Origin of the sequence: Roseofilum sp. SBFL (assembly GCF_017746885.1) — a bacterium.
Lineage (GTDB): Bacteria > Cyanobacteriota > Cyanobacteriia > Cyanobacteriales > Desertifilaceae > Roseofilum.
Map to the genome: position 1 here is coordinate 1 of NZ_JAGHZH010000084.1, position 40761 is coordinate 40761.

Sequence of the window (40761 nt, forward strand, 5' to 3'; positions counted from 1 at the left end):
GGGTTTCTGGATCATGAAAGCATACCACTCGATATCTTTGGGGATTAAATTGGGTTTTCATGTTATTCTTAATCCGAACCACAAATTTTGTCTGAGTTTTACTCATTTCTTCTATAAATTCCCAACTAGCAAAACCTCTATGCTTCAAAATTGCCGTGACAATATTCGTATCCAGTAGATAACCCATGGTGACTTACCATCGACCTTCCACTGCGGCATCAAAAATAGCCATCTGTTCTGGCGTTAGGTCGTTCAACGTTCCGGCAACACTCTCTGTCACCATTATCCGCTCGACTCGCTCTGTCAACTCCGACTCATCCACGGTACAAAGTTCCTGGGCATCCACTTGTGCCAATAGGTTAGAAAAGATGCTCATCACTTCATCTTTTTCTAATCACTCTCTGAACTTCTCGTTTTCTTGGAATAAGCGATCGACGATCGCAGAAATTCGACCGATCGCCTTGGGGGTGGAGCAGGTTCAGAACGTTGTTGGCTTGTCTCCTCGATTGAGGTGAACCTGCCCCTACAGGATGACAACTTCTATAACCGATTAATCGTGGCTAAATCTTCTCTAGAAATCCCTGCTACTTCGCCTAAATTCTGGTTTTGAAAAAGGGCGGTAAATGCACCTGCACCTAACCCTTGGTGAGGCCAGAGGCGATAGCAAGGAAGGTGGGTGAGATGGGATTGGTAATTGAGAAGATGGGGAACGGGGACAGGTTGAAAGTGGGGATATTTTTTCAGTAACCACTGACAAATTTGCTCGTTTTCTTCGAGGGAATAGGTGCAAGTCATGTAGAGCAAATAGCCTTGGGGAGCGACCAATTGGGCGGCATTGCCGATGATCCGTTTTTGTCGGTTGGCGTTGCGATTAAGGGTGACTTTATGGAAACATCCAGGGACTTTTTTCTGTTTCAAAAGTAGGGATTGACCGCTACAGGGGGCATCGACAAGGACGAGTTGGAAGGCTTGGGAAAAGTCTTGGGCAAGCAGTTGGGGATCGAGCTGGGTAGCGATAATACTTGCCTTCACCTGCTGCTCTGAAAGATTAGCAACTTGACACCGCCTTAAGTTAGCTATCAAAGTTCCCAGGCGCTTACCCACAACTTCATTGCATAGCAGTAAGTCCGGTTGCAGAGTATGCCAAGTGAATAAACTTTTACCTCCCGGAGCAGCACAAACATCGATCGCCGTTTGAACCCCAGATAATTGCAACAGAGGAGATGCTGCAAACACAGAAGAAAAGTCTAGACAATAATAGGCTCCGCGATCGTGAGCGGAATATTTTCCCGGTTGCGCTCCTAAACTGAGTCGATCCACCCGCTCCGGTTGCCAGGGTTGAGGCGGTTCCACGGTAAACGGACGCTCTGAAGGAGGGTCTTCACACCAGAGAATACAGGGATGTAAAGGAGGTGGCTGATCGAACGCTTGGATAAACCGATCGCGCAATTGTGGATCGCTCCAGAGGCGATCGCTCAACTGCTTCAAAAGTTTAGAAGACATCCATAAACAATAAGCAACAACACCTTACGATTTTAAGATGGATTGCTAATCCCAATAAAAATAAAAATCATCCACACTAAATTGTCCATCAAACGCCGAAAAATTAATCCGGTAAATATCGGGTGTCTCTGTGATTAACGTCAACAGGGCATTAGGAGCAATTGAATCGTTTAAGGTAGCCAAATTCGCTTCTGATAACTCGGTATAGGCGATCGCCTCATTCTCTCTATTAAATCCTGTCAACGTAATCCGTCGCGAGCTAGTCACATAACAACTTACAGCCCGAATGGGCTGAGTAAATAGAACTTCCATCCAACCACTTTTGGGGCCGGCAATAAGTACCATGCTTCCTGACTTTGGAGGATAGGCAGGATTCGAGGGTTGAAGGGCGATCGCATTGCGAAACTGGATACCCCAGTGTTCAAACTGGTGGTTAGCCACTTCAAACCCTTGCAAGGTTTCTAAATCCAAATAAATTCCCTTTTCCTCCTCAGCAGAGGACGGTAACCCAGATTCTGTGATATCCGCAGGATTAGACACGGCCGTTGGTTGTTCACTTAAGCGATCAAAGGGATAGATAATCCTCTCGGACGAAGTCTGAGAGCGGTTCACGTACAGATGCCGATTAGATTCTCCAATAGAAACCACAGATTCGACAACCGGAGTTGTTGATACTCTATCAGATAGGCGAAGATGACGCTGAGATTTACCCTGTCGATTCAGTTTTGAGGTCGCCATCTGCTGTGCTGGTGTCATAACTCTCTGTCCCGACAAACTGTCACCTAGAATACTTTGTTTTCCGCAAAAACTAGAATGAGGGGTTTTACCCCTCATCCATATTATGTCCTATTTACCCCATTTTGACTGCTTATCGGGGAAGAAGGTTAGGACTTCCTTAGATACTCGCTCCTATTGCCTATTGCCTGTTACCTAGCGCGAAGCGCCATAAAACGTCACCGCACTATTGCCATAAACCTTTTGGCGAAGAATTTCTAAGCCATCCAATTCATCTGGAGGAGGCAGTTGGGGGGAATGTTCGACGGCAAGTTCTCCCGTATCACAGAGCAGATGCAGATCGGCGATCGCCTCCAACACAGGCTGATACAATGAACTCTGGTAAGGTGGATCGAAATAAATGCGATCGAAGCTCTCTGCTTCTAAGCGCTGTACCCGCTTCAGCACATCCCCACAAAGCACCTGAAATTGGTCTGGCGATGCCATCTGTTGCCAATTTTGGCGAATCACCCCACAAGCACGAGAAGACTGCTCAATCCCCACAACCCAACTTGCTCCCCGACAGAGCGCTTCGGCTCCCATCGAACCACTGCCAGCACACAAATCTAGCCAGCGACAGCCGGCGATCGAACCTTGCCAAATATTACATACCGCCTCCCGTACCCGTCCCACCGTTGGGCGAGTTAGAGAACCGGGAAGGGTTTTTATTACACGATTACCATAAATACGCATAAGCAAAAGGTTGCCCTGCCATCTCCCTTACATTAAAACCGATGTCTTAATTTAGCATTGTGCAAACAATTTTTAAGGGTCTACAATTCAGCAGCCAATCATCGTTGGGTAGGCAGGGTCAGAGTTGTTGAAGTTAATAGCTTAAACCGGAGATCGTGTTACCCTACTGAGGTACAAAAGAAAAAAATTGAGAGAGAACCCTCAGGCAAGACCGGAGATAAGGGAGTGAGCAGTACGAATTATCAGCCAGCATTAGATCGAGTTCAACAGGAAGTTAATCTGTTATTAGATAGGGCAGAAAGGGCAGCGCATATTTTTAGTCGCTATACAACAAAGCAAGTCCAACAAATTGTTGAGGCAATGGTTCAAGCCGGCAAGGAAAAGGCTGAATTTTATGCTCAATGGTTGGTTGGCGAAACAGGCTACGGTAACGTTGAGGACAATGTGAAAAAAAATCTAGATTGTTCAGTCGGATTGCTGAACCGATATCGCATTGCTGATTTCATCGAGCCTAAGATCGATGAAGAAAAGAAAATCATTAGTTTTCCAAAACCCGCAGGAGTCATAGCTGGCTTAATCCCCAGTACCAATCCCGTGATGACAGTCTATTACAAGGCCATTATCAGTATGATGACCCGCAATGCAATTATTTTTTCTCCACATCCTGCGGCACAACATTGCTCGATTCACGTTGTAGATTGGATGGCAGAAGTTGCGGAACGAGCCGGGGCACCCTCTGGTGCAATTCAGACGATTCGTCAACCGAGCCTTCTGGCCCTCAATTCTTTAATGGAATCCCCCCAAACTAGCACGATTCTGGCAACAGGGGGCCCTAAACGAGTCCGTGCGGCTTATAGTTCAGGGAATCCTGCGATGGGTATGGGACCGGGGAATGTGCCCTGTTTTGTACATGAGTCGGCTGACATCGAGAGGGCTGCTACACAAATTATTGCCAGTAACAGTTTCGACCACGCACTCCCCTGTGTTTGTGAATCGGTTGTGTTTGCCGATCGCACCATTGCTCCCCAACTCAAAGAGGCTTTAGGGCGATCGGGAGGGTATTTTGTAACTGATGAAGCCGCCCAAAAACTCCGTAACTATCTGTTTCTGGAAACTGGACTCAATCGTGAAGCGATTGGGAAAAGTGCGGTTTGGATTGCTGGAAAAGTTGGATTTTCCGTCCCGAAGGATACAAAAAGTTTGCTTGTGGAAATCCATGCAGTAGGAGATCGCGAACCCCTCAGCCAAGAGAAAATGTTTCCCGTGATGGGGTACATTCGAGTGGAGGGCATAGAGGGGGCAATTGAGAGGGCTGTGGCAATGTTGGAGAGGATGGGTAAGGGTCACTCTGCGGTGATTCACAGTCAAGATCCCGCTATCGTTGCCCGTTATGCAGCGGCGTTGCCCGTCTGCCGAATTGCAGTCAATACCCAAGGCGTTCAAGGCTCTAGTGGTGTTTCTACCAACCTGACAAGAGGACCGGTGATTGGTACGGGATTCTTCGGAGGCAGTTCAGTGGATGATAATATCGGCCCTCAATACTTAGTACAGTGGTCTCGTGCAGCTTATCCCGCAGACTCGACTGTTTCTGTGCCAGATATGGCAGAGGCGATCGCGCGGGCATCTTCCCGAGAGGCTTAAACTCATGACAACGCTTTCCGGTACGGTGCAAATGAAACGAGTGGGAGAAGGAAACAATATCGCTCTCTTCGTCCTCGATCGCCCAGAAAAAGCGAATGCTTATCATGATGGTATGATTTGCCAGTTCGCAGAACAGTACGCTGAGGCGGCGAGCGATCGCACCATTCGCGCGGCTATTGTGACGGGAGCCGGAGAGAAAGTTTTTTGTGCTGGTGCCGATATTTCAAGTTTAGGCGATCGCTCCTATGCCGATGGATTAAATCTACGGAGCCGGCAGCTTTTTGATGATTGGGCTAATGCCCCCTGGCCGACGATCGCAGCGATTCAAGGGCCAGCTATTGCCGGGGGGTTAGAATTGGTCCTGGCTTGTGATTTTCGCATCTGTAGCCCTTCGAGTTGGTTCTCGTTACCTGAAGTTGATTTAGGCTTAATTCCGGCTGCTGGGGGAGTGCGTCGGCTGACTAAATTGGTGAACGAAGCGAGGGCAAAAGCGATCGTACTCTTTGGGCAAAAAGTCGATAGTGCTACCGCGCTACAGTGGGGACTGGTTTCTCAAATTAGCGATCGCGTATGGGAGGATACCCTTGACCTTGCTGAAACTGTAGCTCGGCGAGACCCCCTGGCAATGCATCTCGCTAAACTAGCAATACAATCCGTTCATGGTAGTTTGGGAGATAAAACTGTCGAAGCCGTTGCTCAAGCACTGCTCTACCAGCGAAAAATAGAGACAGAATAAGCATTATGGTCGCGCCCAAATCACTCATGCAATCTTCCGTAATTCCTTCCAAATCTCCCCGACTTATTGCGATCGGGACTGCAACTCCGCCACAAAAATACACCCAAGCCGAGATCTTAAAAATTTTCAACATCACCAATCCAAAAATTCGCAAAATTTTCAGTAATTCTCATATCAAATCCCGTCACCTTTGTTTACCGAAATCCAACCCAGAGGGTCAGAGGCTGCAAGAAAGCCAAGGGGATTTATTAGAGAAACACAAAAAGATGGCGCTCGATATCGGACAGTCAGCCATTAACAAGGCATTAGAAAAAGCTCGACTCACTCCTCAAGATATTGATTATATTAGTGTCGTCTCTACCACGGGTTTGCTCTGTCCGAGCCTGAGCGCACTTTACATCAAAGAGATGGGGATGCGTCCAAACATTTACCGGATTGATATTGTTGGCATGGGTTGCAACGCAGGATTAAATGGTCTTCAACCAGTCGTCAATTTTTGTGCCCTCAATCCAGAGGCAATCGGTCTCCTCCTTTGTGTTGAAGTGTGTTCTGCTATGTATGCAATCGATGATACATTAAATGCAGCAGTGGTCAATTCGTTATTTGGAGATGGTGCAGGTGCGGCGATCATTTCTGGCCAAGCTTTTCTGGAGTTATCCACTGGGCCCAAAATTCTCGGCTTCAGTTCTCACCTGATTACTGAGGCGATCGATGCGATACGGCTGGATTGGCAAGAAACCCAATATGCCTTGTATTTAGATAAACAAATTCCTTATCTTTTGGGACGAAATGTTAAGATTCCGGTGACTAATTTGCTTGAGAAATTCGATCGCAAACGCCGAGATATTCAGCATTGGGTGATTCATTCCGGGGGTCGCAAGGTGATCGATTCGATCAAATATGCTTTAAATATTACCGAGCATGACGTGCGCCATACCACCCATATCCTGCAAAATTATGGTAATTTATCCTCGGCCTCTTTTCTCTTCTCTCACGAACGACTATTGCAGGAAGAAGTTGCTCGAAAGGGAGAGTCTGTCATGATGATGACGATGGGACCGGGTTCGACCATTGAATGCTGCTTGGGGGAATTTTAAAGCATGACGCAATACACGACGTTAAAACTTACCAAACGGGAAACGATCGCCCATATAAACTTGCAATGGTCAGATCCGAGTCAATTGAATGCAGTCTGCTTGTCAGAATTAATCAAATTAATGAACGATCTCGAAGATCATGACACTTGCCAACTGATCGTATTTTGGGGCTTGAATACTCAGCAGACTGCGATCGCCGCACCGCCTGCATTTAACGATTGTAGCAAATGGGAAAAAGTTCTCCGGCGGCTAGAACAATTTGCGGGGGCATCCATCGCCGCGATCGATGGCTATTGTACCCGGTTTCACTTTCAACTTGGCCTCGCTTGCGATTATCGGGTTGTGACGGCGCGATCGCTCTTTCAAATGCCGGAAGTTAAAGAAGGTTATTTACCGGGAATGGGAGTGTTCCGATTGGCAAAATATACCGGAATTGGCGTTGCTCGTCGCTTGTTGTTTACTGGCGCTCAATTTTCTGTTGAAGAGGCGATCGCACTGGGAATCGTCGATCGCTCCTGCGAAACAACTGCATTGGAACAGACTATTCAAGATGTTCAGCAGGCGTTGATGCCCATTCACCCTCAAGTATTACAAAATACCCGTAGACTCCTCAATGAATCTTTTGCCACGTCTTATGAAGATGCGATCGGACATTATTTAGCCGTACAAGATCTATGCCTGTCTCAATTACCAGAGAGAACATAACCTATTCCCCATTCCCTTCCCCTTGGGGGGACACAGGGGGGGTTTGCCTATTCCCTAGCACGCAGCGCTATACCAAGTAACTGATGATTCCTTATCAACAAATGTTTTGCCTTCTAGACTATCGCATTGTCTCCCACTTTACGGAGACCTGTATTAGCCTTGGGGTATTCGATCATCTTGCAACCCATTCTTTATCCGTATCAGAGTTAGCCGAGCGAACGGGAACTCATCAGCGATCGCTCCATCGCTGTTTACGGGGACTGGCTCATTTTGACTTGTTCGCGATCAAACCGGATGCCAATCCTTCTCGGTCTATCGTTTCTCTGACCGATGTTTCACAATATTTAGTCCTGAACTCAGAGTTTTCCCTCAGACCATGGCATCACTTCTGTCAGTTAGCCCAGTCCAGAAAACATGAGCAACGACGTACGCTTTGGAAAGAATTATTACAGACTGGCAAAAGTATTTATCAGCTTGGGCGCGATCGCCTCTTCTACGATTATCTACAAGAACATCAGGATTTAGCCGCCGCTTTCGATCGCGCGATGGAATCGATGTCGCAGGTTGAAATTCGGGATATTTTGCAAGGGTTTGACTTTTCTCAATCCCAAAAGATTACTGAAATTGCCGGGGGAAATGGGGCGCTCATTACCGGAATTTTACAAAAGTACGAAGGCATTCAGGGGCAACTGTTTGATGTTCCCGACACGATCGCTCGCGTCTCTGTTCAACCGCGCTTGCAGGCGATCGGAGTTGATATGCAGGTTACATTGCCCGATATTCCCGGAGATGGAATCCTAAAACGCATTTTGCATTCCTATTCTGATGAGCAGGCACGCAGGATTCTCTCGAATGTAAGGCAGGCCATGCACGCTGGCAACAAGCTATACATTTTTGAACTGATTGAAGATTACCAAGTTCGCAACCCCTATATCGGTATCAAAAACTTGCAGATGTTGTTGGTACATGGCGCACCAGGAGAAAGTGGAGGCCCCGGAGAACGGACTCGAAACGAGTTTGCCTCTTTACTTGACAGCGTAGGCTTTGAATTGGTTAATATTCAACCCTTGCCATCGATCGACGCAATTGTAGCGATTTATCCCTAGTCTTCTCCCGGAATCCCTTCAGGATGCCAGATCCGAATCCGCTTCTCTTTTAACGCCTTCTCTTCTTCAAACAAACTCTCAAGTTCTGCTACTTTAGCCTCATCAATTCCGAGCTTGCTAGCCATTTTACGAATCGTCGCTTTTTCTCCGTCACTGTAGTCCCCATCTGCAGCCGAAGCCTGAATTGCCTCATAAACGAGAACATAACGTCCCTTTTTGGCTAGGGGATCGCTGAATACGAGTTTTTCGATATCATCCGTTGTGCCAGTTCCGTTGAAATTTCTCAGTTCATCAATTTGGCTCTCACTCATCTCCGGATGGTAGGTGGTGGCATGACCGATGACCCAATCCCGTTCGGGTTGTGAGAGTTCTCCATCTCCATTGGCACAGAGTAGCAAGGCTTTGTACCAAATTACCGAGGTCTCGGGGGGAAGGGTTTTGGTAATTCCGTAGCGATCGGTTTTAATCCAAGGCGCTGGCCCGTAGATTTCATACATTTGTAGGATGCTCCATTGACAACTTCATCCGGAGTATATCATTGTTCATTACTCGTTACTCCCCTCCCACTTTTAAGGGAAAATAGAAACTGTTGCGCTCGATCGAGGACAGTTGGGGCATGAATTTTCAGTCAGTTATCGCTACCTTAAATCAGTTTTGGGCCGATCGCGGGTGTTTGGTTGTCCAGCCCTATGATACGGAGAAAGGAGCCGGAACCATGAGTCCCCATACCTTTCTGAGGGCGATCGGTCCAGAACCTTGGTTCGTCGCCTATGTGGAACCTTGTCGCCGTCCCACCGATGGACGCTATGGAGAAAATCCGAACCGTTACCAGCACTATTATCAGTATCAGGTGTTGATGAAACCCTCTCCCGATAACATTCAGGATCTTTATCTCGACTCCTTACGGGTTCTCGGTATTCAGCCGGAAGACCATGATATTCGCTTTGTCGAAGATAACTGGGAATCTCCCACCCTAGGCGCTTGGGGAGTCGGTTGGGAAGTCTGGCTTGATGGCATGGAAGTCACCCAATTTACCTATTTTCAGCAATGTGGAGGCATCGATTGCTATCCCGTTGCCATTGAGATTACCTATGGTTTAGAGCGTTTGGCTATGTATTTGCAAAATGTAGAAGCGCTGACGGAGATTCAATGGAGCGATCGCCTTACCTATGGAGATGTTCACCTGCAAGGAGAGATCGAGCAATGCACCTACAATTTTGAAGCCTCTAACCCAGAATTACTCTTTAAGTTATTTGAACTCTACGAGCAAGAAGCCACCCAACTGATTGACAAAGGCTTAGTCACCCCCGGTTTAGACTATGTACTTAAATGTTCTCATAGCTTTAATTTACTCGATGCCAGGGGCGTAATCGCCGTAACGGAACGAACGCGCTATATTGGCCGAATCCGCAGTTTAGCCCGCAAGATTGCCCATCTGTATCTGGAGCAACGGGAGAAGTTAGGCTTTCCCTTATCAATTAAAAATTAAAAGAGGAAATAGACAGTATTCCCCGATTCTCTGTTACCTTATAATTCCCATTGACTCAACTGTTGGGCAACCAAAGAAACAAAAGTTTCTGTAGATTCGTAGGGTAAAACATTACGTCCTGAGATTTTTTTTCCTTCTCCATTGGGCAGATGGGCAAGGTATTTAGTTAGCCATTGATCCGCTTTTTCTTGCTTTCCTTCTTTGCTAATGCTGGAGGCTTTTTCCCCCACAACTACTAGAGTAGGTTGGGAGATTTTGCGAATGGCTTCTTGATAATCTCTACGCCAAAATCCAGCCAGAAAGGAAAACACAGCATGGCGACTAGCAGGGTTTTGAGCGCCAACTTGGAGGGTATCTAACCATTCATCATCCACTTGATAGGCTTCGCCAAAGAGTTGACGTATGGAAAAGGACTCTAAAAACTGACGACGACGGGCATAACGGTAAAAGGCTCTGCCCAGAGGGGAGTCAAAGCCATTCCAGAGGAGACGATTTTGCCAATCAGGACTCGTTTGTGTTATTACTGGCCAAGCGGGTGGCCCGGATAAGACGAGTCCTTTAAGCCATAAGTAACTATTTTGACGTTGTGTTAAAGCAATTGCCACGGGAAATAAGCCCCCCTGAACCACCAAAATTACCGGTTTTTGAATCACCGTCTCGATAAAATGGTTGAGCTGCTCCGCCCAATCTTCTGGGGTATAAGCAACATGGGGCATATCACTTTCACCACATCCTAGTAGATCCGGATTATAAATCGGTTGGCTATAGCCTTGAGTCCGCCATTGAGTAATAAATCGATCCCAGAACCTACGGGATAATCCCACACCAATTGGATGGAGAAGCAGCAGAGGAGTGGTTTGGGGATCGGATTGCGGTGAGGAACTAACTTCATAGGCACACCGATAGGTTTTCCAAGTATAATATTGTGTCTCTGAAAGGCTTGCGTGTTTCATGATTGGTTCCAATGATGATTTGAATTCATGTGCATTCGACACATTCAATCGTTACTCAGATTAAATAAATGTAACAGATTGCCGTAGGCTTAAGGTTTAGGCTGATAAGAGAGGGAAGTATGTCGGGAGTCAATGGGATGATAAGAGTAAACTATCGATCGCGATCCCCTCGTGTGCGAACCTGGGGTTTCATCTTTCGCTATGGTGTAGTGGCGATCTCCATTACCTGTACTGGAACCATTTCCGGATTAGTCAGTGTTTTGGGATCGGGAATTGCCCTCTTGTTAATCACCAGAGGAGATGAAGGAACATCAGCCTCAGTATTTACAGGCATTGCCGCTTGGATCGGATGCAGTAGTTTAATCAGCCTCCTAGAAGGAAATAGCCTAGCATTTTTTACCTCTGGTATCACCTCCTTAGTGCTGTTTAGCCTCGGCATTCTCAAATTCTGGAATCTAATCGAACAAATTGAACGCTCAACTTCTCTGTAGATTGATACAATACAACTATTGCTCCCATCCAACCTTGTCCTGTCAATCTTTAAGGGATAATGACTCAATCCCCCCTTTGTCAATACCTATCTCAATGGGCGAAACTTGAACCCCAACGTTGTCGCCAACGCAATAGCCGCAGCTTTGAACTGATCTATCAAGGAGATTGGTACTCTGTTGCCGATTATCCCGGTAGTCATGGCATGATTATTGTAGCAGTTTTGGATAGTTGTCAAAAACGACAAATGTCCTGTTCCTTTGAATATGTACCCCAATCTTTAGATACACCGGATAAGGTCCAAATCTCCTGTCAATCCGATCGGGTTATTCAACATCAAGATCCTGAAATTCTGACTAAAATTCCAGAATTTTTACTCGAACAATATTTGATAGCTCTGAAAGAAAATAAAACTGTTGCCCAATGTTCTTAGATACGCCAGAAACCCGTTTTTTTGGAAAAGCGGGTTTCTAGATCTCCAGACTAGATTTAAGTTTTGACTAAACTTGCACTCAAGCTTTGCAACGTTAAGCGCTCATTTTCTTCATTCACAAAGATCGTATCACCTTCGGTAAATTCACCTCGTAAAATCCCCTTAGCTATCTGGGTTTCTAACTCCCGTTGAATGGCTCGTTTTAAGGGTCTGGCTCCATAAACCGGATCGTAACCAACGGCTGCCAGGAAATCCAGGGCAGTATCTGATAATTTGAGGGCGATTTTCCGCTCTGCTAACCGAGATTCTAAGTGTACTGTTTGCAGTTGCACAATTTCTCGCAGTTGCTCTTTTTTCAACGAATGAAAAATAATTGTTTCATCAATGCGGTTGAGAAATTCTGGGCGGAATGTGGAGCGCAAAACCTCCATGACTCTAGTTTGCATTTCCTCATAATTATCGTCATTTCCCGCCAGATCTAAGATGTATTGGGAGCCGATATTAGAGGTCATGATAATAATCGTATTTTTGAAATCTACAGTATGCCCTTGGGAGTCTGTAACCCTGCCATCATCAAGGATTTGGAGCATGATATTGAAGACATCGGCATGGGCTTTTTCAATTTCATCAAAGAGAATGACGGAGTAAGGACGGCGGCGAATGGCTTCTGTTAATTGTCCGCCTTCATCATAGCCAACATAACCGGGAGGTGCGCCAATTAATCGGGAAACGGCATGTTTTTCCATATATTCGGACATATCAATCCGAACGAGGGCTTCTTCGGTGTCGAATAGATAGGCAGCGAGGGCTTTTGCCAGTTCAGTTTTCCCAACTCCTGTGGGACCGAGGAAAATAAAACTGGCAACGGGTCGATTGGGGTCAGATAGACCTGCACGAGACCGTTGAATGGCATCAGAAACGGCAGTTACGGCTTCATGTTGTCCGACGACACGTTGGTGTAATTCATCCTCTAAATTGAGGAGTTTTTGCATTTCCGATTCTACGAGTTTACTAATGGGTATGCCGGTCCATTTGGAGATGACTTCAGCAATATCTGATTCAGTTACTTCTTCACGGAGTAGGGATTTGCCAGTGGTTTGGGATTCAGCAAGATGGGTTTCGGCTTCAGTGAGTTGTTGTTGCAGGGTAGTGAGTTTGCCATATTTTAATTCTGCGGCGCGGTTGAGATCGTAATTACGTTCAGCTTGCTGAATTTCAACGTTGACGCGATCGATTTCTTCTTTTATGTTCTGAAGATTGTCAATCCTGTCTTTTTCTAATTGCCATTGGGAATTGAGGGCATGTTGCTGTTCTTTCAGGTTAGCGAGATCTTTTTCTAAGCGCTCTAATCGTTCTAAGGAAATGGGATCATTTTCTTTTTGTAAGGAAAGACGCTCCATTTCTAGTTGCAAAATTTTGCGGTCAATTTCATCAAGTTCTTCGGGTTTGGAGGTGATTTCCATTTTTAGCCGGGCGGCAGCTTCATCGACTAAATCGATCGCCTTATCGGGAAGGAAGCGATCGCTAATATACCGAGTCGATAAGGTAGCGGCTGCAACTAGGGAACTATCGGAAATCTTTACCCCATGATGCACTTCATAGCGTTCCTTGAGTCCGCGTAAAATGGATACCGTATCTTCAACGCTGGGTTGATCGACATACACCTGTTGAAAGCGACGCTCTAAGGCGGCATCTTTTTCAACATATTTGCGGTATTCATCTAGGGTGGTTGCACCAATACAGCGCAATTCTCCCCGCGCTAACATGGGTTTGAGCAGGTTACCGGCATCCATGGCTCCCTGGGTTGCCCCTGCACCAACGACAGTATGAATTTCATCAATAAAGAGAATAATATTACCTTGAGAATCCGTAACTTCTTTGAGTACGGCTTTGAGTCGTTCTTCAAACTCGCCCCGATATTTGGCTCCGGCAATGAGTGCGCCTAAGTCTAGAGCGATTAAGGCGCGGTCTTTGAGGGACTGGGGCACATCTCCAGCAACGATGCGCTGTGCCAACCCTTCGGCGATCGCCGTTTTTCCGACTCCAGGCTCCCCAATTAACACGGGGTTGTTTTTGGTGCGTCGCGAGAGAATTTGAATGGTGCGGCGAATCTCGTCATCCCGGCCAATTACGGGGTCTAGCTTACCTTGCCGTGCGGCATCGGTCAAGTCTCGGCCATATTTTTCTAGGGCTTCATATTTGCCTTCAGGGTTTTGATCGGTCACTTTGTGAGTTCCTCGAATGTCGCGAATGGTTTGCTCGAGTTTGGCTTCATCCAGTTTAAAATCTTTGCACAAGCTTTTACCAAAGCGGTCATCCTGGAGAAACGCAAGTAAGAGGTGTTCAATGGAAATATAACTATCCTCATACTGATTCTGATAGGTTTGGGCGCGATCGAGCAAGGTATCTAATGAACGACCGAGATAAATCGATCCTCCCCCGCCCTGGACTTTGGATTGTCGTTGGAGAAAGGCTTCAGTTTGCTCCCGAAAGGCAGGTAGATTCACTTGGGTTTTGGATAGGATATTGGTAGCTAACCCATCTTGTTCGAGAAGCGCTTTCATTAAGTGTTCGCTTTCGAGTTGCTGATGTTGATAGCTTTTGGCTATATCGGGAGTTTGGGCGATCGCCTGCCACGCTTTTTCTGTAAATTGATTGGGATTATTGGGTTGCATAGTCTCTTCAGATACTTTATTTAATGCTTTGAGACCATTGTAAAAAAGACTGGAGTGGCTAGAGATTCGGGATTTACGGCGTTTCAGATAGGTATTTCCCACCCCTGTTATTTAAGATTAATGCTGTCATGGTTTTATCTCCCTAAACCGATCAAAATTTTAACAGATAATTTTGAGCGATCGCCCCTTTTTGAGGCAAGGGGGCAGCGCGATCTCGCCCTTCTCTCATTTCCCCAGTGCGATCGTGGGCGGTTTCCAAATCATATAGAATCCCTTGAATCTAAAGATTACGCTGGTCGATCGTTGGTGACACAATGGATACCGCCTCCTGAATCGAAGATCGCTTCTGCATCGATTAAGTGAACTTGGCGATCGGGAAATAGAACTTCCAGTTCAGATTTTAACTCAGCGTCAATCCTCTCCTCTCCTCCCCAGGCATCAAATCTCCAATTTTGAATCCACAGATTGGTTCCATCCGTCACATAAATGGGGCCATTATCCCGCAACCAAGCATTATCTATTGGCACAATATGCCAAGTGATTTGGGTATTAGGAACCCCTTTTTTTAACAAAAATTGTTTGGCTCTCCTTTGTTCAGCCTCACTACTGGTCAACAGGTGAACCGGTTCGTAATCTTGAATAATATCGATAATTTGGGCAAATTCTGGGCGCATCTCTGACTCATAAGAACTTGGCCATTGCATCCAAGTTCCTGCATGGGTTTCCCACTCGGCAGGTACTCGAATTGTTGGGTTAAACTCGTGCATTTCCTTTCCTCCACTGGACAGACAACCCAGCAGCGTAAACAAGAATACTACGATCAATAGTAACCTATATTTTTTGAGTTTCATGAATGATTAAAGATATAGATAATTTATAGTCTAAGATTTTTTCATGTTATCATAGTGGTCAATGGATAGCACTTCGCCCTAGGGAATAGGAAATAGAGAGTAGCTGGTATTGTTTAGAATCTCAGGCTTCACACTGTACTCCATAGAAGAGAGAATTGCTATAGTGGCCAATGTTATGATGGGTAAAGACTCTATTTTCCATTTCTGATAACTATGATTGCAGCTAAAGATAATTATCCCCATCTCACTCCTGAAGAGTATTTCACTTGGGAAGAAACGCAACTGGAAAAGTATGAATATATAGATGGTCAAGTTTATGCTATGGGAGGTGGCAGCAAAAATCACAGCTTAATCTCCGTCAGATTTACCACTTTATTTTCCAATCACTTAGAAGGGAGTGGTTGTGAAACCGGCAATTCCGATCTGAAAGTTAATATCGCTGAGACTCATCAGTATACCTATCCGGATGTTAGTGTAACCTGTGATGAGCGAGATAAAAATACAAGCCAATATATTACCTATCCCTGCTTAATTGTGGAAGTTTTATCTCAAAGTACGGAAGCCTATGATCGCGGTGGGAAATTTAGGATGTATCGCCAGAATCCTGCCTTAATCGACTATTTGCTGGTTAGTTCGACTCACATAGAAATGGATTTGTATCATAAAAATGATGCCGGAGAATGGATCATCATCAACTATCAAGAAGGAGACACCATAGAACTCAAAAGTATTAACCTCCGTTTTCCCATTGAACAAGTTTATCGCGGCCTGAATTTAACGCCAGAAGCTTGAGTGATTTTCCCCTAGCGCTCTCATCCTCCAATCTGGGACATGGTGCGAGTGTAAGCGCCTTCTGTACCCGATTCCCGTTGTTTGAAATTAATCTCTGGTTTAATCTGTAAGAGATCGGCGACTTGTTGGCATAATTCGGTTAAAGGAACCTGCGATCGCAACTCGCTTTTGAGATCGATCTGTCCAGTTTCATTGAGTAGACAGGGACGCAACCAACCATCAGCCGATAACCGCATTCGATTACAGCGATCGCAGAAACACTCAGACATCTGACTAATAAATCCCAACGTCCCCTGAGCGCCAGGAATTTGGAACACATCTGCCGGCCCATTTCCGCGCACCTCACCCCCTGTTATTCCCCAACGCTCCCGAATTCTTTGGCGTAATTCCTCCGAAGGTATCCAGGCTCGCTCGGTAAATAAATGACCATTGCCAATGGGCATAAACTCGATAAATCTGACATGCCATTGGCGATCTAGAGTTAATGCCGCTAAATTTAACACCTCATGGTCATTCACCCCAGGAATCACCACCACGTTCAATTTTAAGGGGTTGAACCCCACTTCATATGCCTTCTGAATCCCTGCCCATGTTCGTTCCCAGCGACTTTTACCCCGATTTCCGATAATTTTGTCAAATGTCTCTGGTTCTAGGGAATCAAGACTAATATTAATCCGCCTCAAACCAGCATCATACAGGTCTTGCGCTAAGGTATCGAGTAAAAATCCATTCGTAGTCATGGCTAAATCTTGGGTTTGGGGCAGTTGGGCAATTTGTCGCACCAAATCCACCACTCCCGGACGTAGTAAGGGTTCACCTCCGGTTAAGCGAAAGCGGGTAAAACCAAGGGGAATAAAAACCTCTTTCAAGAGGGTAAGAATCTCGTCAGATGTGAGGAGATTTTGACTTAAGATATAGTTGAGTTCTTCATCCGCAGGCATACAATAGTCGCACCGAAAATTACATCGGTCAATTAGGCTGATGCGGAGGTAATCTACTGTATTCATAGATTCAGGAGAATGAAACATGATTCTGGTTTTGAGGTTGCTTTTCAAGCAACAACAGATAAACAAAAATATCAACGTATTATAGCGCTTCGCTCTAGGGAATAGGCAATAGGGAATAGGCAAGAGCTTGTATGGCTTAGGGTTGAAGGCTTCAAGCTGTATCTCATAGAAGGTGGAAATTTATCGCCCACAAAAGGAGGTAGAAGGACGAAATTTACCTACCGAATTGTCCGGTGAATCCATATTGCCTGGATTTAGTTTGAATTTGGATCTTTATGATTGATGTCGCTCATGGCTTCTTTCAAGGTTTCGGTTAAGTTAATGGCAATTGTTGGTCGATCGCCATCGCTACTAACCATAATGATACTGCGGGTTTTATTGTCGATCGCCTCGCAGTCGATCGCCACCGAGACGGTAGGACTGATGGCTAACACGCGAGTGTCATTGATATTTAACACTGGAATCTCCGCAGAGGCGATCGCCTCTTCTGCTTTCTGCAAACACGCCGAAACCGACAGATCTAACCATAATTTTTCGTAGTATAGCGTTGGCCCTGCCCAAGCAACGAAGGGAGAGCTAAGAATAAGAGTGCTAACAGTCGCACCGATCCAATGGGAAACAGTTTTCATAGTAATAGATAATGGGTAATGGGGAAAAGACACTTTAGCAATAGGCAATCTCCCCCTGTCTCTCCATCTCCCCATCTTCCCATTCCCTACTCTTTTAACACTGGGCAATACCTTCGGCTCGGGCTGCTTGTTGCACCGCAGCAGATACGGCAGTCGCAACGCGAGCATCGAATACAGAAGGAATGATATTATGGGGACTCAGCTCAGTGGGACTGACTAAAGAGGCGATCGCCCCTGCTGCTTCAATGCACATTTTGCGGGTAATACTGCGGGCGCGGCAATCTAAAGCACCTCGGAATACCCCAGGGAAGGCTAAGACATTATTGATTTGATTTGGATAGTCACTGCGTCCGGTAGCCATGACTGCTACGCGATCGCTCACTAACTCTGGTTGAATTTCCGGAATGGGGTTAGCCATGGCAAACACGATCGCATCTTTAGCCATCGTACTCACCATTCCTGGGGTCAGCACCCCCGGTACACTCACCCCAATAAAGACATCGGTATTTTTCATGGCATCGGCTAAAGATCCTGACTCCGCCACGGCAAACTCCTGTTTAGCTGCATTCAAATCTGACCGTTTGGTAGACACAATGCCCTTCGAGTCACACATGATAATGGTTTTGGCTCCTGCTTCTTGCAATAGATGGGCGATCGCCACCCCAGCTGCTCCGGCCCCATTGATCGCAATTCGCACCTCTCCCAGGCTCTTTTTCACCCATTTCAGGGCATTATAGAGCGCCGCTTGAGTGACGATTGCCGTTCCATGTTGGTCATCGTGGAAAATGGGAATATCCAACTCTTCTTTCAAACGACGCTCAATTTCAAAGCATCGGGGAGCGCTAATATCTTCCAAATTCACTCCACCAAATACAGGAGCCATCCGTTTTACCGTTTCAATAATCTCTTGGGTATCTTGGGTATCCAGACAAACCGGAAAGGCATCGAGTCCACCAAAATCCTTAAACAGCATGGCTTTTCCTTCCATCACCGGCAGCGCACCCAAGGGTCCCAGATTCCCCAATCCTAGGACAGCACTGCCATCAGTGACAATGGCAACCGTATTATTTTTAATGGTTAAATCAAAGGCTTTTTCTGGATTTTCGGCGATCGCCTTACAAATACGACCCACTCCAGGAGTATAAGCCATAGCCAAGTCAGACTGACCTTTAATGGCGATTTTACTATCAATAGTAATCTTCCCACCCTTATGCAGATCGAACGTTTTATCCGACACATCTAGCACTTCAACATTCGGTATCGATTTAATCCCTTGGACAATCTCCTCTGCTTGTTCCGTAGAGCCAGCATCAACCGTAATTTCTCGCAGCGTAAAATAAAGAGTGCGTTCCAAAAGACTAATTTCCCCTAAACTCCCTCCAATAGATGCGATCGCTCCAGTTACCTTGGCTAAGGCTCCGGCACGATTTCGGAGTTTAACCCGAATTTTGACGCTAAAACTAGAGCTAGGATTCAATTTAGTGGCGTGAGATGACTCAGTCATGAATTTCCTCTGATTCAGTAATTAGGGTTGCCGCGATCGGTTCTGGCGATCGTCACTTAGGATACCCCATCACAGGACGCTAATCAGCAAAACAGAACAAAACTTCTTCCCTTAATCATATCTTCACTATTTTCCCGTAGATTGGATTGTCCGCAAGTGAAACCTAACGTAATTTACAAACCAAGAGATTTTAGATAGCTTTATAATATAATTAGTACTGAATCAATACCTTCGACATTTTTCCGTAGCTTGGCTTTCACTAGGCTTAGACAAGGGGCTTAAGTCCCTTTTATCGAGCAGAGTAGAGCGGTTGGACAACGATCTGCGGTGCGGTTGTTTCGGGAAAAAATTAGAGTGATTTTGGAGAGCCAGTCTACATAACGTTTAGATTTAGTCCGTTTTAAGACTTGTCATGGCGATCGCTGCTTGCAGCTCTGTCTGCTCGATGATATAATTAACACACTCTACCATGAGCTAGAGTAAGATTGTAATGATAAGCTTGTAATGATAATTTAAACCTAAGATGAAAATATCCTCCTTATTAATCTGTGGACTTTCTGCTGTAATGAGTTCTTTATTCGTTTTAACTCCAGAGAAAGTACATGCCGTGATTGAGAGGGCGGAATTTCGTCATGTGCAAGCCGAAGTTTCCTATGACCAAAAGGAAGATAATTTTCGAGTTTTAAATTTACGCTTAAAACTTATTCGAGACGGGAAAATCATCTTAAATCAGCCTATCCCTACCCGAAGTGAAGAATTCGATCGCCCCTACTTTAGAGAAAACGATCCCTCCTCTTGGGTTCAAGATTTGGATGGAGATTCAGAACCCGAAATAGTCCTGACTTTCTTTACCGGTGGCGCTCACTGTTGTTTCTACTCCCTCATCTACCGCTACGATCGAGCATCTCAAAACTATACTTACATGACCCATGACTGGGGAGATGGAGTCGCTATACCTAGCCTTAAAGATTTAGATGATGATGGGATAATAGAATTTTACAGCCGTGATTCTCGTTTTGCTTATGCATTTACCTCTTATGCTGATTCTGCTTTTCCTCCACGGATTTGGCAATATCATCAAGACAGCTTGAGAGAGGTAACAACTCGTTTTCCTGAAGAGATTGATAGCTCTGCCACTCAACTCTGGAAATCTTATCAAAGCAGAAAGGAAACCTATGGAGATGAGCCATCTAATATTCGGGGACTTTTAGCTGCTTATTTAGCAACAAAATATTTACTCGAAGAAGCAGAAGATGGCTGGCAACGGATACAGGACGTTTATCTCCATGACGATCGCAGTTCATTTTTTGCGGATTTACGTATATTTCTACAAGAAACTGGATATATTAGTAATGCTCGAAACCCGATCTCGCCAGAAGCGATCGATTTGTGGACAGATCGTTTTTTCTATAGTGTCAATCCCCAACTGTCAGAGCGCAAAATTCGGCCGGATGAAACGGAGTATGTCAGAGAATGGAATGCCATTCAAAGTGTGATGCAAGCTCTTCTCATCCCTCACAATCATAACTGTGAGAGTGGACTAGCCAATTCAGCACTGGCTAATTCAGCGGGCCTTGCCAATTATGATAGTGTATCTCGTAATGGAGTTAACTTATCAAGCAAGGATTTAGATCGGGTTGCTGATGCGATATTTTATGTTCGGAATCCAGAATTAGGCGATCGCCAAATTCAACCAGAAGAAACCAGATTAGCGAATGAATGGCTACGCATTAGGAGAGGAGTGAGTCGATTGCATCCTTGTGATTAGGCTCTTAGACAAGAGTAGAGGAATTTCATGCTCATAACCAGCAAGGTTTTTCAGGAGTAGGAGTGCGATCGCGAACATCTGCAAAAATTTCATCAATTTTTGTCGATCGGTCATTTAAGGAATATTTGTAATTTCCACAATTATTTCTCCTTGGCGCAATTGCTCTAACGCATCAGGTAAAGTCGCCGTCAACAATTCTCGCAAGTTGCGGTTAGTCTCGGAAAATCAGTACGTCGTGCAGCAAAGATCAAACAAGCTTGAATATCAGCTCGTTCTAGATCGGGAAAGTCCTCTAAAATTTCAGTAACGCTAACATTTTCTGCTAACATTCCTAAGTATGGGTGAGGGATGGTGGGGGCGATCGCCGTCAAGCTAGAGTATGATACAATAAAAATAACTCACACATCAGGGAAAACATGGGCATTCGACAGCAGGCAGAAGAGGCCAGGAAAAAAGCCTATCAGAAAGTTATCGCAACTAAACTTCTGGATGGGATCGATCAGCTTTTTAATCGAGCATCTTCTAAACGGCGATGGATTTGGGAATTACTGCAAAATGCCAAAGATGTAGCCAATGAGGAAGTTAAAGTAGAAATTATCTTAACTCCAGACTATGTAGAGTTTAGACACAATGGCAATCCCTTCTCCATTGAAAATATTACCTACTTAATTGAACAAGTTTCCAGTAAAGAGCGCAGACGGGAAGACAACCAAACGCCTAAAACTACAGGAAAATTTGGCACAGGCTTCATGACAACTCACTTACTCTCCCGAAAGGTTGAAATTAGTGGAGTTCTAAAAAATCAGGAAGCTCAAACCTGTATTTACAAGCCATTTAATATTCTTCTCGATAGAAGTCCAACTGACTTAGACGAAATGATCGAAAATGTTGATACTGCGTTTTCGATCTTTGAAGATATTGATAGCGATCTCTCCTATCCTCCCATAGACAACTATCAACCCAATCAAACTTGTGATACTTGCTTTCGTTATGTATTAGATGAAGCTGGCTTTAAAGTCGCTCAAGCAGGTATTGAGGACTTGCATCATGCGATCGCCTATGCACTTGCTTTTATCCCTACCATTACCTCCGTCACCGTATCCGATCAGACTCAAGATCTAACCTATTACTATCAAACTCTTGAGCGTCATCAAATCGATACCCTGTCGATTGTGACAATTGTACAACAAAAGAGTAATTCCGAAGAACACAGACCAACCATTGCGTGCTTATCCAATTCCCTGCAAACCCTTACCCTTGCGGTTGAAGTTGAACCACAAAATAATCAGGTTTATTCGATTCAAGAAATTCCCGATGAAATCCCAACTCTGTTCTGTGAATTTCCCCTAATTGGTTCCGAAACATTTCCCTATCCTGTTGTCATCAATAGTCCCTTATTCAATCCCACAGAACCCAGAGATGGTATCTTACTCAATCCTGATAATCCGATCAAAACCCCTCAGAATAAAGAGCTTTTAGAAGAAGCAAACTTACTCTATGCTGAGTTACTCCATTTAGTTAGTTCAAATTGGTATCAAATTCACTTATTAGCAAAATTTAAAAATACGGCTAAAATTCCCGACAATATTGATGAATCCTGGTATAACTCTAAAATTTTAGATAATTTGGTCACTCAACTCAGTAATACCAGCTTCGTAGATACAGTTGCAGGAATTAGAATTATCCTCAAAGAGGCTCTAATACCTAGCTACAAAAGTAGAGAAAAAGTCCAAAGTTTTGCCCAGCTAGCCTCTGATTTTTATCCCGAATACTTACCCAAACTCGAATATATTCTCGATTGGCACGACATCATAAAATCAGTTTTGGGTCAGAAATTGTCAGAGGAGATCAAATACACTTTTGAAAATTTCCTAGAAGATATTCATAGACTGAAAACGGTTGAGGCACTGGCAGAACATCTCGATTGGAATATCGATCGAACTCTGGGATGGCTTAACTCTGTACTTCAATTTGTTAGGGATAATCATGAAAAGTTACTGAGAAAATACTGCCTTCTCCCTAATCAAAATGGTGAGTTAATCAATAATGAAAGATGCTACTTTGACGATCGCATTCCAGAGGAACTGAAAAATGTGATGAAACTGCTAAGTCTACCCTGTCGAGAAATTCTCTTAGATCGCAGAATCACAGGGTTTAAAAATCAGATTGATCGCAAGGGTGTCAAAAATATTTCTGATGAAATCAATGCATCTATTAAAGCGGCGAGTAATAAAGAAGATGCTTCAGATTATTGGAACTTGAGTCGCCCTATCTATCATCTCATTAGCTATTTCCCTGCCTCAGAACGTCAAACCTCTAGAAAAAATCAAATTTGGGAGTTTGCCCATGATTTTTATCCGGGAGCAATTCCCGATAAGAAATACTTAGAAAATATGAGTTCTTTTTCCTGGACTCTGGTTCATGAATGGATTCTAACCTCGATCGCTAACGATATTGAAAATCAAGAAACCCTTGACGGTTTGGCAAAATATTTTGCTTGGGAGCAAGATAGAGTAATTTTATGGCTAGATCGGTTTGTTTATTTTCTGTATCAACAAGACAAACAAATATTTGAACTCTATTCTCTTCTACCTAATCAATGCGGTAAATTGATGCAGAAGGAAGATCTAAAGAAAGATGAGAATATCCCAGAAGAGCTAAAAGAAGTGCTGGAAATCCTCACTTCTGACTATTGGAATGATTTTCTATTAGATAAGCGATTTATTAATGCTGAAACTCTATTCCATAAAGAAGAAGATATCAAAACCATTAAAGATATTGCCATAGACATTGATGGAGCGCTAAAAACTTGGGAGAGAGAAGATAAAACTGGAGATTCTCAGTTTACCCGGGTAATTACTACATTAATTCAAGGGTCTAGTTGTCAATCAGATAATTTGCTTGATCGGATATTCCCTTACTTTTATAGTAATAGAGCTAGTCTATTTTTGAAGACATTGAGTGATACAGAAGTCAGTACCGATATTTTTAAAATTCTCAATCATCAGGACAAACTCTCCGCATTAAGTCGTTTGGCAGAAAATCCAGATGTGTCTGAGCAAGACCTAGAGTATTTTGCCCAAAATTCACAGCAATTCAAAGACTTTCAGTCTGCCAGACAGGACATGACAGATCGAGAATTTGAGAGCTTTAGTCGTTTAGCAAAAGAAATTTCGTTAGATGAGGTTACGTTAGATGAAGTGACCGAGTTGATCGAAAATAAGGAAAAAATCTCGGCGGTCAATCTTTTACAAGATGCGGTCGAGCTTGGAGATGATTCCAGCTTAGTTTTTGCCTTGCATGAATTGGGAGTATATGAAGCAGTTATGAATCTGTTTAATCCACCTAAAACGGTGCGGTCTTCAGAAAGATCTAGTTTTGTGACGATTCAAGCATTACCGGTCAATAATGTCAGTTTTTATAAACAAGATATTGCCGATATTGGTCGAGAAGGGGAAGAATTTTTATATCGTCAGTTAGTTGAGGATTTTGGTGAACTTCGCATCATTTGGCTTAACCAACAGGCTGAACAGCGCCAGCCCTATGATTTTGTGATTCTTGATGGGCAAGGTGCAGAATATTTGTATATTGATGCCAAAACAACGGTGACAGACGAATCCCAATCTGATCGCATCCCATTTTATGTCAGTCGAGCAGAATGGGAGTTTTCCGAGCAGTGCGATTACTATTATTTGGCTCGTATCTTTGGTATTCGCGCGTCCAATCCGAAAATCAAGTTTCTTCAGGTTGTAGGATTGCTACAATAAAAGTCTATGTTTTCCGTTCAACCGCAACGCCATGACTCTCGTAGACTTCCAAGATGAATTTGATATCGTTGTTGTCGGTGCAGGCCATTCCGGGTGCGAAGCAGCCCTAGCCTCGGCCCGCCTTGGATGTCGCACCCTGCTGCTGACGCTGAATTTGGATAAAATTGCCTGGCAACCCTGTAACCCGGCTGTGGGTGGTCCGGCGAAGTCCCAATTGACCCATGAAGTGGATGCGTTGGGGGGGGAAATTGGGAAAATGAGCGATCGCACCTATCTCCAGAAGCGCGTCCTCAACGCCTCGCGAGGGCCCGCAGTTTGGGCCCTACGCGCTCAAACCGATAAGCGCGAATACGCTGCGGTCATGAAAAACATTGTTGAAAACCAAGAAAACCTGGTCTTGCGCGAAGGCATGGTCACCGACTTGGTATTAGGCAAAAATGATGAAATCATCGGTGTAGAAACCTACTTTGGGGTTGCCTTCGGATGTCGTGCCGTCATTCTCACCACTGGAACCTTCCTCGGCGGTAAAATCTGGGTGGGTAAAAAATCCATGGATGCCGGACGAGCCGGAGAATTTGCCGCCGTGGGACTCACGGAAACCCTGAACCGCTTGGGGTTTGAAACCGGACGACTGAAAACCGGAACCCCCGCGCGGGTGGATAAGCGCTCCGTGGACTACGGCAAAATGGAGCGGCAACCGGGAGAAGATACCGCCGGTTGGTTTAGTTTTGACCCAGAGGTGTGGATTCCACGGGAACAGATGGACTGTCATATTACCCGCACCACCGCCGAAACCCATCAACTCATTCGCGATAACTTGCACCTTTCCCCCGTGTATGGCGGATGGGTGGATGCCAAAGGACCCCGTTATTGTCCCAGTATTGAAGATAAAATTGTCCGCTTTGCCGACAAGGAGTCCCATCAAATTTTTATTGAACCGGAAGGACGCACGATTCCAGAATTGTATATCCAAGGGTTTTCTACGGGTTTACCGGAAACGTTGCAATTGAGCATGTTGCGCTCTTTACCTGGATTAGAACAGTGTGTGATGTTGCGCCCGGCTTATGCAGTTGAGTATGACTATCTACCAGCAACCCAGTGTTATCCCACACTGATGACTAAGAAGGTAGAAGGGTTGTTTTGTGCGGGACAAATTAATGGTACAACCGGTTATGAAGAAGCTGCCGCTCAAGGCTTAGTCGCTGGAGTAAATGCGGTACGTTTGGTACGCGGACAAGAACCCATTATTTTTGCTCGCGAACAGAGTTATGTCGGTACACTGATTGACGATCTGTGTACGAAAGAACTGCGCGAACCCTATCGGATGTTAACCTCCCGTTCAGAATATCGTCTAGTGCTGCGCTCGGATAATGCCGATCGCCGGTTAACGCCTTTGGGTCGAGAAATTGGCTTGATTGATGACCGACGCTGGACTCTTTTTACCGAGAAGCAAGAGAAGATTGCTGGGGAAAAAGAACGACTCTATGAAACCCGTGTAAAAGAACACGATCCTGTGGGTCAGAAGATTGTAGCCGATACTGAACAAAAGATTAAGGGGTCAATTACCTTGGCCGATCTGTTGCGTCGTCCCCGATTCCATTATGTAGATTTAGAGCGCTATGGCTTGGGAAATCCCGAGTTAGTATCTGAAGAAAAACAAGGGGCAGAGATTGAGATTAAGTATTCTGGCTATATCCAACGGCAACAAAATCAAATTGACCAAATTAACCGTCATGCCAATCATAAGCTACCGGAAAATTTAGATTATTTCCAAATTGAAACTTTGTCCATGGAAGCACGGGAAAAATTAGATCGCGTGCGTCCGTTGACCGTGGGTCAAGCCTCTAGAATTGGCGGCGTTAATCCAGCCGATATGAATGCCCTGTTGATTTATTTGGAGGTACAAAACCGAAAACAATTAACCATTAACCATTAATCATTAATAATTGTTGATTTTTGTTGCGCTTTAGCTGCTAGAGCTTCCATAACACTAAAGCGCAACGACAAACCTAGCTGTCTCATTCCTCAAACTAGCTGTGCCACGCCACGACTATGTCATAGCACAGGAATCAAACAGGCTTTAATCTATCCATGCCGACCCAATATTTTCTCAAAATCTTTGTATCCATCGATACAAAGAAAGAAGACTGAACCCCGATACATTAAGCTGACGTTATTTTGATAACGTTTTGTAAACAATATTAAGATCATCTTCAGACCTCTACCTTATACTCAAAGTATTCACAAACCCCAAAATCATAAATCAAACCTAATATGTACCTTTTGAAATCTGACAACTCTTATAAAACGCCCTTAAAAGCTCAAGTGACTCCCATGGATACCAATCGAGAAAATACCCTCTTCAATCAAGCCCCTACGGGGATGCTTGAATGGTCTCTAGAGGGAAAAATTCTCAGAATTAATCCTCAGTTTGGTCATTTGATTGGCTATCTTCCTCAAGAGTTGCAAGGTCATTCGTTGATGGAAATTATTCATCCCGATGATATTGAGGGCGATCGCCCCTTTATCAATCAACTTCTAGAGGGCGAGTTGCAAACCTTCATGCAAGAAAAACGCTATCTGCATCAAGATGGCTCCATGACTTGGGTGAACTTAGCAGTTTCCTTGCTGTACACTAGCCCCTCTACTCCTCCGACGTTTCTGGGAGTGGTGACGGATACCAGCGAACACCAAGCTGTCTTACGCGATCGCCGCAAGGCGCAACAAGCACTCAAGGAAAGCGAACGTCGCTTTCGAGCAATATTCAACTCTGCGTTTGGATTTATGACGCTATTATCTCCAGAAGGAGAAATTTTAGAAGCGAATCACACCATCCTAGAGTTTGCAGGGGTTCAACTTTCCGATGTTATCGATCAAGCTATATGGAATGCGCCATGGTGGCCCCAAGATTACGCCAATCAGGAACAACTCAAAGCTAAAATTAAGCAAGCAGCTAAGGGTAAAACCCTGCGCTGTACGGTTGATTTTTTGGGCATAAATCAGCAAAGTATCACGGTAGACTTTTCCCTCAAACCGGTGATGGACTCCTGTGGGAAAGTGGTCATGCTGATTGCGGAAGGACGAGATATTAGCGATCGCCAAGCCTTGCAAAAGGAACTCGTCTGGCGAGATCAACTCTGGAATGCCTTCTTCAAAGCTGCTCCCATTGGCATGGCAATTCTGGACAAAAAAATGAGATTTGTGCAAGTTAACGAAACCCTTGCCAGTACCAATGATAGTACGATCGGCGATCATCTGACAAAAACCATTAGCGAAATTAATCCCTATCGAGCTAAAACCCTCGAACCCCATCTGAGGGAAGTCTTAACCAGCGGCAAACCCCTACTCAATGTTGAAGTTTCCCATGAAACACCACGGTTATCCGGTGTTGTGCGTCATTGGTTAGAAAACTACTTTCCCCTTACCACCGAGCAAGGTCAATCTAAAGGTGTGGGTATGATCTGCATTGATATGACGGCTCGCAAACAGGCTGAACATGCCTTGCGCCATTCTGAATCTTTGTTAAAAGAAAAAAATCAACAACTTCAGGAAACGTTATGTGACTTAAAACGAACCCAATCCCATTTAATTCAGGCGGAAAAAATGTCATCCCTAGGACAAATGGTGGCGGGAGTCGCCCATGAAATTAATAATCCGGTGAACTTTATCTATGGGAATTTGTTACATGCCGAAAACTACATGCAGGATTTGGTAGATATTCTACAATTGTATCAAGACCATTATCCCCAACCCCATCCGGCGATCGCCGAAGCGACAGAAGTTAAAGACCTTGATTTTCTCCTCGAAGATTTGCCGGAACTGCTCCATTCCATGACTGTCGGTACGGAGCGGATTAGAGAAATTGTCAAATCCATGCGCACTTTTTCCCGCTTAGATGAATCAGCGGTGAAGTCGGTTGATATTCACGAGGGGATTGATAGCACCTTACTGATTCTACACAATCGGATGAAGGTGAAACCCGATTATCCCGGAATTGAGGTGATTAAAGAGTACGGAGAATTACCGAAAATAGAGTGTTATGCCGGACAACTGAATCAGGTAGTGATGAATATCCTCAGTAATGCCATAGATGCGATCGATGAATCCCTTTGCTCGAAACAAGGGCATTTACAAGAGGCTCGTGAGGGACAAATTCGGATTGCCACCCAATTGCTGGATGCAAACTGGGTAGAAATTCGCATTCAAGATAATGGCATGGGAATTCCAGAACGGGTCAAACAACACTTATTTGACCCATTTTTTACGACGAAGCCAGTAGGGAAAGGCACGGGTTTAGGTTTGTCGATTAGTTACCAAATTGTGGTCAAAAATCATGGAGGTAAAATGGATTGCCATTCAATTCCAGGGGAAGGAACCGAATTTATGATTCACATCCCTTGTCAACAAGGATAGTGCTGGTAATGGCTAATGGGGAATGAGTGATAGAGCAGTGAATGAGTGAGTTAGGACGGTTAGGTTATTGCCTAGCGCTTCGCACTATATTGTTAACACAATGCTAAATTAAGGCATTGGTCTTAATGCAGGGGAGTTATGGCACGGCAACCTTCTAATCATCCACCAGCAGAGAGTCCCTCTTGGGTGAAACAGCAGACGCTGAAGATCTTACGATCGATGATTAACCGTTTACAGGCGATCGCGGATCGCCTAGAAACTCCTCCCCGTTCTGGTCCCCAACGCCCTATTTTTCCCCTGTGGAATCAGCTTTTAAGCCGGGTACGCGGATGGCTACCCACTCCCTGGAATCGGAACATCAATGATTTTGACCTCACTTTAGCTTTGGGTACAATTCTTGCCCTATCTCTGGCAATCTTCGTTTCCCTTCTTCCCAGTCGTCTCCCAGAAGTCGTGCGAGTCCCCGAAATTCCTGAACCAACTGAAACAATTGAATTACCAGAGGCAGAAGTTCCAGAGATAGCACCAGAACCGGAAACAGCTCCAGAGGAGATCTCACCCGAACCTATCCCTGAAGAGATCCCAGAAGAAGAGAGTCCAGAACCGATAGAAGAAGCCACTCAAGAACCGGAACCCCCAGAAATTACAGAAATAGAAGAACCCGTTGAGCAAGAAGAAGAAGAGGAGGAAGAAGAGGAAGACATTAGCGAACCCATTCCCGTCGAAATTGCGCCACCGCCCCCTCCCGTTCTCACTCCCGAACAACGATTAATTGTCACTATTCAGGAGCAAGTCAATCGCTTAACTGAAAAATATGAAGAGGGCTTAATTGATTCCCTGCAAGCTAATTTCTTAAATAGCCTCTTAGTGCTAAAAGTCGATCGGCGCTGGTATGATTTACCCTTAGAGCAACAAAAACGGCTGGCTAATGATATGTTGCGGCGATCGCGAAAACTCGATTTTAGCCGTTTAGAAATCGTCGATCTTGACGGTCATTTATTAGCCCGTAACTCTGTTGTGGGAACCCAAATGGTGATTCTTAAAGCCCAAGACTTTAGTGGAACTTAAAGCCCCAGTAACAATTTAGCCGTAATCAGCCAAGAAATCCGGCTTTTTATCACAGAAACCAAGCCTTTTTGGAAATAGTTTTCTCCATCATCAGTAACTGACGCTATGGTATACATATAGCGCTTTGCCCTAGGGAATAGGCTTTTGGTACATAGCTTGGAGGATTCAACACTGTTCCTCATTATAACTCATTCTGATACCGAACATAAATGGTATGAATGAATTTAACTCCAGAAACCGGGTTTCTTGTTTCTCCTTTCGTTTGTATCCGAAACTTTAGTAGAAACCCGGTTTCTTTGCATCCCATTATTCCGGTAAGGGTTGGGGAGTGTCAGTTTCAGTGGTTAACTCTACCTCTGGCTCCCCGTCGGTTGTTTCTTCCCCTTGGGTGGGAACTAGGGCAACTGCTGCAATGGTATCGTCCTTATCTAGCCGTTGCACTAATACCCCAGTTGCACCACGGGATTGTACGGAAATGGCGTTGGTAGATTGGCGAATAATAATGCCACGGGAAGTGACCATCATTAACTCATCGTCAGGGTGAACGATTCGGAGAGCCGCTAACTCATCGTTAGCTTTATGGGATTTAAACTTAGTGGCAATGATTCCTTTTCCAGAGCGGTTTTGTAGTCGGAACTGGTTGACAGGAACTCGCTTGCCATAACCTCTAGTAGTGACGACTAATACCCAGGGGCCGAGGGTGGATGTGGTCTCAATATCTTCGGTTTCTGGCGTATCATTAACCTCTTCTTCTTCGTCTTCCGCCCGATCGACCATTAGCTCACTGAGAACGTTACCTGGAAGGATATCCATGCTGATCAAACTATCGCCGTCAACCAGTTTCATTGCTCTTACCCCGCGTGCGCTTCGACCTAGGGGACGGACTTGATCGGTATTGGTTCTAAAATGAATGGCTTTCCCTTGGGAGGAAGCAATAATAATGCTGTCTTCTTCTGTCGCTCTTCTCACCCAACGCAACTGATCGCCTTCCGCCAGAGAAATGGCAATTAATCCATTGGTGCGAATGTTGCTGAAGGCATCGAGGGCTGTGCGTTTAATGTAGCCGTTCTGGGTGAGCATGACCAAGTATTCATGGTCGCTAAATTCGGAGACGGGGATAATGGAGGTAATCTTTTCATCCATGGGAATGGGCAACATTTGCACCATGGGTGTACCCTTGGCGTTCCGCGAGCTACTGGGGATTTGATAGGCGAGGAGGCGATAGACGACACCGCGATCGCTGAAAAACAGCAGACTATCATGATCGCAACAGGTCAAGAAATGGTCAATCCCATCATCATCTTTCATTTTCGCCCCCGACTTACCGCGTGTTGCCCGACTTTGGGCATCAAAGGTATCGACAGGCATCCGTTTAATATAGCCCTGTTCGGTGATTAAGATCACGGCTTTTTCATTGGCGATCAAGTCCATATCGACGAGATCCCCTTCCGCTTTTTCGATCTCGGTGCGTCGAGGGGTGGCAAATTTTTGCTTAAGTTCTGCACATTCTGCCTTAATCATCTCTAGGATGCGATTCCGGTTGGCGAGAATGTCTTTTAAGTCGGCAATGCGAAGTTGTAGTTGTTCGTGTTCTTGACGGATTTTTTCGGCTTCTAGGGCAGTCAGTCGGCGCAGTTGCATTTGCAGAATGGCATCGGCTTGCAGTTCGGAGAGGGAATAGCGATCGATCAATTCTGTTTTAGCGGTGGGAGTATCGGCAGCGTGGCGAATGAGTTCGATAATTTGATCCAGGTATTGCATGGCAATCAGCAAGCCTTGCAACAGGTGGTCTCGCTCTTCGGCTTTGCGGAGTTCGTATTGGGTGCGCCGAGTGATGGTTTCGACGCGGAATTCTAGGAAGACGCTGAGGAATTGTTTAATCGAGAGCAGTTGGGGGTCATTGTTGACGAGTGCCAACATATTGGCCCCAAAGTTGGTTTGCAGGGGAGTTTGTTTGTAGAGGTTGTTGAGAACAACCCTGGGATAGGCATCGCGCCGCAGTTCGACGACGATCCGCATTCCATCGCGATCGCTCTCATCCCTAATATCAGCAATACCTTCAATTCGTTTATCATTCACCAGTTCGGCGATCCGCTCGATCAGGGCAGCCTTATTCACTTGATAAGGAAGTTGGGTAACAATAATCGCATCTCGCGAGGGTCGTCCCCGGTGTTCAATGGTTTCAATGTCAGCTATGCCCCGCATGGTAATCGAGCCACGCCCCAGGGTATAAGCTTCTTGGATGCCGGAGGTTCCCAGAATTTTGCCGCCTGTGGGGAAATCGGGCCCGGGAATATACTGCATGAGTGCAGTATCGGTTAAATCTGGATTGTCAATCAGGGCGACTAAGCCATCAATCAGTTCTCCCAGGTTATGGGGGGGAATATTCGTTGCCATCCCAACAGCAATACCCGCCGAACCATTAAGGAGTAGTTGGGGAACCCGTGCCGGGAGAACGATGGGTTCTTGTTGCGATCCATCGAAGTTATCGATAAAGTCTACCGTTTCGGCTTCGATATCTTGTAGCATGGCTTCGGTAGAGATCGCTTGCAAGCGACATTCGGTGTACCGCATGGCTGCTGGGGGGTCATTGTCTACGGAGCCGAAGTTCCCATGACCATTAATGAGGGGCGATCGCATAGAAAAGTCTTGAGCCATCCGCACCAGAGCATCATAAACGGCTGTATCACCGTGGGGATGGTATTTACCGAGGACTTCCCCGACGACACGGGCACATTTCCGGAAGGGGCGATCGGGAGTTAATCCCAACTCGTGCATGGCGTATAAAATGCGGCGGTGAACCGGTTTGAGTCCATCCCTGGCATCGGGAAGCGCTCGACCTACAATCACGCTCATGGCGTATTCTAGGTATGACCGGGACATCTCATTTCTTAAGTCCGTGGGCACAATCCGATCTAGGGGGGTACTCATACGGGGCAAAGCTCCATGCAGAAAAACAATTCAGAAACCACAACACCTGGTATTCCCCCCCAAGTATGGGGTTTGAGCCTACCAAGTTATGAGTGTTTACTTATCAAATTTTAACATATTTTCAGATTCAAGCCGTACTCTAGGAAGACGACTAAAATTGACAAAACAGAAATTAAAGTGTAATAATAGTGGATTGTCTGCTTAATCCCTGCTCGGATCGGGTACAAGCATCCCCAAATGCTGGTAAACATCAGCTACCTGTACGGCAACCCCAAGGAACCAATATCCTATGAGTTACGCAATTATTGAAACGGGTGGTAAACAACTGAGAGTTGAACCCGGTCGCTTTTATGACATTGAACTGCTGGCAGTGGAACCAGAACAAACGGTTGCCATTGACCAAGTATTGTATATTCAGCATGGCGATGATATGCATGTGGGACAACCCCTGGTCAGTGGCGCGACGGTGGAAGGAACGGTAATGCGTCATTTTCGCGATCGCAAGGTTTTAGTCTATAAAATGAAACCGAAAAAGAAAACGCGCAAAAAACGCGGACATCGCCAAGAACGCACCCGGTTGATGATTAATTCCATTAACGTCAATGGAGAAGTGTTAGCCTCAACTCCAGCCCCTGCTGAAGCCTCTGACGAAGCTTAATTGCAGTAAAGTTTGTACACTAGATATACACGAAGTAATCGATCTCAAAACTCCTATGGCACATAAGAAAGGAACCGGAAGTACACGTAACGGACGCGACTCGAACGCCCAGCGCTTGGGTGTAAAACGTTATGGTGGAGAAAATGTTCTCGCGGGCAATATTCTCGTCCGTCAAAGAGGAACGACCTTCCATGCTGGTAAAAATGTCGGTGTGGGGCGCGATTACACTCTGTTTTCACTAATTGATGGTATTGTTACGTTTGAGCGTAATGGTAGATATCGTAAAAAAGTGAGTGTTTATCCCGCTGAAGCGACTTCGTAAATAACCCACGGTGAATCATTCACCTGTTGAATAAACTTCACGTAAAGGTTGAGTTGGTGTTGAGCATAACTCAACCTTTATTGTTTTCTGATCTTTATCGCGATCGCCAACCCAATCTGGCTCCATTGTCCATATACTCTTGCATTTTCTCTCGCAGAGATTTCACCGTATCCAAGTGCGACCTTAATTCCACCACAAAATCAGGACAAATATTAGCAAATATTCTCTTTTGTTCTTCATTCAATGCATCCCAACGCTCTTGACTTACCCAAGACGCATCAGGAGAGAGATTGGCACTATTGGGTAAAATAAATCCAGTAGAAGAGTCAAAGACTTTCCCTAGTTCGCCTGCATTGCACCACCATACATAAAACTCTCCAGAAATACTGCTCTAATCTTTTCCCGAACTGACTTGCTATAGAATGAGGATAGCTCTTTCCTCAGTGCCCTCACCCCTCCATCATGGTTTCAGTTCACCCCCAAATTGAGTATCCAGAAAGTGACGGTTTATCCTTGGCTGATAGCACGATCCAATTTCGCAATATTACGACCATCCAAGGCTGTTTGGATGTTCTGCGCAACCAAAGCACTTTATCCTTATCCGTAGATACTGTGCAGGATTATCTCGATTAATTGCCCTCGCTATGTCCTCAATTGAATCGAAACAACATTTTGGTATTAATGAGAGATTAGGCAGTTTGGTGCTCTCCCTCTTTGGAGGATTGTTCATGGGAATGACCACTGCTCCAATTAATGCTTGGCCTTTAGCGTGGATTGCTCTCATCCCCCTCTGGATCTTGGTTCGGCGCTCAGATTCCTGGAAACAAACCCTTAGCTATGCTCTGGTTTGGGGAATTGGATTTCATGGGGTAGCCCTATTTTGGATTACGGGAATTCACCCCATGATGTGGTTAGGGGTTCCCTGGTTAGCGAGTTTGGCGATCGCCCTCAGTGTCTGGATCTTTATTACCCTCTGGGGAAGCGCTCTAGTGGCCCTGTGGGCAATACTATTTGCCCATTTTACCCCTGAAAAAAGTAGCGCGTATACGGTTTTATTCGGAACGACTTTGTGGTGTCTCCTAGAAGGGATTTGGAGCCATTCTAACCTTTGGTGGAGTTCCCTCTCCTATACTCAAAGTCCATTTAACTTAGCTATTTTGCACCTAGGGCAACTATCCGGGCCAAATACTATTACAGCCGCTTTAGTCGCTTTCAATGGCTTAGTTGCAGAGTTTATTCTCAGTAGAATATATCATAAAAACCAGAAAGAATCAACCCTAATTTGGGCATTGATCCTGCTTTTTGCGACCCATGCAACCGGCTATTTTCTCTCTCAGAAATCCTTAGCCACACAACCCGGAGAAACCTTCAAAGTTGGCATTATCCAAGGCAATATTCCCAATGAAATCAAACTCTATTCCCAGGGATGGCAAAACGCCATAGCTGGCTATACCCAAGGATACGAAACATTAGCTGCCCAAGGGGTTGATATTATTCTCACGCCTGAAACTGCCTTACCCTTTCTGTGGACGAATCAGAACCGGGGCTATCCCCCTTTAATCAAAGCTATCCAGAACTGGGGAACTCCAGTGTGGGTGGGTGCATTTGGGCAAAACGGCGATCGCCTCACCAACAGTCTCTTTACCCTAGATGAAAATGGTGAAATTATCAGTCAATACGATAAAATGAAACTCGTTCCTTTAGGTGAATATATCCCCTTTGAAGCAGTTATTGGCCAACTGATTAATCGCCTCTCCCCTCTGGAAGCCACCTTAGTAAAAGGTTCCCCCAATCAAGTGGTGCAAACCCCAGTAGGACAAGCCATTGTTGGCATTTGTTATGATTCAGCATTTTCCCAGGTTTTCCGTCGCCAAGCAGCACAAGGAGGAGAATTTATCATTACTGCGTCTAACGATGCCCATTATACGTCCGCCATGCAATGGCAACATCACGCCCAAGACGTTCTGCGAGCCATAGAGAGCGATCGCACCACCATTCGTGCCACCAATACCGGCTATTCTGCCCTTGTCGAACATAATGGTAAAACTCGCTGGGTTTCTAATCGCAACACCTATGAAATTCACGCCAATACCATTGAGCGTAGAACCACCAAAACCCTATACATCCAATGGGGAGATTGGATCGCCCCCCTGCTCGGTTTTTTAACCCTAGCCAGTAGTGTCGCGACTGCGCTAAAATAGCCCCTTACAAACGAGGGGGACGAGGAAGAGATAGATGAAAGACATAAGTGTAGAACGCGTTTTCCCTATTGCCTATCCCCTCTTCCCTTCTCAAAGATTACCGAGAGATTATTCGCTGGCATTTCTATTGTTTCTAGATGGCGCAAATCATGAGCTTGGGCAACCTCAATCACATCCTCTAAATTACGCACGCCCCACACTGGATTAGAGGAGCGCAAAGAGCGATCGAAAGTAGCATTGCTTGGAGCCGTATGTTCTCCCTTTTGTTTATAAGGGCCATAGAAATATAAAATCCCTCCAGAAGGTAAAACGTGTTGAGCGCCTGTCATCAACCCTAAGCACACTTCCCAGGGAGAAATATGAATCATATTAATACAAACTATAGCCGTAATTTCCGCTTCATAGCCGTTTAAAGCCCAAGGTGGGTTTTGGGCATCTAAACGAATTGGAGGATACAAAAAATCACAAGGATGTACCTTCTGCCAAGCCTTAATGCTCTCTAGTAACTGTGGATTAAATTCCGAAGGCAACCAAGATCGCGGTTGTAAATGAGAGGAAAAAAACACCGCATGTTCACCCGTTCCACTTGCCACTTCTAAAACAGTTGCCCTAGGGGGTAAGACTCGCTTTAAAACCTCTAAGATCGGTTCTCGGTTCCGTTGAGTTGCCGGGGCATGTTGTCGTAAATCAGCAGTCATACATTGAAGATAGAATTAAATTTGGGTAATCTTCATTTTAAGAGTAATCGAGTCATCTTGACAATCTGTTTTGCCTATGCCATGGTGTACAGAATATTATTATCGGGCAAGTATTCTTATGATTTCCTTAAAAAAAAATCAGTTTTTTCCTTGATTTTAATCTCCCTGATTTCTACCCCTCTTTTAATGAGTTGTGATTTAGCTTCCAACTCGGAAATAATTGCCACAGAGAAAGAAAAATCGAGCAATGAACAAGCCGAGAGCTGTGCCCCAGAAATAACTGAATTAACGTTCGGAATTTTAGCGGCTGAATCAGAAGAGACTTTAGATGCATTTTGGACTCCTTTGTTAGAGAAAATGGGAGAGGCGATCGCTAGGCCAGTTCTGCCCTTCTACGGAGACTATGGTAGCCTTATTACTAGCATGGGAGAAAAAAACATTCAAATCGCCTGGTATGGAGGGAAATCCTATATCGAAGCCGCAGAAAAATCCCAAGCCGAAGCTTTTGCTCAAACCGTAAGCAGTCAAGGCTATTTAGGGTATTATGCCCATTTGATGATGCATAAGGATCATCCTTTGCTAGCGCAAATCGATCTAGAACAGGGGGATGGGAATAACGTGGTTTTCCAAAATGCCGAGGATCTGACCTTTGCCTTTAATGACAGCCAATCTACATCGGGTTTCCTCGTTCCGACTTACTATTTATTTATTCAAAATAATCTCGAACCTCAAGCGATATTCAAATCGGTATCATTTTTAGGCTCCCATGAAAATACAGCTTTAGCAGTTGCTAATCAAGAAGTCGATGTGGCGACGAATAATAGTGAAGCGCTACAGCGCTTAAAACAATCTAATCCAGAAGCGTATGAAAACATTCGCGTGATTTGGACTTCTCCCGTGATTCCTGGAGATCCCTTAGCCTATCGTCAAGATTTACCCGATTGTCTGAAAACAGCAATTCAAAACTTTTTCTATCGATTTACTGACCGAGAAATCTTAGAACCTTTAGTTTGGTCTGGATTTGATCCAGCGAGCGATCGCACCTGGAATGTCATTCGAGAACTGGAAGTTGCTAAACAAATCCAACGTCTTAAACAAGATGATACCCTGAGCGAAGCTGAAAAAACGACTAAACTAGAAGCATTACAGCAACAGCTTAAAGAATTTCAGTAAGCAATGTCTATCCGTTTTAAATTCATTCTGGTTACCCTAGTGTGTTTGGTGGTCGTCATGGCTACTGGCGCTTGGTATATTAACCAACTTCAAGCTCAGGTTTTGGAAAAAGAAGCTCAAAATCGCACTGAATTAGTGCTACATTTCACCCAAGCGACCCAAGACTATATGACTTATTCCCTGCGACCTGCTGTAGAGCAAATCACAGACCATGTACCCATTGAAGTCTTATCTGCCAATTTTGCTACCCGTGAAGTCGTCGAAGAGTTTAACTTAGCTCTGCCGGAATACATTTACAAAGCCGCCACCATTAATCCCACCAATCCTATTGATACAGCAAATGAATTTGAAGTGAGTATTATTGAAAAATTTCGTCAAAATTCTACACTAGACAAATTGACCGGTTACACAACGTTAGATCAGGAAGAACGCTTCTATTCAGCCAGTCCCGTCCAGGTTTTCGCCAGTTGTCTGCGATGTCATGGAGACCCAAAAGTTGCGCCTAAAAGCATGATTCAACGATATGGTTCTATCAATGGCTTTGGATGGCAAGTGGGCGATATTGTGGGGGCATTAATGATTTATGTTCCCATTGCTGATTTACGGGCTAATTTTGCATCTACGTTACACGATCTATGGATTGCTTTTGGAATCTTAACTTTCGTGGCTACTCTGGTGATTTATTTTGGGTTTGGTCAATTGGTTGCCTATCGTTTAATCCGCATTTGTGGAGTCATGAGTGAAACGGCAGCTAACCCCACCTCTAAGTTAACCCTTCATGACCGCAGTACAGATGAAATTGGTCTGATGGCGCGGTCATTTAACCGAATGGCTGAATCTCTCTATCTTCTCTATACCCAACTTGAAGATCGGGTACGAGAACGAACCGCCCAGTTAACGCAAGCCAATGCCAAAATTAAAACCCTTAATAAGAAGTTACGGGTTGAAAACACTCGCATGAGTTCAGAGTTAGAAATCCTCCAACAGATGCAATCCATGATTTTACCTAAGCCAGTCGAGTTAGAGCAAATCCAAGATTTAGATATCTCTGGATTTATGCAGCCTGCTGAAGAAATTGGAGGAGATTATTATGATGTTTTAGAAACGGATGGAGTTGTGACTATTGGTATTGGAGATGTCACAGGTCATGGTTTGGAAAGTGGAATTTTAATGGTGATGACGCAGACGGCTATTCGGACTCTGAAAGAAAGTCAGCAAGAGGATACTGTAAAGTTTTTTGATATCCTGAATCGCACCCTCTACCGCAATGTACAGAGAATGGAAGCAGATCGGGATTTAACCTTATCGATTTTGAATTACGATCGAGGAAATCTGCAAATTATAGGGCAACATGAGGATGTGATTGTTGTTCGAGAAAATGGAGAGATTGAGCAGGTGAGTACGATGGATTTAGGAATTCCCATTGCTTTTGATGAGGAAATTATTCCGTTTTTAGATCGGGTGTCTGTAGAGTTAAATCCTGGAGATGGTATTGTTCTTTATACTGATGGGATTACGGAAACTGAAAACGATCGGCAACAGGCCTATGGAATAGATAAGTTATGCGATGTGATTCGTCAGCACTGGGATCTAAGCGTTGAAGAGATTAAACAAGCGATATTGAATGATTTTTATGGATTTATTGGGGAACAAAGTCTGGTGGATGATATTACGGTTTTGGTCATTAAGAGAAAAGTAACTTCTAATTCCTTGTAGTTAATGATTAGTTTTTTTGTGCTATAATTAAGGATTAGAGGAAATTCTGATATCATACTGAAAGGGGAACAATGACGATTACAGAACTACGAGAGGATGATTACTGTATTCAATATGATTCCTCGTTAACTACGGTGTTCTTTGAGGGAAAATTAAGCCTGAGAGATCCTTCGGAGTACAGTCATATCAGTGATTTCCTAGAAGATATTGTTCATTCTAAAGCAGGAGATTTAACGTTAGATTTTCAGAACCTGGAATTTCTGAATAGTTCGGGGATTCGAGTTCTGTCTAAATTTGTTGCTAATCTCCGAAAAAATGAGATAGATATTCAGCTTACGGTGTTAGGGTCAAAAGAGTTTACCTGGCAAAGCAAATCTCTACGGAACTTGCAGAAGTTTATGCCCAGTTTAGTTTTGAATATTCAATAATATGGTAACCCAAAAATTCCCCCTTGAGATTTCTGAGGAGCAGATGGCCCAGTTTTGTCAACGCCATCACATTCAGAAACTATCTTTGTTTGGTTCGGTATTGAGAGATGACTTTACCCCAGAGAGTGATGTAGATTTTTTAGTTGCTTTTGAACCGGATCGTATTCCCGGTTTGATTCGTTTGGCGGGAATGGAAATTGAGTTATCTAACTTAATTGGACGGAAAGCCGATTTACGCACAGCAGGCGATTTAAGTCGTTATTTTCGGGAAGAAGTTATAGCTGAAGCGGTCGTACAATATGTCAAACCATGATGATGAAACTCGGCTATGCCATATAGCGCTTTGCGCTAGGGAGTAGGGAATAGGGAATAGGGAATAGGCTTTTGGTACATAGCTTTGAGGATTCAACACTGTCCCTCATAACAGCGCAAAGCGCTGTATCCCTCTTTTGTCACTCTGCCGAAAGAGGGATAGAATAAGAGGACAAGTAAAGAGCTGAAAAATAGAATAGACAATGGATGTAGAGTACCCACTCCGGAA

Annotated in this window: 36 protein-coding genes and 4 pseudogenes; 24 read left to right on the top strand and 16 right to left on the bottom strand. The window is 44.8% G+C overall.

Annotation, left to right across the window (positions count from 1 at the left end; all coding sequences use genetic code 11):
• Window positions 1-187: pseudogene (locus tag J7545_RS09350) on the bottom strand (hypothetical protein); the annotation flags it as partial.
• Between the two features lie 6 nt (window positions 188-193).
• Window positions 194-376 (bottom strand): hypothetical protein, encoded by a 183-nt coding sequence (locus tag J7545_RS09355; protein WP_318698197.1) that lies wholly within the window; start codon window positions 374-376, stop codon window positions 194-196.
• On the opposite strand from J7545_RS09355, the gene J7545_RS09360 reads away from it, so the two are divergent.
• A complete protein-coding gene (locus J7545_RS09360; RefSeq protein ID WP_318698196.1) occupies window positions 369-515 on the top strand; it encodes a hypothetical protein in 147 nt (48 codons plus the stop codon). The genes J7545_RS09355 and J7545_RS09360 overlap by 8 nt on opposite strands.
• A gap of 25 nt (window positions 516-540) precedes the next feature.
• Here the strand turns inward: J7545_RS09360 and J7545_RS09365 are convergent, their stop codons facing one another.
• The 3 genes from J7545_RS09365 to rsmD form a co-directional block, all read right to left on the bottom strand.
• Complete coding sequence (locus J7545_RS09365) at window positions 541-1503, bottom strand: RsmB/NOP family class I SAM-dependent RNA methyltransferase (RefSeq protein WP_318698195.1); 963 nt, start codon at window positions 1501-1503, stop codon at window positions 541-543.
• 45 nt (window positions 1504-1548) lie between these two features.
• Window positions 1549-2259 (bottom strand): hypothetical protein, encoded by a 711-nt coding sequence (locus J7545_RS09370; RefSeq protein ID WP_318698194.1) that lies wholly within the window; start codon window positions 2257-2259, stop codon window positions 1549-1551.
• 174 nt (window positions 2260-2433) lie between these two features.
• Window positions 2434-2970 (bottom strand): 16S rRNA (guanine(966)-N(2))-methyltransferase RsmD, encoded by a 537-nt coding sequence (gene rsmD, locus J7545_RS09375; protein WP_318698193.1) that lies wholly within the window; start codon window positions 2968-2970, stop codon window positions 2434-2436.
• A 225-nt stretch (window positions 2971-3195) separates the two neighbouring features.
• Between rsmD and J7545_RS09380 the strand changes: the two genes are divergently transcribed.
• The 5 genes from J7545_RS09380 to J7545_RS09400 all read left to right on the top strand — a co-directional run bounded on the left by J7545_RS09380 (window position 3196) and on the right by J7545_RS09400 (window position 8255).
• Window positions 3196-4611, top strand: coding sequence for an aldehyde dehydrogenase family protein (locus tag J7545_RS09380; protein WP_318719493.1), 1416 nt, complete (start codon window positions 3196-3198; stop codon window positions 4609-4611).
• Between the two features lie 4 nt (window positions 4612-4615).
• Window positions 4616-5347 (top strand): enoyl-CoA hydratase/isomerase family protein, encoded by a 732-nt coding sequence (locus J7545_RS09385; protein ID WP_318698191.1) that lies wholly within the window; start codon window positions 4616-4618, stop codon window positions 5345-5347.
• 26 nt (window positions 5348-5373) lie between these two features.
• On the top strand, window positions 5374-6444 hold the full coding sequence (gene dpgA / locus J7545_RS09390; RefSeq protein ID WP_318719494.1) for a 3,5-dihydroxyphenylacetyl-CoA synthase DpgA: 1071 nt from the start codon (window positions 5374-5376) through the stop codon (window positions 6442-6444).
• A 3-nt stretch (window positions 6445-6447) separates the two neighbouring features.
• Complete coding sequence (locus J7545_RS09395) at window positions 6448-7149, top strand: enoyl-CoA hydratase/isomerase family protein (protein ID WP_318719495.1); 702 nt, start codon at window positions 6448-6450, stop codon at window positions 7147-7149.
• Between the two features lie 83 nt (window positions 7150-7232).
• Window positions 7233-8255: a methyltransferase gene (locus tag J7545_RS09400; RefSeq protein ID WP_318719497.1), complete on the top strand. Its 1023-nt coding sequence runs from the start codon at window positions 7233-7235 to the stop codon at window positions 8253-8255.
• On the opposite strand, the gene J7545_RS09405 is transcribed toward J7545_RS09400, so the two are convergent.
• A complete protein-coding gene (locus J7545_RS09405; protein ID WP_318700218.1) occupies window positions 8252-8752 on the bottom strand; it encodes a TerB family tellurite resistance protein in 501 nt (166 codons plus the stop codon). The two genes, J7545_RS09400 and J7545_RS09405, sit on opposite strands and share 4 nt — an antisense overlap.
• 119 nt (window positions 8753-8871) lie before the next feature.
• Between J7545_RS09405 and glyQ the strand changes: the two genes are divergently transcribed.
• The gene (gene glyQ / locus J7545_RS09410; protein WP_318700219.1) at window positions 8872-9744 is read left to right on the top strand and encodes a glycine--tRNA ligase subunit alpha; all 873 of its coding nucleotides are present in this window, start codon (window positions 8872-8874) and stop codon (window positions 9742-9744) included.
• 38 nt (window positions 9745-9782) lie between these two features.
• On the opposite strand, the gene J7545_RS09415 is transcribed toward glyQ, so the two are convergent.
• Entirely contained in the window at window positions 9783-10697 is a 915-nt protein-coding gene (locus tag J7545_RS09415; protein WP_318700220.1) for an alpha/beta fold hydrolase, read from the bottom strand.
• Window positions 10698-10834: 137 nt separating this feature from the next.
• On the opposite strand from J7545_RS09415, the gene J7545_RS09420 reads away from it, so the two are divergent.
• Window positions 10835-11188 carry a hypothetical protein gene (locus J7545_RS09420; RefSeq protein ID WP_318700221.1) on the top strand — a complete coding sequence of 118 codons (354 nt, stop codon included), beginning with the start codon at window positions 10835-10837 and terminating at the stop codon, window positions 11186-11188.
• Between the two features lie 59 nt (window positions 11189-11247).
• Window positions 11248-11619, top strand: a complete 372-nt coding sequence (locus tag J7545_RS09425; RefSeq protein WP_318700222.1) for a hypothetical protein — start codon at window positions 11248-11250, stop codon at window positions 11617-11619.
• A gap of 56 nt (window positions 11620-11675) precedes the next feature.
• Here J7545_RS09425 and clpB read toward each other — a convergent pair whose 3' ends face one another.
• Both clpB and J7545_RS09435 read right to left on the bottom strand, forming a co-directional pair.
• Window positions 11676-14294, bottom strand: coding sequence for an ATP-dependent chaperone ClpB (clpB, locus tag J7545_RS09430; RefSeq protein WP_318700223.1), 2619 nt, complete (start codon window positions 14292-14294; stop codon window positions 11676-11678).
• Between the two features lie 287 nt (window positions 14295-14581).
• Entirely contained in the window at window positions 14582-15061 is a 480-nt protein-coding gene (locus J7545_RS09435; RefSeq protein WP_318700224.1) for an agmatine deiminase family protein, read from the bottom strand.
• A 297-nt stretch (window positions 15062-15358) separates the two neighbouring features.
• Here J7545_RS09435 and J7545_RS09440 point away from each other — a divergent pair, with 297 nt between their 5' ends.
• The gene (locus J7545_RS09440; RefSeq protein ID WP_318700225.1) at window positions 15359-15937 is read left to right on the top strand and encodes a Uma2 family endonuclease; all 579 of its coding nucleotides are present in this window, start codon (window positions 15359-15361) and stop codon (window positions 15935-15937) included.
• Window positions 15938-15957: 20 nt separating this feature from the next.
• Here J7545_RS09440 and moaA read toward each other — a convergent pair whose 3' ends face one another.
• On the bottom strand, window positions 15958-16944 hold the full coding sequence (gene moaA, locus J7545_RS09445) for a GTP 3',8-cyclase MoaA (protein WP_318700226.1): 987 nt from the start codon (window positions 16942-16944) through the stop codon (window positions 15958-15960).
• A gap of 169 nt (window positions 16945-17113) precedes the next feature.
• Between moaA and J7545_RS23995 the strand changes: the two are divergent.
• Window positions 17114-17227 (top strand): annotated as a pseudogene (locus J7545_RS23995) (Uma2 family endonuclease); the annotation flags it as partial.
• On the opposite strand, the gene J7545_RS09450 reads toward J7545_RS23995, so the two are convergent.
• Window positions 17199-17573, bottom strand: a complete 375-nt coding sequence (locus J7545_RS09450) for a hypothetical protein (RefSeq protein ID WP_318700227.1) — start codon at window positions 17571-17573, stop codon at window positions 17199-17201. The pseudogene J7545_RS23995 and the gene J7545_RS09450 overlap by 29 nt on opposite strands.
• 94 nt (window positions 17574-17667) lie before the next feature.
• On the bottom strand, window positions 17668-19077 hold the full coding sequence (locus tag J7545_RS09455) for an NAD-dependent malic enzyme (RefSeq protein ID WP_318700228.1): 1410 nt from the start codon (window positions 19075-19077) through the stop codon (window positions 17668-17670).
• Between the two features lie 565 nt (window positions 19078-19642).
• On the opposite strand from J7545_RS09455, the gene J7545_RS09460 reads away from it, so the two are divergent.
• A complete protein-coding gene (locus J7545_RS09460) occupies window positions 19643-20845 on the top strand; it encodes a hypothetical protein (protein ID WP_318700229.1) in 1203 nt (400 codons plus the stop codon).
• A 188-nt stretch (window positions 20846-21033) separates the two neighbouring features.
• Here J7545_RS09460 and J7545_RS09465 read toward each other — a convergent pair.
• Window positions 21034-21180: pseudogene (locus J7545_RS09465) on the bottom strand (DUF433 domain-containing protein); the annotation flags it as partial.
• Window positions 21181-21261: 81 nt separating this feature from the next.
• On the opposite strand from J7545_RS09465, the gene J7545_RS09470 reads away from it, so the two are divergent.
• The 4 genes from J7545_RS09470 (at window position 21262) to J7545_RS09485 (ending at window position 30093) form a co-directional block, all read left to right on the top strand.
• Entirely contained in the window at window positions 21262-24612 is a 3351-nt protein-coding gene (locus tag J7545_RS09470) for a DUF3883 domain-containing protein (protein ID WP_318719499.1), read from the top strand.
• Between the two features lie 31 nt (window positions 24613-24643).
• Window positions 24644-26548, top strand: coding sequence for a tRNA uridine-5-carboxymethylaminomethyl(34) synthesis enzyme MnmG (gene mnmG / locus J7545_RS09475; protein WP_318700232.1), 1905 nt, complete (start codon window positions 24644-24646; stop codon window positions 26546-26548).
• Window positions 26549-26895: 347 nt separating this feature from the next.
• Window positions 26896-29025 carry a PAS domain S-box protein gene (locus tag J7545_RS09480; RefSeq protein ID WP_318700233.1) on the top strand — a complete coding sequence of 710 codons (2130 nt, stop codon included), beginning with the start codon at window positions 26896-26898 and terminating at the stop codon, window positions 29023-29025.
• 138 nt (window positions 29026-29163) lie between these two features.
• A complete protein-coding gene (locus tag J7545_RS09485) occupies window positions 29164-30093 on the top strand; it encodes a hypothetical protein (RefSeq protein WP_318700234.1) in 930 nt (309 codons plus the stop codon).
• A 306-nt stretch (window positions 30094-30399) separates the two neighbouring features.
• On the opposite strand, the gene gyrA is transcribed toward J7545_RS09485, so the two are convergent.
• A complete protein-coding gene (gene gyrA, locus J7545_RS09490) occupies window positions 30400-33024 on the bottom strand; it encodes a DNA gyrase subunit A (RefSeq protein ID WP_318700235.1) in 2625 nt (874 codons plus the stop codon).
• 289 nt (window positions 33025-33313) lie between these two features.
• Between gyrA and rplU the strand changes: the two genes are divergently transcribed.
• A complete protein-coding gene (rplU, locus tag J7545_RS09495) occupies window positions 33314-33682 on the top strand; it encodes a 50S ribosomal protein L21 (RefSeq protein WP_318700236.1) in 369 nt (122 codons plus the stop codon).
• Window positions 33683-33737: 55 nt separating this feature from the next.
• Complete coding sequence (gene rpmA / locus J7545_RS09500) at window positions 33738-34004, top strand: 50S ribosomal protein L27 (RefSeq protein ID WP_271939661.1); 267 nt, start codon at window positions 33738-33740, stop codon at window positions 34002-34004.
• A 106-nt stretch (window positions 34005-34110) separates the two neighbouring features.
• Here the strand turns inward: rpmA and J7545_RS09505 are convergent.
• Window positions 34111-34392, bottom strand: a pseudogene (locus J7545_RS09505) (Uma2 family endonuclease); the annotation flags it as partial.
• Window positions 34393-34466: 74 nt separating this feature from the next.
• Between J7545_RS09505 and J7545_RS09510 the strand changes: the two are divergent.
• Together J7545_RS09510 and lnt are read left to right on the top strand one after the other, a co-directional pair.
• Window positions 34467-34637, top strand: a complete 171-nt coding sequence (locus tag J7545_RS09510; RefSeq protein WP_318700237.1) for a hypothetical protein — start codon at window positions 34467-34469, stop codon at window positions 34635-34637.
• A gap of 11 nt (window positions 34638-34648) precedes the next feature.
• A complete protein-coding gene (lnt, locus tag J7545_RS09515) occupies window positions 34649-36205 on the top strand; it encodes an apolipoprotein N-acyltransferase (protein WP_318719500.1) in 1557 nt (518 codons plus the stop codon).
• Between the two features lie 65 nt (window positions 36206-36270).
• On the opposite strand, the gene J7545_RS09520 is transcribed toward lnt, so the two are convergent.
• A complete protein-coding gene (locus J7545_RS09520; protein WP_318719501.1) occupies window positions 36271-36903 on the bottom strand; it encodes a DUF938 domain-containing protein in 633 nt (210 codons plus the stop codon).
• 81 nt (window positions 36904-36984) lie between these two features.
• Here J7545_RS09520 and phnD point away from each other — a divergent pair, with 81 nt between their 5' ends.
• The 4 genes from phnD to J7545_RS09540 all read left to right on the top strand — a co-directional run bounded on the left by phnD (window position 36985) and on the right by J7545_RS09540 (window position 40533).
• The gene (gene phnD / locus J7545_RS09525; protein WP_318719502.1) at window positions 36985-38076 is read left to right on the top strand and encodes a phosphate/phosphite/phosphonate ABC transporter substrate-binding protein; all 1092 of its coding nucleotides are present in this window, start codon (window positions 36985-36987) and stop codon (window positions 38074-38076) included.
• 3 nt (window positions 38077-38079) lie between these two features.
• On the top strand, window positions 38080-39792 hold the full coding sequence (locus tag J7545_RS09530) for a DUF3365 domain-containing protein (RefSeq protein ID WP_318700240.1): 1713 nt from the start codon (window positions 38080-38082) through the stop codon (window positions 39790-39792).
• Window positions 39793-39863: 71 nt separating this feature from the next.
• Window positions 39864-40220, top strand: coding sequence for a slr1659 superfamily regulator (locus tag J7545_RS09535; RefSeq protein WP_318700241.1), 357 nt, complete (start codon window positions 39864-39866; stop codon window positions 40218-40220).
• 1 nt (window position 40221) lies between these two features.
• Window positions 40222-40533, top strand: a complete 312-nt coding sequence (locus J7545_RS09540; protein ID WP_318700242.1) for a nucleotidyltransferase family protein — start codon at window positions 40222-40224, stop codon at window positions 40531-40533.
• The last annotated feature ends 228 nt before the right edge of the window (window positions 40534-40761 follow it).

Bases quoted from the DNA above. Each gene is read 5' to 3' on its own strand.
- dpgA (WP_318719494.1), top strand. From the start codon at position 5,374: ATGCAATCTTCCGTAATTCCTTCCAAATCTCCCCGACTTATTGCGATC.
- J7545_RS09450 (WP_318700227.1), bottom strand. From the start codon at position 17,573: ATGAAAACTGTTTCCCATTGGATCGGTGCGACTGTTAGCACTCTTATT.
- J7545_RS09370 (WP_318698194.1), bottom strand. From the start codon at position 2,259: ATGACACCAGCACAGCAGATGGCGACCTCAAAACTGAATCGACAGGGT.
- moaA (WP_318700226.1), bottom strand. From the start codon at position 16,944: ATGAATACAGTAGATTACCTCCGCATCAGCCTAATTGACCGATGTAAT.
- rpmA (WP_271939661.1), top strand. From the start codon at position 33,738: ATGGCACATAAGAAAGGAACCGGAAGTACACGTAACGGACGCGACTCG.
- lnt (WP_318719500.1), top strand. From the start codon at position 34,649: ATGTCCTCAATTGAATCGAAACAACATTTTGGTATTAATGAGAGATTA.
- rsmD (WP_318698193.1), bottom strand. From the start codon at position 2,970: ATGCGTATTTATGGTAATCGTGTAATAAAAACCCTTCCCGGTTCTCTA.
- J7545_RS09520 (WP_318719501.1), bottom strand. From the start codon at position 36,903: ATGACTGCTGATTTACGACAACATGCCCCGGCAACTCAACGGAACCGA.
- J7545_RS09425 (WP_318700222.1), top strand. From the start codon at position 11,248: ATGACTCAATCCCCCCTTTGTCAATACCTATCTCAATGGGCGAAACTT.
- J7545_RS09530 (WP_318700240.1), top strand. From the start codon at position 38,080: ATGTCTATCCGTTTTAAATTCATTCTGGTTACCCTAGTGTGTTTGGTG.
- J7545_RS09420 (WP_318700221.1), top strand. From the start codon at position 10,835: ATGATAAGAGTAAACTATCGATCGCGATCCCCTCGTGTGCGAACCTGG.
- J7545_RS09355 (WP_318698197.1), bottom strand. From the start codon at position 376: ATGAGCATCTTTTCTAACCTATTGGCACAAGTGGATGCCCAGGAACTT.
- J7545_RS09365 (WP_318698195.1), bottom strand. From the start codon at position 1,503: ATGTCTTCTAAACTTTTGAAGCAGTTGAGCGATCGCCTCTGGAGCGAT.
- J7545_RS09510 (WP_318700237.1), top strand. From the start codon at position 34,467: ATGGTTTCAGTTCACCCCCAAATTGAGTATCCAGAAAGTGACGGTTTA.
- J7545_RS09455 (WP_318700228.1), bottom strand. From the start codon at position 19,077: ATGACTGAGTCATCTCACGCCACTAAATTGAATCCTAGCTCTAGTTTT.
- J7545_RS09470 (WP_318719499.1), top strand. From the start codon at position 21,262: ATGGGCATTCGACAGCAGGCAGAAGAGGCCAGGAAAAAAGCCTATCAG.
- phnD (WP_318719502.1), top strand. From the start codon at position 36,985: ATGGTGTACAGAATATTATTATCGGGCAAGTATTCTTATGATTTCCTT.
- J7545_RS09360 (WP_318698196.1), top strand. From the start codon at position 369: ATGCTCATCACTTCATCTTTTTCTAATCACTCTCTGAACTTCTCGTTT.
- J7545_RS09395 (WP_318719495.1), top strand. From the start codon at position 6,448: ATGACGCAATACACGACGTTAAAACTTACCAAACGGGAAACGATCGCC.
- glyQ (WP_318700219.1), top strand. From the start codon at position 8,872: ATGAATTTTCAGTCAGTTATCGCTACCTTAAATCAGTTTTGGGCCGAT.
- J7545_RS09415 (WP_318700220.1), bottom strand. From the start codon at position 10,697: ATGAAACACGCAAGCCTTTCAGAGACACAATATTATACTTGGAAAACC.
- J7545_RS09385 (WP_318698191.1), top strand. From the start codon at position 4,616: ATGACAACGCTTTCCGGTACGGTGCAAATGAAACGAGTGGGAGAAGGA.
- J7545_RS09400 (WP_318719497.1), top strand. From the start codon at position 7,233: ATGATTCCTTATCAACAAATGTTTTGCCTTCTAGACTATCGCATTGTC.
- J7545_RS09440 (WP_318700225.1), top strand. From the start codon at position 15,359: ATGATTGCAGCTAAAGATAATTATCCCCATCTCACTCCTGAAGAGTAT.
- J7545_RS09435 (WP_318700224.1), bottom strand. From the start codon at position 15,061: ATGCACGAGTTTAACCCAACAATTCGAGTACCTGCCGAGTGGGAAACC.
- J7545_RS09485 (WP_318700234.1), top strand. From the start codon at position 29,164: ATGGCACGGCAACCTTCTAATCATCCACCAGCAGAGAGTCCCTCTTGG.
- rplU (WP_318700236.1), top strand. From the start codon at position 33,314: ATGAGTTACGCAATTATTGAAACGGGTGGTAAACAACTGAGAGTTGAA.
- J7545_RS09460 (WP_318700229.1), top strand. From the start codon at position 19,643: ATGAGTTCTTTATTCGTTTTAACTCCAGAGAAAGTACATGCCGTGATT.
- mnmG (WP_318700232.1), top strand. From the start codon at position 24,644: ATGACTCTCGTAGACTTCCAAGATGAATTTGATATCGTTGTTGTCGGT.
- J7545_RS09405 (WP_318700218.1), bottom strand. From the start codon at position 8,752: ATGTATGAAATCTACGGGCCAGCGCCTTGGATTAAAACCGATCGCTAC.
- J7545_RS09540 (WP_318700242.1), top strand. From the start codon at position 40,222: ATGGTAACCCAAAAATTCCCCCTTGAGATTTCTGAGGAGCAGATGGCC.
- gyrA (WP_318700235.1), bottom strand. From the start codon at position 33,024: ATGAGTACCCCCCTAGATCGGATTGTGCCCACGGACTTAAGAAATGAG.
- clpB (WP_318700223.1), bottom strand. From the start codon at position 14,294: ATGCAACCCAATAATCCCAATCAATTTACAGAAAAAGCGTGGCAGGCG.
- J7545_RS09535 (WP_318700241.1), top strand. From the start codon at position 39,864: ATGACGATTACAGAACTACGAGAGGATGATTACTGTATTCAATATGAT.